Raw genomic sequence first — 57027 nt, forward strand, 5'->3', positions numbered from 1 at the left:
GCGCGTCGATCAGCACGTCTTCCATGGTGGTGATGCCCAAATCGGGAATGCCGCACGAGCAGGCTGCAACACCGCCGCCCGAAAGGTAGATGGCTTTGAAGCCGCTGTGGGTGGCCAAGCGGGCAAAATAGGCGTTGATGCAGCCGGCAACGGCCAGCGGGTTTTCGGTTTGAACGGCCTCGCGAAACCGCAGGCCGGCAGAGTGCTTGCTCATTTGTAATGCTCCTTGTGTAATCTTTTTTTCTTGTGTAGGCGAATGTAGTAATTTTTAAAATTACTGTAAAACTCAAAATTCTGATGTGGTTCATTAAAAATTTTGATGGTGGAAAAACGGCGCCTTACCGCATAAGAAATAAGGCGGGGTTATGATTTTTTCAGGCCGTCTGAAACTGCCGATAATGTCTGAACAGGTTGTTTTTCAATTAAATCTTTTTTAAACAGGGAATTTTTAAATTGATACGGCAAAATGAAACCGGCGGGCGTAAAAAGAGGCCGTCTGAAACGACGGCCTGAAAAGTGCTCTTACAGATGGGAGTGTCTGCTAAGAGATTCCGATAAATTTAAGCTGGAGAAACTTTCAAACGGGCAAGGATGCTGTTTAAGAAGCCTTGCCCATCAGTAAAGGTGCGCCGGCGGCGATGGCTGCGGGGATTTCGTCGGTGTCGGTTACCACGGTGATGCCGGCCCGGCGCAAAGCGGAAACGGCTTTGAGCGTGGCCTCGGGCGTGTAACCGCGGCAGGCGGCAAGGTTGACGATGATGTGCCAGTTGTCGTTATACCAAGCCAAGTGTTGTGCGGTTTCCAGAACGGCGTGTTCGGTTGCCAGGCCGCCGAGGATAACGGTTTGGGCGTTTTGGGCATAGAGCCATTCGATCAGGCCGGTGCTGCGGCTTTCTTTGCTGTCGTGAAAGCAGGCGCTGGTGGCTTTGCCGCCTTCGGTTTCGACGGCGTGGTCGTAATCGGCGGGGCTGGGCAGGCCTTTGAGCAGGTGGGTTCCGCGGCAGCTTGCGGCATTGGGAAAATGGTTTTCCAAGCTGAAGGTGAAGAGGTGGCGCGCAGCGCGTTCTTGACCGCCGCACAGGCTGGCGCACAGGGTTTCTTTGGCGGTTGAGGTATTTTCCACCAAAACGCGTTTTTGGGCGAAACGCGCCTGACGGTTTAATTCGGGCACGATGTTTTCAGGCTGGTGGACACGCTGCCGGTCGTTTGCTGCAAAGCAGGAAAAACGGCACTGCGGTTGGAGGTCGATAGCGATGGTAGTCATGATGTTTGCCCCGGTAAAAGTTTTGCTGCCGTTATGATAAACAGAAATTTTTCAGATAAACGGTTTTTTTTTTTGACGAACGGTATATTATCAAGATAAGCGCATTTATACCAGAGATTATTTTTATATAATGAAATTATTTTTAAATTAATATTTATGGGTGGTTTTCAGACGGCCTCGGCAAGTGTGGATTATTTGAAAATAGATATTTCAATTATTTGATTTGAAACAATAAAAGGGTTTTAAATGTGATCAGGTCAAACAAGGGGCGGGGCAGTTTGGGGTTGTTTTTATGCGACAAGAAAGCTGCCTTGTTGTTACAGAAAGAACAATGGAATATTTGTTTTTCTTATAAAACAGAATGATAACTTTATTTTGGCTGTCAGAATAATTTTACGTTCGGTATGTTTTACAGATAAGCGGTATGTTTCGGCGTTTGGTGCAGGCGGCCGCAAACACGGCATTGAGGGTTGCGGGTGAATCCTATCTGCCGCCATTCACTGTTTAGCGCATCATAAATATGCAGCACGCCGTAACGGCTGCTGCCTGCCCCCGTTAATATTTTCAGTGCTTCTGCGGCTTGACCGGTGCCGATGATGCCGACCAGCGGGGAGAATACGCCGAACACGGCGCAGACGCCGTCGTCTGCCTCTTGGCCGTCGAACAGGCAGGCATAGCAGGGTGAATCGGGCAGGTCGGGGCGGTAAACGGCAAGCTGGCCTTCGAAACGTGCGGCGGCACCGGATACCAGCGGCGTGCGGGTGGCGACGGATGCGCGGTTGATTGCCAGGCGGGTGGAAAAGTTATCGCAGCAGTCGATGGCGATATTGCATTGCTGCATCAGATTGCGCAGGCGGGGTTCGTTTAGGCGTTCGTTTAAAGCGGTGATGTGCGTGCGGCTGTTGATGGCGTTCAGACGGCCTTTCATGGCTTCGGCTTTGCTGCAGCCCAAATCGGCTTCGGAAAAAGCGGTTTGGCGTTGCAGGTTGGTTTCGTCGACCGTGTCGCTGTCGGCGATAATCAGGCGGCCGATGCCGGCGGCGGCCAGATAAGGCAGAACGGCCGCGCCCAGCCCGCCGCAACCCACCACCAATGCCGAGGCATCGAGCAGTTTCTGCTGGCCTTCGATGCCGATTTCTTCGAGCAGTATGTGGCGGCTGTAGCGCAAGAGGTCGCGGTCGTCCATCTATATGATGAGTCGGGGGTTAGTAGTTGAGGTTTTCGAGGCTGTTGTCGAATGTGAACGTGCCGCTTTTGCCGCCGGTTTTCTCTTCGAGGTGGATTTGCGAAATCACCATGCTTTTATCCACGGCTTTGAGCATGTCGTAAATGGTGAGCAGCGCGATGTTGACGCCGGTTAGGGCTTCCATTTCCACCCCGGTTTTGCCTTCGGTGCTGGCGGTAACTACGGCTTTTACGCGGGCAAGCTGCACATCGACGTTGAAATCCACACGCACATGGGTGAGGGCGACTGGGTGGCACAACGGAATCAGAAAGCCGGTTTGCTTGGCGGCCTGAATGCCGGCCACGCGGGCGATGCCGAGCACGTCGCCCTTATTGGCGGAGCCTTCCGCAATATATTTGACGGCATCGGGGCTCATGTTGATATAGCCGCAGGCGCGCGCCACGCGTTGGGTGGGCGCTTTTTCGCCGATATCGACCATATGGGCTTCGTTGTTTTCGTTGAAATGGGTCAAGTCGATCATAGTCGTTTCCTGAATGTGTTTTAAATTAGATCGTTAAGGCCGCCGGAACACAGCGGCATAGCGGTTTATTTTAATGGATTTTCGGGGTAGGGGCTATGGCTGCCCGAATAAATTATTTTCAGACGGCCTAACCCGCCACCCACCTATATCAAATTACATTTGACTACATTGCTAACAATGATGGTTTCTTGTTATACCTTGCTATACAATGGCTTGCATCGATAATGTTCAGAAAGAAACCTTATGCGCCTCCACATTCTCAATAATCCCAAAGATGTTCCGCTGGCAGCCGATGCCGAGTTTCTCACTCAAGCGTTGTTCAGGCTGCTGCACAGCGAAACCACCGAAATCGTGCTCGACACCGTGAAAACGCTGGCCGACTGCGAAGACAGCAGCGCAGTTATCGAAGAAGTGCTGCCGCAGCTCAACGAGCGGCAAACCCAAAACCTGATTCTGGCCTGCGGCCTGTTTGCGCAAATGCTCAATATCGCCGAAGACGTGCACCACGAACGCCGCCGTTTGGCGCACGAGCAGGCCGGCAGCAGCGCGGCGGAGGGCAGTGTGGCCGACACGGTGCGCAAGTTGAGCGAACACAACATTGGTGCCGATGCCGTGCAGCGGCAACTCGACAATACCTATATCGCCGCCGTGCTCACCGCCCACCCTACAGAAGTGCAGCGGCAGGCCACATTGAATTTTCACCGCCGCATCCGCGCCCTGTTGCCCGGGCGCGAGCACTGCAAAAGTGCTGAGGCGCTGGAAGAGCTGCAAAACGAGGTGGACGCAACCTTGCTGGCCTTGTGGCAAACCAGCGAAACCCGCCATTTCAAAATTACCGTTAATAACGAAATCAACAACGGCGTATCGATTTTTCCGCTCAGCTTTTTCCAAGCCCTGCCCAAACTTTACCGCAGCATGGAAAAAACCTTTCAGACGGCCTATCCCGGCATCAAAGTGCCCGATATTCTGCAAATCGGCGGCTGGATAGGCGGCGACCGCGACGGCAACCCCTTTGTTTCCGCCGACACCCTGCGCCACGCCTTCACACGCCACGCCGACACCGTGTTCCACTACTACCGCCGCCAGCTGAGCGAGCTTTATGACGATTTGCCGCTTTCGGTGCGCCGCGTCAGCGTGAGTGAAGGCGTGCTGGCATTGGCCGCACAGTCGCCCGACACCGAAATAGCCCACGAAGAAGAACCCTACCGCCGCGCCATCGCCTACATCATGGCGCGGCTGATTGCGCGCGGCCGCCGGCTCGGCCTCACCCTCGGCTGCCATTTCGGCCTGCTCGAACCCTATGCCGGTGCCGATGAATTTATGGCCGACCTGAAAACCATGCAGCAATCGCTGCGCAACAACCGCAGCGGCCTTTTGGCCGAAGCCCGGCTGGCCGATTTAATCCGCACCGTATCCGTGTTCGGCTTCTATATGATGCCGCTCGACTTGCGCCAACATGCCGACAAACACAGCGAAGTGGTGGCAGAGCTGTTCCGTCATGCCGGTTTGGAAGATTACGGCGCATTGTCCGAACAAGAAAAACAGGCCGTTTTGCTGCGCGAGCTGCAAAGCCCCCGTCCGCTTTACAGCCCTTATGCAAATTACAGCGAACAAACCCGGCACGAGCTGGCGGTTTTTCACGAAGCACGCAGAGTGAAAGACGAACTGGGCGAAAAAGCCATCAACCAAAGCATCATTTCCAACTGCGAACACCCCGGTGATATTCTGGCACTGGCTCTGCTGCTGAAAGAAAGCGGCCTCTTGGTGTTGCAGGAAAACGGCAAACCCCAAAGCCGCATCAACATCGTGCCGCTGTTCGAGACCATCGAAGCACTCGAAAACGCCTGCAATGTGATGGAAACCGTGTTTGATATTCCGTGGTACCGCGATCTGCTCGAAAGCCGCGGCAATATCCAAGAAATCATGCTCGGCTATTCCGACAGCAACAAAGATGGCGGCTATGTGAGCAGCTCGTGGGGGCTTTATCAGGCCGAATTGGGGCTGGTGGAACTGTTTGGCCGCTACAACGTGCGCATGCGCCTGTTCCACGGCCGTGGCGGCAGCGTAGGGCGCGGCGGCGGCCCCTCTTACCAAGCCATTCTCGCCCAGCCCGAACACAGCGTGGCCGGCCAGATACGCATCACCGAGCAGGGCGAAGTGATTACCGCCAAATATGCCGACGCAGGCAACGCCCGCCGCAACCTCGAAACCCTGGTGGCCGCCACACTTGAAGCCAGCCTGCTGCCGCAGAGCCAAACCCCCGACGGCAAACTGATGCAGGCGCTTTCAGACAGTGCTTTCAAACACTACCGCGCCCTGATTACCGCCGAGGGCTTTATTGATTATTTTCTGCAAACCAGCCCCATTCAGGAAATCGCCACCCTCAACCTCGGCAGCCGCCCCGCCAGCCGCAAAACACTCGCGCGTATTCAAGATTTGCGCGCGATTCCGTGGGTGTTTTCATGGACGCAAAACCGCCTCATGCTGCCCGCATGGTACGGCTTCGGCAGCGCCGTGGAAGAATTGTGCAGCCAAGATGCGGGCCGTCTGAAAGCCTTGCAGGAACACGCCCGAAACAACCCCTTCTTCCAGGCCATGCTTTCTAATATGGAACAAGTGATGGCCAAAGCCGATTTAACCCTGGCCGAAAACTACGCTGCCTTGAGCGAATCGCCCGAGCGCGCCGCCGAAATTTTCGCACTGATTAAAAACGAATACCTCAAAAGCCGCCGGGCCCTGCTCGATATACTACAAACCGGCGAGCTGCTCAGCGGCAACCGCAGCCTCGCCCGCTCGCTTGCCCTGCGCATCCCCTACCTGAATGCCCTCGGCGGCCTGCAGGTAGCCCTGCTCAAACGCCTGCGCAAAGATCCGGGTAACGCCCACCTGCTGCAAATGGTGCACTTGACCATCAACGGCGTGGCACAGGGCTTGCGCAATACGGGTTAAGCTGCGGGAAGTATCCGGGCCGTCTGAAAATCAGTTTTTCAAGGAATTTCAGACGGCCTAGGGTCTGTTGACAATTGACCGGCGAAGCGGTTTTTTGAGGCAAAAATCCGCGTATGCAAGGCAAAAAGCGCAGCAAGGTTGGACACCTTGCGGGCATTTTTAACGCCGCAGACGGGGATTTTTGACCAAAAACACCGCCGTTGCGTTAATTGTCAACAGACCCTCGGGTTTGATGTTCGAATGAGTGCCGTAACTGTTGCACAGGCAGCGGGGCGGGAGGTTTGCGCCGTTCCGATATATAATGCCGCCCCATAAGATCCATACAGGCCGCCGTCTGAAAAATGAACAAACTGATCCGCCAAGAAATTTTCGAGCGTTTCCGCGCTGCCAACCCGCACCCCACCACCGAGTTAAACTTCAGCAGCCCGTTCGAGCTGCTGATTGCCGTGCTGCTTTCGGCGCAGGCCACCGATGCGGGGGTGAACAAAGCCACGGCAAAGCTTTTCCCCGTGGCAGCTACGCCGCAGGCTATGCTGGATTTGGGTTTGGAAGGCGTGATGGAATACACCAAAACCATCGGCCTTTATAAAACCAAATCGAAACACATCATTGAAACCTGCCGCATCCTGCTCGACAAATACAACGGCGAAGTGCCGCAAACCCGCGAAGAGTTGGAAGATCTGCCCGGCGTGGGGCGAAAAACCGCCAACGTGGTGCTGAACACGGCTTTCGGTCAGTTGGCGATGGCGGTGGACACGCATATTTTCCGCGTTGCCAACCGCACCAGAATCGCGCCGGGCAAAAACGTGCGCGAAGTGGAAGACAAACTGATGAAGTTCGTGCCGAAAGAGTTTCTGCCCGATGCCCACCACTGGCTGGTTCTGCACGGCCGCTATACCTGCAAGGCGCAAAAGCCTTTGTGCGAACGCTGCATTATCAACGATTTGTGCGAATATCCGGCTAAGGCTGTGCCGTAGGGTTTGATTGTTGGAAGCCGTCTGAAAAATGTTTTTCAGACGGCCTGTATTTTGCAGAAACTTCCCGCTGCGGTTCACTCACTGCCCGCGCAAAAACAGCGCGTCCAATTCTTTCAGCGTGAGTTTCACCCAAGTGGGGCGGCCGTGGTTGCACTGGTTGCTGCGCGGGGTGTTTTCCATATCGCGCAACAGGGCGTTCATTTCGGGCAGGGTCAGGCGGCGGCCGGCGCGGATGGAACCGTGGCAGGCCATGGTGGATAGGATTTGGTTTTCGCGCGCTTCGATTGCGCGGCTGCTGCCGGTTTGGGCGATTTCGCGCAGCATGTCGCGGGCGAGGGCGGCTACGTCGCTTTTGCCGAGCATGGCAGGCACGGCGCGCACGGCGATGGTGTTGCCGCCCATGTCAGAGAGTTCCAGTCCGAACGGGCGCAGGGCTTCGCCGTGGTCGGCCAACGCGGCGGTTTCTTCGTGGCTCGCCTGAAAGGTTACGGGCAGCAGCAGCCGCTGGCTTTGCAGGCTGCCGAGTTTTTCGCGCTGGGCTTTCATTTTTTCGTAGTTCACGCGCTCGGCGGCGGCGTGCATATCGATAAGCAGCAGGCTGTCTTCGGCTTGGGCGAGGATATAGATGCCCAGCAGTTGGGCGATGGCGAAACCCAAAGGCGGGCTGTTTGCGGCCTGTGCCGCTTCGCCGCTGCCGGTGTCGCAGGAAGTTTGGCGGCCGTCTGAAAAGGTCTGCGGCATATCACTGCCGAAACGTGCCTGTTCGAATTGGCTTAATTCGATGTCGTCGTCGGTTCCGGTGCGGCGGTAGAGTTCGGCATAGGTGTTAAGCGCGGCGCGGCTTTCCTGTAACGACAAGCCGCGCTGCGCGGGCGCACGGGCGGCGGAATAGGGTGCGGGTGCGGATTTTGCGCCGCCGAAGCCGCCGAAAGCCTGCTGTTGCGGTGCGGCTTCAAGGCCGTCTGAAAAGTTTCCGTCCGGGCTTTCAGACGGCCTTTGGGTTGCCAGCCCCAAAATGCTGCCTGCGTTGCCGACGCTTTCGGTTTGGTCGGCTCGGGTGGCGGCCAGCGCTTTATCGAGTGTGTGGAACACGAGCCGGTGCACGGCTTGGCTGTCGCGGAAGCGGATTTCGGTTTTTGTGGGGTGCACGTTCACATCAACCGCTTCGGGCGGCAGGTCGAGAAACAGCACAAACGAAGGGGTAACGGCGTTGTGCAGCACGTCGCGGTAGGCTTGTTTCGCGGCGTGCAGTATCACTTTGTCGCGCACGAAGCGGCGGTTGACGAAGCAGTATTGCCTGTCGGCGCGGCCTTTGGCAAAGGTTGGTTTGGCGATGGCGCCGTAGAGGTGCATTTCTCCTGCGCCGCTGTCGATTGCTATGGAGGCCGTCTGAAAATTTTCGCCGACGATGGCGGCAATGCGCTCGCTTTGGCTCTGCACGGGGTATTTGAATACTTGTTTGCCGTCGCGCTTGAGCGAAAAGGCGATGTGCGGGTGTGCCAGTGCGAGGCGCTCGAGCATGGTGGCGCAGTGGGCGTATTCGGTATTTTCCGATTTCAAAAACTTGCGCCGCGCGGGGGTGTTGAAAAACAGTTCGGCCACTTCCACGGTGGTGCCGACGGGGTGGGCGGCGGCGGCAGGGCTGCTGAGTCTGCCGTCTTCGGCCTTCACTTGGCTGGCGTGCGCGCCCTCGGGCGTGCGGCTGGTAAGCGTGAGGCGGCTCACTGAGGCGATGCTGGCCAGGCCTTCGCCGCGGAAACCCATGCTGGCCACGTGTTCCAAGTCGCCGAGGGTTTGGATTTTGCTGGTGGCGTGGCGGTGCAGGGCGAGGGCGATGTCGTCGGCGTGGATGCCGCTGCCGTTGTCGCTCACGCGGATTTGGCGTATGCCGCCGCCCGACAGTTCCACATCGATAGCCGTCGCCCCCGCATCAATGCTGTTTTCAACGATTTCTTTCAGCGCGTTGGCGGGGCGTTCCACCACTTCGCCGGCGGCGATTTGGTTGACAAGGTGATCGGGCAGGGCGGCGATGCGTTTCATGTGCGGCTTTCTGTTGCAAAGTTGGAACGGGTGGGCGGATTATAGCGCAAAGGCCGTCTGAAAACTTTCAGACGGCCTGAGGGGCGGTTGTTTGCGCTTAGTTGCTCAACACGTCCACGCCTTTGGGCGGGGTGAAAGAGAACGCGCTGCGTGCGAGCTTGGGTTTCATGTTGACGCTGTTGAAGCGGATGCTGGTTTCGTTGCCGAAGCTGTCTTTCAGCTGCATGGCGGCCAGCATGTCGCCTTTGAAGCCGATGCGGATATATTGGTAGCCCGCGTTGTTTTTCTTGGGTAGTGCGCGCACATAGTCGATACCGCCGGCAGAGCCGTCTTCTTTCAGTGCGTAGCTGCTGTCGAGTGCGGATTTGTTAGACAAAATGGCGGCAGGGCTGTCGCCTATGGTTTGATCCTGCACTGATTTGGTTACCTGTGCGAGATCCGCGTCGTAAAGCCAGATGGTTTTGCCGTCGCCCACGATGGTTTGTTTGTAGGGGCTGGTGTATTGCCATTTGAACAGGCCGGGGCGCAGGATTTGGAAAGTGCCGTTGGCGGTTTGGGTTTTCTTTTTGCTTTTTACGGTTTGGGTAAAGCTGCCGCTGATGCCGTCGGTGTCGGCGTTGAATTTTTTCAGCGCGTCGATGGCGCCTGCGTGTGCGCTGCCGATACACAGGGCGAGAACGGCGGCGAGAGCGGTTGAGGTTTGTTTTTTCTGCATAGTGAATATTCCTTTCAGGAAAAAGGGTCAATCTGATTCCCGCAGACCGGCAGGGCTTATCTCCGGTAGGGCTTATCTTAAGCCCTCGGGCGGGAAATACAATACTTTGGTGTGCTGCAAGGGGCGGCTTGTTCCTGTGTAAAGGCCGCCTGAAAACCTAAATGCTTATCGGCAGGCGCAAAACGGCTCTGTGTTTAACCTGAATTTAAAACCCGTTTACCGTTATAATGTATCACATGAATGCAACACAATCTGTTTTTCCCGTGCTTTTATCTGCGTTAAGAGAGTGCTGCCCTGAAGCAAAATGCCGTCTGACCGATGAAATATTTGATGCTTTTTCAGACGGCCTGCTGGACGGCCCGCCTGCAGGAGCACCCGAAGATTTCCGTTTTGCGGGCCGCCCGGCCAAGCCGGTGCTGGTGCCGCATCATGCAGTGCACCCGCGCAAAATGAACACGCCCGAAGGCTATGCGGCGATGCTGCACGCAATTTGCCACATCGAATTCAACGCCGTGAACCTGGCGCTTGATGCGGCCTACCGTTTCCGCACCCTACCCCATGCTTTTACCGCCGACTGGATTCGTGTGGCCAAAGAAGAGGCCTCTCATTTCAGGCTGATGCGCGCGCGTCTGCAGGCGCACGGTTTTGATTACGGTGATTTTGAGGCGCACGGCCATCTGTGGGACATGGCTTATAAGACCGCGTTCGACCCGCTGCTGCGTATGGCTTTGGTGCCGCGCGTGCTTGAGGCGCGCGGGCTGGACGTTACCCCGGCCATCCGTGCCAAAGTCGCGCAAAAGGGCGACGCAGAAACCTGCGCCGTACTGGATATTATCTACCGCGACGAGATAGGGCATGTGCAAACCGGCAACCGCTGGTACCGGCACTTGTGCGCCGAACGCGGTTTGGAGCCTGTGGCGTTGTTCCGCACGCTGGTTTCGCGTTACGATCTGTTTATTTTCAGGGGATATGTGAACATCGAAGCGCGGGAACAGGCGGGCTTCAGCCGTTTCGAGCTGGATATGCTGGAAAACTTCGAGCGCGGATTGGAGCGGGAATAAGCGGAAACGGCAAAGCTTGAGACCTTTGCAAATACCCTGACGGGCACTTCACAAAAACAGCCGGGCCGTCTGAAAAATGTTGTTTCAGACGGCCCGGCGATTGTTTGAACCTGCTTCAGGCTACAGCGGCCAGTGCAGCGCGGGGTTGCTTTCAATCACGGCTTTAAACTGGTTTTGAATGCGCCTGATGGCTTCTTCGCTGTCGGCTTCGAAACGCAGCACCAGTACGGGCGTGGTGTTTGAAGCGCGCATCAGGCCGAAGCCGTCGGCAAATTCTACGCGCAGGCCGTCGATGGTGATGATTTCGGTGGCGCCGTCGAATTTCGCGGTTTTCGCCAATTCTTCAATCACTTGGTGGCCGTTGCTGCCTTCGGGCAGGTTGATGTTGATTTCGGGGGTGGAAATGCTTTGCGGCAGGGCGTTGAGCACGGCGGAGGGGTTGTCGGAAGCGGATAGGATTTCCAACATGCGGCAGCCTGCATAAAGGCCGTCGTCGAAGCCGAACCAGCGCTCTTTAAAGAAGGTGTGGCCGCTCATTTCGCCCGCCAGCAGCGCGCCGTTTTTCTTCATCGAAGATTTGATGAAGCTGTGGCCGGTTTTTTCCATAACCGGTTCGCCGCCGTGTTCGCGTATCCACGGTGCCAAAAGGCGGGTGGATTTTACGTCGAAAATCACTTTCGCGCCGGGGTTGCGGACCAATACGTCTTGGGCGAACAGCATCAGCTGGCGGTCGGGATAGATGATGTTGCCTTCTTTGGTAACCACGCCCAAGCGGTCGCCGTCGCCGTCGAATGCAAGGCCGATTTCGGCATCGCCGTTTTTCAGCCCGTTAATCACGTCTTGCAGGTTTTTCGGCTTGGCGGGATCGGGGTGGTGGTTGGGGAAGTTGCCGTCCACATCGCAGAAGAGTTCGGTTACTTCGCAGCCGAGCGCGCGGTAGAGCGTGCCTGCGAATGCGCCGGCCACGCCGTTGCCTGCGTCGGCAACGATTTTCATCGGGCGTTTGAGTTTGATGTGGCCGACGATGGTTTCGAGGTATTGCGGAAAAATGTCTTTTTCGCTCACGCTGCCTGCCGCTGCACCGTTGACGAAGCGGTCGTTTTCGATGGCGGCGAGCAGTTCCTGAATGGCTTCGCCCGAGAGTGTGTCGCCGCCGAGCATCATTTTGAAGCCGTTGTAGTCGGGCGGGTTGTGGCTGCCGGTAATCATCACGCCACTGCCGCCGCATTCCTGAACGGCGGCGAAATAGAGCATGGGCGTGGCTACCATGCCCACGTTTAACACATCAATGCCGCTTTCGGTAAGGCCGCGCGAGATGTTTTCCATCAGATCAGGGCCGCTGAGGCGGCCGTCGCGGCCGAGGGCGGTTTTTTTGATGCCTTGCGCGGCGGCTCTGGCGGCGATGGCTTTGCCGATCAGGTAGGCGGCTTCGTTGGTGAGGGTTTTGCCGACAATGCCGCGGATATCGTAGGCTTTGAAGATGTCGCGGGCGATAGTTGCCATGATTTTTCCTTTGTTGGGTTTTAAAACAGAAGCTTGGCCGATTTTAGCACAGCGGGCAAAGGCCGTCTGAACGCATTGGGGCATTTGGGCTTTGCTGCGTTTGTTTTCAGACGGCCTTTGATGTAGCTTAAGTTATTTAACCGCATAATCTAGCAAGAAGCGCGCGCTTTCGTCTTGCGCGAGCAGTGCGGTAAGGGCGGGCAGGGTTTCCTGCAACTGCTGCGCCAACAGGTAGGGCGGGTTGATAACGAACATGCCGCTGCCGTGCATGCCGAAGCCGCCGGCGCGGGGTGCGTGCACATAAAGCTCTGCCTGCAAATGGTTTTCGGGAGAAAGTTTGCGCAGCTGCTGCGGCAGTTTGCGGCTCTCTTCGCGGCTCAGGCAGGGATACCACACCAAATAGCAGCCTGACTCGAAACGTTTTTGCGCTTCTTTTAAAGTGTGTACCACACGGGCGTAATCCTGTTTTTCTTCGTAGGGCGGGTCGATGAGCACCACAGCGCGGCGGGTAGGGGGCGGCAGCAGGGAAATCAAACCCTGCCAGCCGTCGGCCTGTATGATTTGGCCGCGCCTGCCCAAACGGGCTTCCTGCATATTGTGCTGCAAATGTTTGAAATCGGCCGGATGCAGCTCAAACAGGCGCAGTTTGTCGGCAGGGCGGGTTAAGGCCTGCGCCAGCCACGGCGAGCCGCAATAAAGGCCGGGCTGCGGCAGAATGTTTTTCAGACGGCCTGCAAACGCCTGCAGCGGCCCGGGCAGTTGCCGCGCCTGCTGCAAACGCCCGATGCCTTGTTTGTATTCGCCCACTTTCTGCGCTTCGCTGCCGCCCAAGTCGTACAAACCCGCGCCGCTGTGGGTGTCGATATACCAATAAGGTTTGTCTTTGCGGTTGAAATATTCGATCGTGAGGTAGAGGATGAAATGTTTGAGCACGTCGGCATGGTTGCCTGCATGGAAGGCGTGGCGGTAACTGAGCATGATTTAAGGCCGTCTGAAGCGGGGAAAAACGGAAATTTTAAATGAAGCGGCGGCTTTGTGCAGCCGCCGGCGGCTGAATGTTTCATACGGCCCCGGTTTTTGCAAACTTCAGGCCGTATGAAATATCGGCGGCAAAACAGACAGGGTTTTTGATGCGCACTGTGCTTATTTGCCTACTTTGAGCTGTTGCCACAGGCGCACCATCTCTTTTAGTGCTTCGGGCTCCAGCGGCACCATGATAAAGCCCGCATCCAAATCGGCATCATCGGGGAAAATCGATCTGTCGCTGCTGAATTCTTTTTCCATTAACGGTTTGGCGGGAACGGAAGAGGGGGCATAGGTAACGAAGTTGCCGTTTTTCGCAGCGGTTTCCGGCTCTAGGAAATCGTTGATGTAGCGGTGGGCGTTGAGCACGTTGGCCGCGTCTTTGGGGATGGCGAACGAGTCTACCCAAATACCCACGCCTTCTTTGGGCATCATCACGCGGATTTTTTCTTTACCGCCCGCTTCTTCGGCACGGCGTTTGGCGATGTTCAGATCACCGCCGAAGCCGACGGTAACACAGGTGTCGCCGCGCGCCAGCGAATCAATGAAGCCTGAAGAAGTGAAACGGGTGATGTTGGGGCGGTTGGCTTTGAGCACTTCGGTAGCGGCTTTGATATCTTCAGGTTTGCTGCTGTTGGGGTTTCTGCCCAGATAATTCAGCACCATCGGATAGATTTCCGCCGCGCTGTCGAGATAGCTGATGCCGCATTTTTTCAGTTTGGCGGTGTATTCGGGATTAAATACCAAATCCCACTGGTTGTCGGGCAGTTTGTCGGTTCCAAGCGCCTTTTTAACCTTTTCGGTATTGATGGCGAAGGTGTTGGTGCCCCAGAAAAACGGTACGGCGTATTCGTTGCCGGGGTCGGCCTGCCGCATCATTTCCAGCAGTTTGCCGTTGATATGGCGGTAGTTGGGAATCAGTGATTTATTGATTTTTTGGTAGGCGCCTACTTTGATCTGGCGGCTCACGAAGGCATTGGAAGGCCCCACGACATCGTAGCCTGATTTGCCTGTGAGCACTTTCGCCTCAAGCGCCTCGTCGCTTTCATATACATCGTAAGTTACTTTTACGCCGAACTTTTTTTCAAAAGCCGTAATGGTTTTCGGGTCGACGTAATCCGACCAGTTATAGATTTTCAAATTCGGGGTTTCGGGTAGGGAAGCGGCAGAGATTTCTGAGGCGGCCGCCTGTGAAGGAGGGGGGTCGCCTGCACGGCCGCAGGCAGACAGAATGGCAACGGATAAAACAACAAGGGGAACTTTCAGGGGCATTATCGTTTCCTTTGCAGAGGTTTTTAGGGGAAGCAGGGGCAAGTATAGAGCAGCCGCTTGTGTTTGAGTAGGCTTTAAGGCGAATCTGCGGTAAGATACGCAAAATTCTTTTATTTGATTTTCAGACGGCCCCTGCATTTCCTTTGAGGCCGTCTGAAACCGTTTAACCTATTGCAGAAACCACTATGAAAACCGCAGAGCTCCGCCAGAAATTCTTAAAATTCTTCGAAAGCAAAGGCCATCAGATTGTGGCCTCCTCCCCGCTGGTGCCGCACGACGATCCGACGCTTCTGTTCACCAACGCCGGTATGAACCAGTTTAAAGACGTGTTCCTCGGCTTCGACAAACGCCCCTATACCCGCGCTACAACTGCGCAAAAATGCGTGCGGGCGGGCGGCAAGCACAATGATTTGGAAAACGTGGGCTACACCGCCCGCCACCACACTTTCTTTGAAATGATGGGCAACTTCTCGTTCGGCGACTATTTCAAACAAGATGCCATCAAATTCGCCTGGGAGTTCCTCACTTCTCCCGAATGGCTGAACCTGCCCGAAGAAAAACTGCTGGCCACCGTGTATGCCGAAGACGACGAAGCCTACGGCATCTGGCGGGACGAAATCGGCCTGCCGCCCGAAAAAATCATCCGCATCGGCGACAACAAAGGCAGCCGTTATGCTTCCGACAACTTCTGGCAGATGGGCGACACCGGCCCCTGCGGCCCCTGTTCGGAAATCTTCTACGACCACGGGGAACATATCTGGGGCGGCCCGCCGGGAAGCCCCGATGAAGACGGCGACCGCTTTATCGAAATCTGGAACTGCGTGTTTATGCAGTACAACCGCGACGAAGCGGGCAACATGAACCCGCTGCCCAAACCGAGTGTGGATACCGGCATGGGCTTGGAGCGCATGGCTGCAGTGATGCAGCATGTACACGCCAACTACGAAACCGATTTGTTCCAAAACCTGATTAAAGCCGCCGCCCGCGAAACGGAATCCGCCTTTTCAATGGATCAGCCCAGCCTGAAAGTGGTTGCCGATCACATCCGCGCCTGCGCCTTCCTGATTGCCGACGGTGTGATGCCGGGTAACGAAGGCCGCGGCTATGTGTTGCGCCGCATCATCCGCCGCGCCGTGCGCCACGGCTACAAACTCGGCCAAAAACAGCCGTTTTTCTACAAACTGGTGCCCGATCTGGTGAAGGAAATGGGCGATGCCTACCCCGAACTGAAAGAAAAGCAAACCCATATTATGGAAGTGCTGCGCGGTGAGGAAGCCCGCTTCGGCGAAACGCTGGAAAAAGGCATGGCGCTGTTCAACCAGGTATGGCACGGTATGCAGTTTATGAAACTGCAATCGCTGCTGCCTGCCGAAGGGGCGGGCGAACCTGCCCGCTTTACCACTGCCGACGGCACACCGTTTACCGCCGCCACCCGCAACGCCGGCGGCCAGCGGCAGGTGGTTTTGCAGCCGCAGAAAGCAGGCAGCCTGAACGAGAGCATCGTTATTGATTTTCAAACCATTATCCAGCACAGCGGCGAAAAACCCGAACATATGCGCCCTTACGGAGAAGTGTTGGAACGTTATCTGAAAGACAACATTGCCAACAGCAAGCTGATTATTCCCGGCGAACACGTGTTCAAACTCTACGACACCTACGGCTTCCCCTACGACCTCACCGCCGACATGGCGCGCGAGCTGGGTGTCGAGCTCGACGAAGAAGGCTTTAACCGCGAAATGGAAGCCCAGCGCAGCCGCGCACGTGCCGCGCAAAACTTCAAGGCCGACACCCAACTGGCCTACGAAGGGCAGGACACCGAATTTACCGGCTACACCGAACGCCAAACCGAAGCCAAAATCCTCGCCCTCTATAAAGGCAGCGATCCGGTGGAAGAGTTGGCTGAGGGCGACAGTGGCGCCGTGGTGCTCGACCGCACCCCGTTCTACGCCGAAAGCGGCGGCCAAATCGGCGACGTCGGTTATATTTCCGCCGGCGGTAACCGTTTCGAAGTGCGCGACACGCAAAAAATCAAAGCCGCCGTACACGGCCAGTTCGGCATCATGGTTTCAGGCCGTCTGAAAGTGGGCGACGGCATCACCGCCGAAATCGACAACGACATCCGCAACGCCAATATGCGCAACCACAGCGCCACCCACCTGATGCACAAAGCCCTGCGCGACGTGCTCGGCAGCCATGTCGAACAAAAAGGCTCGCTGGTAACCGCCGAAGTAACCCGCTTCGACATTTCCCACCCACAGGCCGTGAGTGCCGAAGAAATTGCCGAAGTCGAGCGCCGCGTGAACGCCGCCATTCTCGCCAACGTTGAAGTGAAAGCCGCGCTGATGAGCATGGAAGAGGCGCAAAAAACCGGCGCCATGATGCTGTTCGGCGAAAAATACGGCGACGAAGTGCGCGTGTTGGAAATGGGCGGTTTTTCCACCGAACTGTGCGGCGGCACCCACGTTTCCCGCACCGGCGACATCGGCCTCTTCAAAATCATCAGCGAAGGCGGCATCGCCGCCGGCATCCGCCGCATCGAAGCCATCACCGGCCTGAATGCCCTCAAATGGGCGCAAAACCAAGAGCGCCTGGTGCGCGACATCATCGGCGAAGTGAAAGCGCAAACCGAAAAAGACGTATTGGCCAAAATCCAAGCCCATGCCGCGCAAAGCAAAGCATTGGAAAAAGAACTGGCCAAAGCCAAAGCCGAACTGGCCGTACACGCCGGCGCCAAACTGCTGGACAACGCAAAAGATTTAGGCGCGGCCAAACTGGTGGTGGCCCAAATCGACGCCGAAGCAGGCGCCCTGCGCGACATCGTTACCGACTTAACAGGCAAGGCCGACAATGCCGTGATCCTGCTGGCAGCGGTAAACGACGGCAAAGTTTCCCTGTGCGCAGGTGTGTCCAAACCGTTAACCGCCAAAGTGAAAGCGGGAGACTTGGTTAAATTTGCTGCCGAGCAAGTAGGCGGCAAAGGCGGCGGCCGGCCGGATTTGGCGCAGGCGGGCGGCACCGAAGTAGGCAAACTGCCCGAAGCGCTGAACAGCGTGGCAGATTGGGTTGGCGGCAAGCTGGCCTGATTTGGTAGTTAAATAGGCCGTCTGAAAAAGCTTTAGACGGCCTATCTGCCATATAGTTGGTATGAGATGGAACACGATGTATAACGATTTAAAATCTAAGAAAATCTCTGAATTATCTAGCTCTCTTCTAGAAGCCAGTAAGAAATCCATTAACTCATGGAAAGAGATAAAGCGTAAACAGTCAAAAATTTCATTTCTAGAAAACAACTTTTTTAAGATATATTTACCTTTAATTCTTTTTGCAGGATCTGCAATATCATCTATACTTTTATACTTCTATAAGGACGTTGTTTGGTGGAAATGGGCTGCGCCTGTGTTATTAATTTTATTATGGGTATATTTTTTAATTTCTATAATTATAAATATAGCTATAGAAATATATAAAATGAAAAAACATAAGATGCTTTCTCATACTCATCTTGCTATTATACAAAATATGCAGGATACAATTGACTCTGATTTAATTTTACTTCAAGAATTGATGGTTCAAGATATAGATATCTTAGAGTATGCTTTAGTTCATATAACATCTGAGCTTGAGTCATTAACGAATAGGGTATCTTTTCTAATTGGAACACTAAAAAAAGTTGGAGTTCTTCCTGCTGTTTTAGCTTTTTTTATTTTATTTCAAAAAGTAGATTTAAATAATTTTCATAAAAGTTTTCATCCTATTATTACAGCTTTTCTGTATGCTACTCCTTGTTTATATTTTTTATCTGGTATTTTTGAAGAAGCAAAATCTCACTTGGAGCGTCATAGAGAAATATATAAATTAGTAATTGATATTAAAAATAAAGAAAAATCCATACTTCAGTGAAATGATATAATAGATATGATTGTTTTTTCAGACGCCATTAGCTTGATTGCTAGATAAAGACCCTTTGCAAACCCAGAAAAATTTATTTTTTGTCATTTCTGTGTGAGTGGAAATTCAGATAATTAGTATACAAGTATTTATTTAATCAATTCTTTAATATCTTTATCTAGATTGACACCTATGTGGGAGTGGCGGATTTAAGCATTTCAGGCAGTCTCTTTAAGCGTAGTTTTGCAAAGGTATTTGGCCGTCTGAAAACAGCGAAGCGCAGTTTCTGCGAAGCTGAAGTTTTCAGACGGCCTGAGTCCTTTAAATTGATTTTATTTGATAACGTTTATGTCTTATACCATTACCCTTGCTCCCGATAATGCCGCTTTTACCGCAGAAGCGGGGGAGCCGGTTTTGAATGCCGCCAAGCGGCAGGGTTTGAATCTGCCACATTCCTGCCAAAGCGGTATTTGCGGGCAGTGCAAAGCCGAGCTTGTCGGCGGCGAAGTGGCACAGGGGGCGCATGCCGAGCTGGCGTTGAGTGCCGAAGAGGCGGCGCAAGGCAAGATTTTGATGTGTTGCGCGGTGCCGCAAAGTGATATTGTGCTGAAAGTGCCGGGCTATAACGGCGCGGCCATGCCGCCGGTGAAAACTTTCCCCGCGCGTGTGGCGTCGGTGGTTTACGGGCACGATGTGGCGGTGTTGACGCTGGCGCTGCCCAAAGCACCGCCGTTTGCATTTTTGGCGGGGCAGTATATCGATATTTTGCTGAAAAACGGCCAAGTGCGCAGTTATTCGATTGCCAACAGCCCGTCGCAGCCCGAAACTTTGGAGCTGCATATCCGCAAGCGCGAGGGCGGTTTGTTTTCGGGGATGCTGTTCGGCGAGGATGCGTTGGTTAAAGAAAAGGCGATTTTGCGCGTGCGCGGCCCGTTGGGTACGTTTACGCTGCAAGAGGGCGGCAAACCGGTGATTCTGATGGCCACGGGCACGGGTTTTGCGCCTATCCGCAGCATTTTGCAGCAGATGGCGGAAAACGGCGACGCACGCGCGGTGCATCTTTATTGGGGCGCGCGGCACGAGGCCGATTTATACCGTTTGCAGGAAGCGGCGGATTTGGTTGCGCAGCTGCCGAACGCCCGCTTTACGCCGGTGCTCTCACGCTCTGATGCGGGCTGGCAGGGGGCGCAGGGGTATATCCAAGCCCGTGTTGCGGCCGATTACCCCGATTTGTCGGGGCATGAGGTGTATGCCTGCGGTTCGTCGGCTATGATTGAGGGGGCGCGGCAACAGCTCGTGGCGCAGTGCGGCCTGCCTGCCGGTGCGTTTTTTTCGGACGCGTTTTCACCTGCGGCATAACGGCTCGGTTTTTTGATATTTGAAAATTTCAGAAAACCGTTTGGCGGCCGGCAAATTTTGATAGAATGCGGCATGTTATTTTTAAATTTTCTGAAAAACGGCAGAGGCCGTCTGAAAACAACCAGTTAGGAGCGCATATGTCAGACAGACTGATTTTGGTATTGAACTGCGGCAGTTCTTCTTTGAAAGGCGCGGTATTGGATAACGGCAGCGGCGAAGTATTGCTGAGCTGCCTGGCGGAAAAGCTGAACCTGCCCGATGCGTATATCACGTTTAAATCCAACGGTGAAAAACGCAAGGTGGATCTGACCCGCCATCCCGATCACACCGGCGCGGTGGAAGCGCTGATGGAAGAATTGAAAGCCCACGGCCTCGACAGCCGCATCGCGGCGGTCGGCCACCGAGTGGTCAGCGGCGGCGAGCTTTACAGCGAATCTATCGTGATTACGCCCGAAGTGGTGGACGGCATCGAAAAATGTATTCCGCTCGCTCCGCTGCACAACCCCGCCAACCTGCTGGGTATCCGCGCCGCGCAAAATATCTTCAAAGGCCTGCCGAATGTGGCCGTGTTCGACACCGCTTTCCACCAAAGCATTCCCGAACACGCCTACACTTATGCCGTACCGCGCGAGTTTTACCGCAAATACGGCCTGCGCCGCTACGGCTTTCACGGCACCAGCTACCGCTTTGTGGCCGACGAAACCGCCCGTTTTCTGGGTAAAGACAAAAACAGCCTGCGCATGGTGATCGCCCACTTGGGCAACGGTGCGTCGATTGCCGCCGTTGCCAACGGCGAATGCCAAGACACCAGTATGGGTTTGACCCCGCTGGAAGGTTTGGTAATGGGCACCCGCAGCGGTGATGTTGACCCGAGCGTATTCTCGTTTTTGGCCGAAAACGCCAATATGAGCATTACGCAGATTACCGATATGTTGAACAAAAAATCGGGTTTGCTGGGCATTTCTGAGTTGTCCAACGACTGCCGCACCATCGAAGAAGAAGCGGGCAACGGCCACGAAGGCGCAAAACTTGCGCTGGAAGTGTTTGCCTACCGCTTAGCCAAATACGTTGCCTCTATGGCGGTTGCCGCCGGCGGTTTGGACGCTTTGGTGTTTACCGGCGGCATCGGCGAAAACTCCAATCTGATCCGCAGCAAAGTGTTGGGTTATTTGGGCTTTTTGGGTTTGACCGAAGACAAGCAGGCCAACGAAAACGCCCGTTTCGGCAATGCCGGCGTGATTACTTCTGCCGACAGCAAAGCGCTGGCGGTGGTGATTCCCACCAACGAAGAGTTGATGATTGCGCACGACACGGCTTCTTTGAGCGGCCTGTAATACGGGCGGATCCGCCGGTAATAAAAACCCTGCTTCGGCAGGGTTTTTATTTTACGGTTTGGAATTTCAAATATCTGGAGCAGTAACCTTGCAAAATCCGCCCAAGCCGTCAGATTGCAGCCAGCCCGGCAAACCCTCAGGGTTTATTGTTCCGTTTCTTCAAAGAGGCCGTCTGAAAGCGTCTCCGCACCGCCGTCTTTCACATGGATTTCGATTTCGGCGAAGTTTTCGGGCTGAACGATGCGCACCAAGCCTTCTTTGGCCAGCTCGAGCAGGGCGATGAAGTTTACCACCACATACACCGCGCCTTGTTCGGGCCTGAGCAGCTCCGAAAAGCGGCAGGTGCCTTGGGTGTTGAGGCGGCGCAGAATGGCCGACATCTGCGCGCGCACGGATACGGCGTCTTGCACCACGGCGTGGCTTTTGGTGTGTTTGGCGCGGGAAAGTATGCCCAGCCACGCTTGGGTGAGGTCGGCGATGTGCACGTCGGGCAGTTTGGCTTCAACGGCGATTTCCAGCGGCAGGTAGGCCCAGGCGAAATCGCGGCCGGCGCGGGGCAGGGCGTCGAGGCCGGCGGCGGCGAGCTTCATCTGCTCGTAGGCCAGCAGGCGGCGCACCAGTTCGGCGCGCGGGTCGGCTTCTTCGCCTTCTTCCGTGTTTTCGGGCTGCGGCAGCAGCAGGCGTGATTTGATTTCGATTAACACCGCCGCCATCAATAAATATTCGGCAGCCAAATCAAACTGATAGGCTTCCATTTGGGCGATATAGTGCAGATACTGCTCGGTGATTTTAATCATCGGGATATCGAGCACGTTGATATTCTGCTTGCGGATCAAATAAAGCAGTAAATCCAGCGGCCCCTGAAAGCTGTGCAGCACCACTTTCAGGGCATCGGGCGGGATAAACAAATCCTGCGGCACATCGGTAACGGGTTGGCCGAAAATCCACGCTACGGCGTTTTCAGACGGCCTTTGCAGGTTTTCTGAGGCGGCGGTCATTTTTCCGCCCCTATGTGTTCGATAGCGGTCTGCGCGCAATAAAGGCCGAACGGTGCGGTAACGAGCATGCTCGCGCCGTAGCCTGCGCACGACAAACCTTGCGGGGCGTTGCGGCCGTCTGAAAGGTTATCGGCATTGCACGCTTCGGCCGTTTGCGGCGGGGTGATGTTTTCGGTGGAAAACACGCACGGCACGCGCATTTTTCCGCCGCCGCGCGGAAAGCCGTAGCGTTTGCGAAGGGCGTAGCGCAGGTTGGCCAGCAGCGGGTCGTGGGTGGCTCTGCTCAAATCGCCGGTTTGGATTAAAGCCGGGTTTTTTTGGCCGCCGGCACCGCCGCTCACAACAAACGGCCGGCCGTTTTGCACGAAATAAGCCGCCATCGCCGCTTTCACGCGCACTTGGTCGATGGCGTCGATAACAAAATCGAAAGGCCGTCTGAAAATATCCTGAAGGTTTTCTTCGGTAACGAAGTCTTCAATTTCGGTTACGCGGCAGGCGGGGTTGATTTGCAGAATGCGCTCGTGCAGCGCTGTTACTTTGGCTTTGCCGAATTCGGCCGTGAGCGCGGGCAGTTGGCGGTTGACATTGGATTCGGCCACGTTGTCCAAATCCACCAGCGTTAATGCGCCGATGCCGCTGCGTGCGAGCGCCTCCACCGCCCACGAGCCGACGCCGCCCACGCCCACCACGCAAACGTGCGCGGCGGCAAAGCGCTGCAGTGCGGCTTCGCCGTAAAGGCGGGCGATGCCGCCGAAACGGCGGGAAGAAACGGAAGCGGTGTCTAGCATGATTCTGCCTTGTGATAAGTCAAACACAATAAAAAAAACGCTGCCAAAACGGCGCAGCGGTATTATACTTCAACGAAGCCGCCAAAAGTTGGGATGAAAGCCGGCGGTTTGACACCACCTCAATAAGGAGAAGACGATGTATAAACATTTGGTTGTTGCCGTTGACGGCAGTGCGACTTCCCTCAACGCTTTGAAGCACGCCGCCGATCTGGCAAGTTTCGGCAATGCGCGGCTGACTTTGGTTCACGTTGCCAACCCTGCCGAATATATGGCTCTGGCTCCCGAATTTTTACAGCATGAAAGCTATGAAGCCGCCGCTGTGGCGCAGGGCAACGAAGTGCTGGACTTCGCAGAAAACAGCGCCAAAGAGCAGGGCGTGGCCAATGTGGTGAAACACCTGCTGGTGGCCAATAAAGGTGCGCGCGAGATGGCGCAGGAGTTGGTTGATTATGCCGACGATCAGGGTGCCGACCTGTTGGTTTTGGGTACCCACGGACGCAGCGGCCTGATGCACCTGCTGATGGGCAGCTTTGCCGAAACCGTGATGCGCCAGAGTCATCTGCCTCTGCTGGTTATCCGCAGCACGGAAGACGAAGCGGAATAAAGCCGCCGTTATCCGTCAGGTTGAAAAGCCGTAATCCGCCGTTGTTTCAAACGGCGGATTACGGCTTTTCTGGGTTTTATACTTTCAGACGGCCTTTTGGTTTTGAGCGGCAGGTATTTTTGAAATCTGCATGTGGTTTGCGGAATAAAAAAAGGGGTGGCACGCAGCCACACCCAAACACACACACATCAAGAGGAAAGAGAGAAAAAATGTTTCAATCATAGGGCGATATAAAATGCCCTGCATGTTGTTCCGATAAGGAAACTAGATGAAAACTATTGCTTTTCGGGTTTTTTATCCGCCTGGCGTTTTACCCAAAAAAATAAAAACATGGCAATAACCATCACTAAAACAATGGTGAGTAAAGATAGAATACCCACAGGCGATTTAAACAGTTCGTTGAAAAGTTCCATTATTTGTGTTCCCGGCAAATTGGTTTGTAGTTGTCAGCTTTTAGAAGCGATTATAGGTAAAAACGGTTATTGGGTTTTGATACAGGTCAAGCTTATCAAGATTGATTCGGGAGTTCCCGTTCGGAAGAAGGGGGCCGTCGGAAAGGAAGGGGAGCGGATTCGGCTATAATCGCATCATTTTCACAGATTCCTCATATGCCTGCCCTATAACGGAGTAAATCCGCCATATATGTAGGGCCGTCTGAAACCGATGGATATTGTATGGACAGCCTGATTACCCTGATTTCGATTTTGGTTCCGCTTTTTCTCGGTTTTTTTATCAATCTGCCGAAGCCTTATCTGAAAATTATAGATAAGGCTTTGGTTTGGCTGGTGTATATCATTTTGCTGTTAATCGGCGTATCGCTCTCGCAGGTGGAAAATCTGGGCGCGCAGATCGACACCATCATCGGTGCAACCGTTTTGCTGTTCGCGTGCGTTATCGGCCTGAACCTTGCTGTGTTGATGTGGTTCGACCGCCGCCATCCGTGGCAGACCGCAGGCGGGGGCAAAAAGGCGCGGGTGAGCATTGCCGGCAGCATCAGGCAGGTGGGCTGCGTGGTGTTGGGCTTTTTGGCCGGCGAAGCCTTGCAGGATACTTGGCTGCCGCCGGAGAGTTCGGGCACTTATTGCCTGATGCTGCTGGTGTTGCTGGTGGGCATACAGTTGCGCGGCAGCGGCATCGCGTTGCGCCAGGTGCTGATTAACCGCCGCGGCGTGCAAACTGGCATATTGATTGCCATATCTTCGCTGCTGGGCGGGCTGCTGTTTGCTGCGCTGATTCCGGAAGTGTCGTGGAGCAAGGGATTGGCGTTGGCATCAGGTTTCGGCTGGTATTCGCTGTCGGGCATTGTGATGACCGAAGCCTACGGCCCTGTGTGGGGCAGCATTGCGCTGCTGAACGATTTGGCGCGCGAGTTTTTCGCGCTGGTGTTTATTCCCGCGCTGATGCGCCGCCACCCCGGCGCGGCGGTGGGCGTGGGCGGCGCCACCAGCCTCGATTTCACGCTGCCGGTGATTCAAAGTTCGGGCGGTTTGCAGGTTGTGCCGCCGGCCATCAGTTTCGGTTTTATTATCAATGTTACCGCCCCGTTTCTGATGGTGTTTTTTTCAAATATGCATTTTTAGCAGGACAGCTTGCGGCCGTTTATTTAATTTGGCACAATGCAACGGATAACTTTTAGCAGTAACAGATAGTTATAACTTAAGATTATAAAGAACACACCATGCCGCCACGCATCCAACGACACGAAAAAATCATCGCCCTTGTGCGCGAACACAGTTTCATGCCGATCGAGCAGCTTGCCCGCGAGCTTGACGTTACCCCGCAAACCATACGCCGCGACATCAACCAGCTTTGCGAAGAAAACCTGCTGCGGCGTTATCACGGCGGCGCCACTTTGGGCGACAGCCTCGAAAACGAAGATTTCAACACCCAAAAAGCCAAGCTGCAAAGCGAAAAAGCCCATATCGCCGATTTGATTGCCGAGCATATTCCCGACAACTCCTCGCTGTTTTTGAGCATAGGCTCCACCATCGAAGCGGTGGCGATGGCGTTGGTGAAAAAGCGCAAAGGCTTGTGCATTATCACCAACAACATCCATGTGGCCGCCATCGTGTCGGGGCGCAGCGACTACACTGTGATTATCACTTCCGGCGTGGTGCGCCCGATAGACGGCGGCGTAACCGGCGTGGCCACGGTGGATTTCATCAATCAGTTTAAAACCGACTATGCCGTGTTGAGCGCGTCGGGCGTCGATGCCGACGGTTCGCTGCTCGATTTCGACTATAAAGAAGTGAGCGTGATGCAGGCCATGATGGAAAACGCCCGAATGCGCTATTTGGGCGTGGATCACAGCAAATTCGGGCGCAACGCTTTGGTGCGCATGGGCAGCATCGGCGAATTCGACGCCGTGTTCACCGACCGCGAGCCGGACGAAGCGATGTGCAAACGGCTGGAAGAAGCGGGAGTGAAATGCCTGATTGCCGATAACGGAAAATAATGCAGAGGCCGTCTGAAAACGCAATATTAATATTGTTTTTCAGACGGCCTTTTTGATTTGCATATCAAAACAGATTCTTTCCCGACAACAGCAGAAAGGAAGCAGCATGAAACTTTGGTATTCCACCACCAGCCCTTATGTGCGCAAAGTCCGCGCCGTGGCCGCACACCATGATTTGGGTGGGCAAATTGAGCTGCTGAAAGTAACCTCGTCGTTCGATGCCGCTTCGCCGCACAATCAAAACAACCCGCTCGGCCGCATACCCGTGCTGCAAACCGACGGCGGCGAATGGCTGCTCAACAGTAACGTGATTGCCGAATACCTTGACACGCTGGGGCAGGGGCGGAAACTGTATCCTCAAGACAACGGCCGCTGGGAAGTGTTAAACCTGCACGCGCTTGCCGAAGGCATTTTGGAAAACACCGTGGCGATGATTGCCGAAAAAATGCTGCGCCCCGAAAACGAATGGTGGGCGGCGCGCCACGCGCAGATTAAAGCGCGCAACGAAAGCGCACTCAAACTGCTGGCAGAGCGGGTGCAACCATATGGTACAGAGTTGAACATCGGCACCCTTTATGCCGCGTGTGCGGTGGATTTTTTATTGTTCCGTAACAATTTAACCGAAGCCCAAGGCATAATCGCCGCCGCCGGACTCGACGCTTGGGCGGCCGAAATGAACAGCGTCCACGCCTGTTTGGCCGAAACCAAACCGTATGTTTCGGTATAAATGTGCCGCTATATGCCGGCACGTAAGGCCGTCTGAAAATCACCGAATGCCCTGCCTGCTGCGGAACAATGCGGCTGTTCCTAGGGGCTGTTGACAATTGGCCGGCGAAGCGGTTTTTTGAGGCAAAAACCGCGTATGCAAGGCAAAAAGCGCAGCAAGGTTGGACACCTTGCGAGCATTTTAGCTTCGCCAGTCCGCTACGCTACCTAACGCCGCCGACGGGGATTTTTGACCAAAAATACCGCCGTTGCGTTAATTGTCAATAGACCCTAATACGGTAAACGGCTTAGAGGTATTTGCGCATCAGTTCGCACTCAACCGTTACTTCGCGGTTTAAGGGCAAAACGGCGGAGCCGAGTGATTCGTAGCCGTTGAGTTTGTAGAACGCTACCGAATTGAGCGAGGCATAGAGTTTGATAAAGCTCAGCCCTTCGCTTGCTGCCAGTGCTTCGGCGCGCTGCAGCAGGGCGGTGCCTAAGCCGTGGTTGTGCACGAAGGGATGGACGTAGAGCGCGTCTAACTGTGCTTCTTTGAAATCGAGTTGGAAAAAGCCTTGAATGTGTCCGCGGTATTCCACCACCCATAAGGCTTTGTTGGAATCGGCCATGGTGTCGAGATAGCCTTCGGGGCTGAGCAGCCGGCTCCATGCTTCGAGTACGCGGTTGTTGTAGCTGCGGGTGCAGGTGTATTGCACGGAATAACGATGGGCGTTGTAGATGTGTTCGCAGTCGTGCGGAGCTGCGGGGCGGAGTACGGTAATCAGGCTCATGGCATATCGGCAGTGGGTTTCCAAGCAACCGGTTGTTTACGTTTGGCAGGCTGCCTGAATAATCAGACTAAATGTGGGTTTACAGGTGTGAACATACGATATTTTTAACGGTTGATAAAGCGGTTTGTGCCGAACGCTGCCTTTTTTACACAAGCGGAATATAACAATCTTTACTGTTTATTCTTTCAGCATTTTCCGTTCGTAAACCGCCTGTGCGAGCGTGCCGGCATCGACATATTCCAGCTCGCCGCCCAGCGGGATGCCGCGCGCAAGGCGGCTGACTTTGTAAGGCAGGTTTTTGAACAGTTCCGACAGCACATAGGCGGTGGCGTCGCCCTCGGCGGTGAAGTTGGTGGCGATGATGATTTCTTCTACTTCGCTGTTTTGCAGTCTTTCTACCAGTTTGTCGAGGGCGATGTGGCTTAAATCCATGCCTTGCGCGGGGTTGACTTGGCCCATTAATACGAAATACAGCCCGTCGTGGCAGTTGGCGGCTTCCATGCCGGAAACATCGGCGGGCATGTGCACAATCATCAGGCGGCGCGGGTCGCGGTTGTGGTCGGCGCAGATATCGCATAACCCGCCTTCGCAAAAGGTGTTGCAGCGGGTGCAGTGGTGTACTTGTTTTAAGGCGTGTTGCAGGGCTTCGGCCAATTCCTGCGCGCCGTCTCTGCTGTGCTGCAACAGTTGGTAGGCCATGCGCTGGGCGGATTTGGGGCCGACATTGGGCAGAATTTTCAAGGCGTTGATCAGGCGGGTGAAAGCATCGGGGTTTTTGGACATGGTCTCGTTATTGGTTGAAATCTGTTTGAGGCCGTCTGAAAAATGCGTTTCGCTTGTTTTCAGACGGCCTGTATTTATTGCGGAAAAATCAGGGCAGTTCGCGGATAGAATCGGCCAGTTCGCGGAATATCGCGTCGGCATCGACATCGGTTACCCAATAGGCATTGGCCGGTTTGCCCGTGGTGCCCCACCAGTCGACTACGCAGGCACCCATGGTCAGCTCGCTCTGGGTTTCGACATCGACACGGCACGATTTACCGCTGAAGAGTTCGGGAAATACGGCGCAGGCAATGGCGCAGGGATCGTGCAGCGGCCCGCCTTCGAGGCCGAACTTTTGGGTGTCGAAACGTTCGTAGCTTTGCAGGATGTTGGCCAAACGTTTGCCGTTGGTGTTGTTTTGCTTGCGCAAAACATCCATGCGCGGGGTGGTGATGCAGGCTTTGTGGGTAACGTCGAGCGGCAAAACAGTTATCGGTGCGCCGCTTTGCAATACTATCTGCGCGGCATGGGGATCGACATAGAAATTGAATTCGGCGGCAGGGGTAACGTTTCCTGCTTCGAAATAGTTGCCGCCCATCAGCACAATGTTTTTGATACCGCGCACGATATCGGGGGCAAGGCTGATGGCTTGGGCGATATTGGTCAGCGGGCCGATGGGGCAGAGGGTGATGGGGGCATCTCCGGCTTTACGCAGGGTGTCGATAAGATAGGGCACGGCGTGCACGGGTTGCAGCGGGCATTGCGGGTCGTGCAGTTCGGCTCCGTCAAGCCCGGTTTTGCCGTGTACTTCTTCGGCGGTAACCAAGGGCCGCAGCAAGGGTTTGCCTGCGCCGGCATAAACGGGAAAATCGGTTTCGCCCGCCCAGTCGCAGATAATTCTGGCGTTGGTGGCGGTGTGGTGCAGGCTTACGTTGCCGGCTACGACGGTGAGCGCTACAAAGTCTATCAGCCCGCGTTTTGCCAGCCCGTGCGCCATCAGAATGGCGGCGGCATCGTCTTGGCCGGGGTCGGTGTCGATAATCAGGCGGATTTTTTCGTTCATGGGCTGCTCCGTTGTGTTTGCACCGCCCGCAGGCGTTTATCTGCCGTCCTGTCTGGTGCCGGCGTTTTGTGCTTTGAGGGTTTTGTCGTACTCTTTCTGCTCTTCGGGTGAAAAACCGTTTTCATTCAATATTCTTATACGGTTGGTTGCGGCTTGGAGTTCGGCACGGCTGATTTTGGTGCGGCTGATGCGCCAAGATGTACGGCCTTTTTCGGTAACCGGGCGCGCCGTCCACAAGCCTTCTTTTTGATAATGGCTGAGAACGGCCTGCGCCAGTGTTTTCATATCAGTGTCGGGGTGGGCGGCACCTATGGTACGCCCGACGCGGTTGTTGCGCAGGTCAGCGGCCTGGTCGGCGGCCGCACGGCTGAAATACTGGGTTTTGCTTTCGCGTATGGAAGTGTTGTTTTCATAGGCGTTGCCGATTTTTTCGGCGATTTCGGTGCCGAAGCGGGCGGCAATGGCAGCCTGCCAAAGTGTGTGGCGCACGGCATTTACCTGCGTGCCCAAACCTTCGCCGCCGTTGGCTTGGTTGTCGAGGCCGGTTTTGAGGGCGAAGCGGGCGGCATTGCCGGTGATATTGACGGCGTTTTCGCCGGGCAGGCCGATGGCCTGCGCAGCTACGGGATGGTTGGCTGCAAATTTAAGAATTTTATTGCGGCGGCTCTCGTCGCTGTGAATCTGGCAGGCGGCGAGCAGCAACACGCTGAACAGTAAGCTAATTCGTTTCATATTGTTTCTTTTATCAAAGAGGTTTGAGTGAGTAATGGACGGGTTTAGGGTTGCGGCGGGTAAAAAGTTTCGCCGCTAAATCTGCATCTAAATCTACATGGTAGCGCTTTTTGTTTTTATGGTTTTCAGACGGCCCGTCAGGAGGCTGCCTGTATTTCTTGGCGGAGCTTGTCGAGAAAGCGGCTTTGGCGCACCAAGGCGGCTGCTTCGTCGTGATTCTGCCGTGAAAAAGCGGTGCTCAGTTGCTGTTGCAGTTTTTGCTGCTCTGCGGCAATTTCTCCGTCCAGCTCTGCAAGTACTGCTGTATTGCCGTTGGAGCGGGCTTCTTCTAAAGTTTCGCGCCATTCCATCTGCTGCATCAGAAATTCGGGGGCGAAAGTGGTGTGTTCGGGAGCGTCGGCTTCGATGCCGTGCAGCTGCAGCAGGCAGGCGGCGCGCTCGGTGGGGTTTTTTAAAACGCGGTAGGCTTCGTTTACGGCCGAAGCCATCATCACGGCCTGTTTTTGTTCGAATGCGGAGGCTGCCGCGTATTTGTCGGGGTGGAACCGTGCAGCGAGCGAGCGGTAGGTTTGCTCCAGCATTTCGACATCGATATCGAAAGCGGGTTCCAATTTAAATAAAGCAAAATGTTGGGTCATGAAAACCTTCAATCGAATCAAGCCTGTTTACAAACAGCTGCGGCTTGGTTTACATAACTTAAATTATCCTACAAAGCTGAAATTAAAACAAATGCTTATGCAGGTTTAAAATAGCAGCCCTGTTTGAGGGCGAAAACACCTTTTCGGCCGCTTCGGACAGCGGCAGCCAAGCGTAGGCGGTATGCTCGGAAGGGCTGATTTTTATTGGTGCCTGCCGGTTTATTTCGGCGGAAAATATGTGTTCGGTATTATGCGTAACGCCTGCCGGGTAGCGGTGGCGCCAGTGCGGGTAGATTTCGTACTCAGTGCTTTCGTGCCAGTTGCACAATTGGCCGTCTGAAAGGTAAATTCCTGTTTCTTCGAAAACTTCTCTGACTGCTGCGGCTTCGGGCGTTTCGTTTGGTTCGAGGCTGCCGGTTACGGACTGCCAGAAATTTTTACAATCGGCGCGCTCGATAAGCAGCACGTTACCGTTGCCGTCGTGCAACACCACCAATACGGATACGGGTATTTTGGGCGGTTTGGCCGTCATATCAGTTTCCATCGTCGAATGCCGCATCGGAGCGGGTGTCGGTTTGTGATTTTAAAGAAGCTTTTAAAATGGCGGCATCGCCGGGTGTTTGCGTTTCGTTGAGAATGCGTACTTCGCGTTGTGGAAAAGGAAACTCGATGCCGTGTTTGTTGAAACGCTGCCAAATGCCGAGCAAGATGGCGGAAAACAGGGCGGCAAAACCGTTTTCGGGGTCTTTTACCCAAAAACCGATGCGCAAATCAATGCCGTTGTCGCCGAAGCCGAGAACCACGGCCTTGGGGGCGGGGGAAGTGTCTACGCGTTCCTGCGCGGCGGCAGCCTCTTCAAGCAGGCTTAAGGCTTTAGTCAAGTCGGTATGGTAAGCCACCTGAACATCAAGGCTCTGCCACAACGATTTGCTGGTGTAGGATTCGTTGATAACGGTGGAGGTTATAAAGGTTTCGTTGGGAATCAGCGCTTCGGCACCGGTGGCGCTTTTGAGCACCACGAAGCGCGAGGTGATTTTGGTAACGTAGCCGGTGAAACCGTCCACAGTCAGGCGGTCGCCGGGGCGGATGGAGCGGTCTCCCAAAATAATAAAGCCCGAGATATAGTTGCTGGCCACTTTCTGCAGCCCGAAACCGATGCCTACCCCCAAGGCGCCGCCGAACACCGACAGCACCGTTAAATCTATGCCCACCAAGGGCAGCGCGATAAGGAAAGACAATACAATCATTGCCGTGCTGATGATTTTTGAAAGCACGATGCGCAGGTTGATGTCGAGCCGTTGGCTTGCCATCAGTTTGTTGTTGATAAAGCGCGCCAGCCACAACGCGAATACCATAACGACGGCCACCCATAAGAGGCCGGTGAGCACGGTGTAGAGGTTGAGTCTGACGGTGCCTACGGGCAGTTCCACGGTTTTCATGGCACCGGTGATAACGGCTTCGATGCCGGAAACCCATAATACGAAAACAATCCAAAGTGCGGAGGAGAGGAAACGCTCGAGCCAGTCGGTAATTTTATTGGCGGGCAGGGCCGCGCGGAGCACTGCCAGTGCGAAACGGATGAGTATCATCCAGCGGGCCGCCATGGCCAGCAGTTGCAGCCACAGGGGGTTTTGGCCGGAAAGCTGCCAAAAATAGATGGCGGCAACGGCGGCGGCAAGCATCAAAACCGGCCAAAGGATGCGTTGGCCGATATGGCGGATTGCACCCCAATGCGGGTGTGCGGCCGGCTTTCTGCCTATCCAATAGCCGGACAGCCAGAAAGTCGCCGCAATGATTGCGGCGGCAAGAGCTGCTTCCAACCAGCCCGAGGGGCGGTTGAAGCTGTGTTCCAGCAGTTGTGCGGTAAATTCACGGCGGGCGAACAAACCTGATATGAAATTGGAAATCCCGCTGTTTTCAATCTCTTGCAGGCCGGTATCAGACAAATTCAACATGGTTTCGACAGATGTGCGGTTGTATTTACAATTACGGGTTGGGGATTATAGCCTAAATCAGCCGGCATTTTTCGGCCGGCTCCGGCGGTACCGGGCTTTGAGCGGGCCTTCTGAAAAATCCGCCCGCGGTGCAGGCCGGAATGCCGCACTGCTTAATCGCGTATGTAGATTGTTTCTACATCATAATCATCGTCGCTCCAACCGTCGTCGTCATTGGTTCCGTCGGGTTTTCCCTGCCATTCGGCTTCGCGGCCGAGAGGGGAATCGAAGCCTGCTTCCAAACGCAACACTGAAAGCAGGCGGTACATATCTGCGGGAACCGGAGCTTCAAACGATACGGTTTCGCCCGTAGCCGGATGCTCGAAACTCAAGCGGTAGGCATGCAGGGCTTGGCGGGCCAGGCCTTTCACGGCTTCTTTAACGTTGTCGGAGCAGGTGTGGCGCGGGTTGCCGTAAACGGGGTCGCCCGCCAGCGGGTGGCCGGCTTCGCGCATATGCACGCGTATCTGGTGGGTGCGGCCGGTTTCAAGCGAGCATTCTATATAGCTGTGCGTCAGATAACGCTCCAGCACTTTCACATGGGTAACCGCCGGTTTGCCGCCGAATTTCACCACCGCCATTTTCAGGCGGTTGTGCGGGTCGCGGCCGATTAAGGTGTCGATTTTTCCGTCGAACGGTACGATGCCGTCGGCCACTGCGCGGTAAATGCGTTTGACCGTGCGCGCCTGCAGCTGGCGTACCAAATGGTTTTGCGCGGGCAGCGTTTTGGCTGCTACCATCAGGCCGCTGGTATCCTTATCCAAACGGTGCACGATGCCGGCGCGCGGAATCTGTGCCAGCCCGGGGCAGTGCGCCAGCAGGCCGTTGAGCAGCGTGCCCGTCCAGTTGCCGGCGGCGGGGTGTACCACCAAACCTGCGGGTTTGTTCAGCACAATTACGGAGCCGTCTTCATAAACAACGTCCAAATCCATGGGTTCGGGCGTAAACGCCAAGGTTTCTCCGCTCGGGCGCACCGTTACCGCGATATATTCGCCGCCTATCATTTTGTCTTTGGGTTGGGCCGGCTCTCCGTTTACCGTTACCGCGCCGTCTTTTATCCAAGCGCTCAAGCGGCTGCGCGAATAGTCGGGCAGCAGTTTGGCCAGCACCGCATCGAGCCGCATGCCCGCCAAACCGAGGGGAACGGTTAAATTAATGCAAGTTTCTGTATCGGGGGCTGCCGTAAATTCCAAATCATCGTTATAATCGGCTTCATTTTCAAAGGAAGAGTTCTGCATGAAAAAAATTCTTTTAGTAGTTGCATTGGGTTTGGCTTTGGGCGGCTGTGCCGGCACCAAAGGCACTATTGACAAAGATGCCCAAATCACCCAAGACTGGACGGTTGAAAAACTCTATGCCGAAGCGAACGGCGAGTTGAAGAGCAACAATTATACGCGAGCCGTCAAGTTATACGAAATTCTGGAATCGCGCTTTCCCAACGGCCGTTATGCCCAACAGGCGCAATTGGACACCGCTTACGCTTACTATAAAGACGACGAACCTGAAAAGGCACTGGCCGCCGTCGAGCGTTTCCAGCGCAACCACCCCCAACACCCGAATATGGACTATGCCTTATACCTCAAAGGCTTGGTGCTGTTTAACGAAGACCAGTCGTTTTTAAACAAACTGGCCTCGCAAGACTGGTCTGACCGCGATCCGAAAGCCAACCGCGATGCCTACCAGGCGTTTGCCGAGCTGGTGGAGCGCTATCCCAACAGCAAATACGCGCCCGATGCTACCGAGCGCATGGCAAAACTGGTGGATGCATTGGGTGGCAACGAAATCGCTGTGGCCCGTTATTATATGAAGCGCGGTGCGTATCTGGCCGCTGCCAACCGCGCGCAGAAAATCGTCGAGCGTTATCAAAACACCCGTTTTGTGGAAGAGTCGCTGGCGATTATGGAATCTTCCTACCGCAAAATGAATAAAACGCAATTGGCCGACGATACCCGCCGCATTCTGGCGCAAAACTTCCCCAACAGCCCTTACCTGCAAAAACCGTGGCACGAGAGCACCGGCATTCCGTGGTGGCGCTATTGGCGTTAAAGTTTGATTTAAATAAATAGCTTATAAGGCCGTCTGAAAATGCATTTTTGCATTTTCAGACGGCCTTAGGGTATTTTCTTTCGCAGGAGCCGGTTATGTTACAGCCGCAGCACAGTGCCGTATTCGATTTGCCGTTTTTCCAATTGGCGCAAATCAAGCGTTATTGTCCCGAGCGTTTGGATGAGATTAAAGCGGCACACCGCGCGGCGTGGCTGGTATGGCGGCAGACGGTGGAAGCGGTGGCGGCACGGCTGGGGGCGGAGTTCGCGCCGCCGCATATCGAGCGCTGGTGCAACGGCTGGCAGGTGCGGGCGCATTTTTTTGCCTATTTCAAATACGCGCGTTACCGCGATTCGGCAGTGATTTTCTCGCTCTTGCTCAACCGCCGCCGCTTGGGCGTGAGCCTTGATTGGCACAGCTACCGCGCCGCGCGGTCGGCCGTGCCTCTGGAACAGTACCGGCAATGGCCGCAGGTTTTGGCGGGCGGGGATTTCGACGGTTTTGACATGTGGCGCGACAGCGACGGCGAGTATGCCGATTATCCGACGGTTGCCGAACAGTGTGCGCGGGGCTTGGCTTTGGCCGACGGCGATTTCTTTTGCATCGGCAGCCATATCGAACGCGGCAACATCGGTCAAACAGACAGCGCGGCCTGGCTGGCGGGGCAAATACGCGCCTTGCAGCCGGCCTATGAGGCCTGTTTTGCCGGACAGCAGGCGTAGGGTCTGTTTACAATTAGCGTAACGGCGGTATTTTTGGTCAAAAATCCCCGTCTGCGGCGTTAGGCAGCGTAGCGGGCTTGCGAAGCTAAAATGCCCGCAGGTGTCCAACCTTGCTGCGCTTTTTGCCTCAAAAAACCACTTCATCGGCCAATTGTCAACAGCTCCTAGCCTTCTCTCTTCAGCCTTTCCAATAAATCTTGCGGAGCGACATATTCCAAAGCGTTTCCTGATTTGAACGGCACTAAGAATCTATATTCACCTAGTTTGCTTAAATCGCTGCGGGCAGTATTCAAAGAAACACCATATTGATTGGCAATTTCTTGTGCGGTAAAAATTTTCCCGCTTTCTTCCACTGCTTTTTGTAGAATACCAATTTGCCGTTGGTTTAACTTTCCTATCTTTTTGGTATATTTGGCAATTGCTGCTTTGAACTCCTGCTGGTGTTTCTGCTTGTTAGAAATATAGTTTTCCAAATCGGCGACTGCCCGCTTGATAATGTCGCATTGATAGTAAATGAAATAGGTTAAATCCAAATTATCGGTTTCTGCATATAGATAGGATTTTGCATATTGAGCAGGAGCATTTTTCAGTAGGCGGCTGATGGATATGTATTCAAACAGCCAATAACCGTTTTTGAGCATAAACCAATAAAATAAAGCCCGCGCCGTCCGCCCGTTGCCGTCGCCGAATGGGTGGATATAACCGATCAGGAAATGCAGGATAATGGCTTGCACAACCGGGTGGATAAACGGATTTTCCCCGCCGTCATAAGTGTTGTTGGCAAACGTGCATACCGCTTCCATTAGTTCATAAACCTGTTCGTGCGGAGGCGGTTGATACAGGCTGTTGCCGTCGGCATCGGCAATAAAGATTTCATTATCTTGTCTGAATTGTCCGGGTTCGGCGCGGTTTTCAATGGCATTTCTTGTGGCGGTACGGTGCAAATCCAAAATCATTTCAATGCTTAATGGCGTATTTTTCAAGTCCACCGCTTTTTTCATCAAGTGATAGTTGTTCACTATCATGATTTCGTCTTTGGTTTTGGGTTTGCGTTGTGATTTGAGCATATCCTTGGCCACTTGGCGCGTGGTGGCTGCGCCTTCTAATTGTGCCGATGTAATCGCCTCTTCCATAATCAGAGATTTAAGCAGAAACCTGTTCTGCTCGCTTCTGCCGAAACCGCCCAAGCTCGACGTGCCGATAGTGCTGCCGCAGCTTTTATCAATCAAATGAAGCCGTGCCTGTAAAGAATCGGGAATACAGAATCTGAATTGATGCCCATGCGGAAAATCAATCGGTTTTTGGATTTTTCTGCGGCTTTCCTGCACTGCCCGCCATTTCATCCGTGTATCCTGCGTGTGTATCCTGCGGAATTTATCCCAATGCAGATAAGCTCCGTTCTCATCGGTAACGGAAAATTCGGAATAATCTTTGATTTCAGCAAAAAAATCAGGAATATCCATATCGGGATTGTTTTCAGCAGAGCGGAGCAGCTTGGCGGTTTGTGCCATCTTTTCGGTGAAATGTTGCACATATTCTTGCTGCAAGAGGGCAAATTTCGGAGGACTAGAGATTTTCATAATGAATACCAAGATAACTCAATTTTTTATAATTGAGTTATCTTAGTCACTTTGAAGGAAAATGGAAAGTATTTTAACAAAGTATACGGAAAGTCATTACATTAAAAACCTATCCCACTAGGTACTCCGCCATACGATAATGCCGCAGGCTAGATACAGCATGGCGAGATAGTTCTCGGGCAGTTTCTCCCACTGGACAAGTATTTGCCGGAAACGGTTGAGTCATCCGTACGTCCTTTCCACTACCCAACGTCTCGCTTTGAAACCCTCCCCCTTCTCCAGCTCCTTCTTCTCTTCCCCACGGCTGCGGATGTGTGCGGTATATCCCATCGCTTTAACAAACGCCCTTACTTTGCGGCTGTCATAGCCTTTGTCCATGCACAAACCATGCCCCTCTCCCGCCTCAAGGAGCGGTTTCTCTATCTGTAAGCTTTTCAAGGTCTCTTCCACCAGTCCCGCATCATGGCGGTTCGCCCCGTCAACCGCAACCGATAGGGGGATGCCCGCCGCATCGGTCAACAGACTGCGCTTTACTCCTTGTTTTCCCCGGTCGGTCGGGTTAGCCCCTGTTTTTTTTCGTCGGCAAGCGGGGCTTTGGTTACAGCGCCGTCCATTGATACCCAAGACCGGTCAATCCCCCGTGTTTCTTGGTATTTTTCCAGCCCTTTCTGCCATAGCTTGAGGAAAACGCCCGCCTTGTTCCATTCTTGAAAACGGCGGTGGGCAGAACTTGACGAACAAATTCCGGTGGCGTTGAGGGCATTCCATTGACAGCCCGTGCGCAAAACGAAAAAGATGGCGTTCATTGCGCTTCTGTCGGGTACTCGGGGACGATGGCATCCCAAGGGGTGGGGTCTGCGTGGTGGCAATAAAAGTAAATGAATGTGTCAGCGTGGACGATTTAGCTAAATGCGGAGAAATTTATTACCAAATTTTAGCTAATTTATTAAATAAATCCTTCTCTTATTAAGGAGTGCAAAAGGCCGTCTGAAAGATGATTTTCAGACGGCCTTTGTTTCACCGTTTAAAAGCGGCTCAAATCCAGCCCGCCGCCGGTTTTTTCATCGGCTTTGCGGTAGGCGGGGTGGGTTTCGATTTGCTCAAGGTAGCGGACGATGTTCGGGTAGGCGGCTTTATCCACATAATTCAAGCCCCATTGCAGCGGGAAGGAAAGGGCGAAATCGGCACCGGTGAGCTGCTCGCCGACAATCCATTTTCGGCCTTCCAGCGTGCTTTCCACATGGTTGAAATAGAGCCCGACTTGGGCATCGGTGTAGGCGGCGAATTCGCCCAAATCGCCTTTTTTGGAGACCAGCGCCAGCAGGTTCGCCGAAAACATCGAGGCGGAAACCGCCAGCCAATATACATAGTTAGAATAATCGTCGGTCTGACGGGCGGGGGTGAAGCGGTTTTCGCCGTCGTAGCGGTCGAGCAGGTGCTGGATAATGGCGTTGCCCTCTGCCAGTATCAAACCGCCGTCCTGCAATACGGGCGCTTTGCCGAGCGGATGCTGTGCTTTGAGTTCGTCTGGGGCAAAACCTGTGCCTTCCAAACGGTCGTAGATTTTCAGTTCGTAATCCAAACCGAGGGCTTCCAAAAGCCACACGATGCGGTGCGAGCAGGATTGTTTGAGGTAATGCAGGGTAATCATGGTGTTTCTCCTATAAAAAACGGTTGGTTTTTGCAAAATTTTGCGGAAAAAAGACCGCTTGTAAAAATGCCGTCTGAAAGACATTTTTCAGACGGCTTTATCAATGGTTACAAATCAAACGACTGAATCAGATTCACGTGCAGGCGTACATCGACATTACCGCGTACGGCATTGGAGTACGGGCAGACTTCATGTGCTTTTTGAATCAGCTTTTTCGCCTCTTCCTCGCTCACGCCTTCCACGGTGATGGTGATGTCCAAATCCAGACCGAAGGCACCGTCGGGTTTTTGACCGATACCGACTGCCACGCTGGTGGACGATTTTGTCGGTTTGATGCCCAGAGTCGGGGCGACGTGGTTCATGGCACTGTCGAAACAGGCAGCGTAGCCCATGGCAAACAGCTGCTCGGGGTTGGTGCCTTGTTTGCCTTCGGTATTTTGAAAGCCGACCAAATCAAAGCCGATAGATCCGTCGTCCACGCGGGTGTGGCCGTCGCGTCCGCCGGTGGCGGTGGCTGAAGTGTGATAGAAAATTTTCATGGGTTGCTCCTTAAAGTAGGGTAAAAAGGTTCTATCTGAGCCCAAAGCCCGTCGCTGATGAGCCATTTGTCGGTTGATTTGTTCATAATCGCCTCCCGGGGTGAGATGGGTATTTGCTCATTTGACCATTCCTAATGGGATAGGTTCTAAGTCAGCAGTTTCAAGAATGGAAAATAAAGTAAGCCGTCTGAAAAGTTTCAGACGACCTTGAACGTGAAGCCTAAAGAACGCGTGCATGCAAGACATGCACCCTACGCGCTGATTTTAGGTTTCAGGCAGGCTACGGCTAGCTAAATTTTGTCTTCTGCCGGGTCTATTCTCCAGTAATGTTCTGGATTTCTTGTACATTCAACAGTAGGAAAACGTTCAGTAACTTTGCGTTTTTTTAAATCGCCATTTGGATGATAAAAGTCAATCCATTTGCTTGGTTTATTATAATACTTCATTTCTCCCCCGCATTTTGGGCAATTGCACGGAAAAATTTTTTCTAATGTTAATTTTCCACCTTTACCATTTAAGGCGTAATTGACAAATAAAGGAACTCTAATTTGCTTTTTAGCAATTTGCCGAAGTTTACATACAATTAAGAATGGAGCAGAAAATATCATAAATAAAATAAGATAGAGCCAACTATTTGTTTGAGTAACGCCTTTAAGACTGTCAAGTGCGCCAAAAAATAATGTACCAAAGGGTATTAAACTAAGAATACCAAGCAAAACACTAATCCAAGTTAATGCAGCCAACGTGAAAGGGTTTCTCCATCTAGGTTCAGCTCGATACAATTCTAATTTATCAACATTGGATTGCTTTTTAGCATAATTGTGCTGATGAACTGTATTATATTGATCTCCTTTTATATATTGATCTCCAATTTGTGTTGAACCATTAAAAGTTGCATCTTTAAAATTATTTTCTTGTTTCATTATATTTTTCTCCAAATTCAAGAATTAATTAAAACATAACTGTATTAAGTTATAAAATTTTTTGTAAATACTTCCCCGTATAACTCCCCTTAACCTTCACCACTTCCTCAGGGCTACCCTCTGCAATAATCCGCCCGCCGCCGTCGCCGCCTTCCGGCCCCAAGTCCACAATATAATCCGCCGTTTTAATCACATCCAGATTATGCTCAATAATCACAATCGAGTTGCCTTTGCCTTTCAGACGGCCTATTACCTCTAATAACAAGGCAATATCGGCGAAGTGCAAACCCGTGGTCGGTTCGTCGAGAATATATAAGGTGCGGCCGGTGTCGCGTTTGGAGAGTTCCAAAGCGAGTTTGACGCGTTGGGCTTCGCCGCCGGAGAGGGTGGTGGCGGATTGGCCGAGGCGGATGTAGCCCAAACCCACGTCCATCAGGGTTTGCAGTTTTCGGGATACGGTGGGCACGGCGTCGAAGAATTGGCGGGCTTCTTCTACGGTCATGTCCAGCACTTGGCTGATGTTTTTGCCTTTGTATTGCACTTCCAGCGTTTCGCGGTTGTAGCGTTTGCCGTGGCAGACTTCGCAGGGGACGTAAACGTCGGGCAGGAAGTGCATTTCCACTTTAATCACGCCGTCGCCTTGGCAGGCTTCGCAGCGGCCGCCTTTGACGTTAAACGAGAAGCGGCCGACGTTGTAGCCGCGTTCGCGCGAAAGGGGGACGCCGGCGAAGAGTTCGCGGATGGGGGTGAACAGCCCCGTATAAGTGGCGGGGTTGGAGCGCGGGGTGCGGCCGATGGGGGATTGGTCTACGTTAATCACTTTGTCGAGGTGTTCGAGGCCTGTGATGTCGTCATAGGGGGCAGGTTCTTCGTGGGCGCGGTTGAGTTCGCGGGCGGTGATTTTCGCTAATGTGTCGTTAATCAGGGTGGATTTGCCGCTGCCTGAAACGCCTGTGATGCAGGTGATTAAGCCGAGCGGGAGTTTGAGGGTTACGTTTTTGAGGTTGTTGCCGCGCGCGCCTTTGAGCACCAGCATTCTTTCGGGGTTGACCGGTGTTCTTTCAGACGGCACTTCGATTTTTTTCTTGCCGCTTAAATATTGGCCGGTAACGGAATCGGCGCATTCGGCCACTTGTTTGGGCGTGCCCGCCACCAGCACGGTGCCGCCGTGTTCGCCTGCGCCCGGGCCCATGTCCACCACGAAATCGGCTTCGCGTATCGCGTCTTCGTCGTGTTCCACCACAATCACGCTGTTGCCCAAATCGCGCAGGCGTTTGAGGGTGGCCAATAGGCGGTCGTTGTCGCGCTGGTGCAGGCCGATGGAGGGTTCGTCTAAAACGTACATCACGCCGGTGAGGCCGCTGCCGATTTGGCTGGCCAGGCGGATGCGCTGGGCTTCGCCGCCCGAAAGGGTTTCGGCGGAACGGGACAAGTTGAGGTAATCGAGGCCGACATTAATCAGAAAGCCCAAACGTTCGGTGATTTCTTTGAGGATTTTTTCGGCGATTTGTTTTTTGTTGCCGTCCAAATCGAGTTTTTCAAAGAATTCATGGGTTTTGGTGAGCGGCCAGGCGGAAATTTCGTGCAACGCTTGTTTGCCCACGTAAACATAGCGGGCTTCTTTGCGCAGGCGCGCGCCGCCGCAGCTGGGGCAGGCTTTGTGGCTTTGGTATTGCAGCAGCTCTTCGCGCACGGTGTTGGAATCGGTTTCGCGGAAGCGGCGTTCGAGGTTGGGGATGATGCCCTCGAAAGCGTGGCTGCGGTTGAAGGTGGTGCCTTTTTCGGAAAGGTAGCGGAAATCGATGATTTCTTTGCCCGAGCCGTGCAGCACCGTTTTTTTCACTTTTTCAGGCAGCTTTTCAAACGGCGTGTCCACGTCAAAATCATAATGCGCGGCCAGCGACTGAATCATTTGGAAATAAAACTGGTTGCGTTTGTCCCAACCTTTGATTGCACCCGCCGCCAATGATAACTCGGGGTGCATCACCACGCGATCGGGGTCGAAAAAGTTCATATTTCCCAAGCCGTCGCAGGTGGGGCAGGCGCCGACGGGGTTGTTGAAGGAAAACAGGCGCGGCTCCAGTTCGGGCAGGCTGTATGAGCAGACGGGGCAGGCGAAGCGGGCGGAAAACCAGTGTTCTTCGCCGCTGTCCATTTCCAAAGCCAGCGCGCGTTCGCCGCCGTGGCGCAGCGCGGTTTCAAAACTTTCGGCCAGCCGCTGCTTGATGTCGGCCTTCACCTTCACGCGGTCGATGACCACGTCGATATTGTGCTTGATGTTCTTTTCGAGCTTGGGCACTTCGTCGAGCTGGTAAACCTCGCCGTCCACGCGCACGCGGGCGAACCCCTGCGCCTGCAAATCGTGAAAAAATTCGACAAATTCTCCTTTGCGTTCGCGCACGGCGGGGGCAAGTATCATCACGCGCGTGTCTTCAGGCAGCCCCAAAACATGATCCACCATCTGTGAAACGGTCTGGCTGGCCAGCGGCAGGTTGTGTTCGGGGCAGTAAGGCGTGCCGACGCGGGCATACAAGAGGCGCAGGTAGTCGTGGATTTCGGTTACCGTGCCCACGGTGGAGCGCGGGTTGTGGCTGGTGGATTTCTGCTCAATCGAAATCGCCGGCGACAAGCCTTCAATCAAATCGACATCGGGTTTGTCCATCATCTGTAAAAACTGGCGCGCATAGGCTGAAAGGCTTTCCACATAGCGTCGCTGGCCTTCGGCATAGAGGGTGTCGAACGCCAGCGAAGACTTGCCGCTGCCCGACAAACCCGTTACCACCACGAGCTGATGGCGCGGAATGTCGAGGTCGATGTTTTTCAAATTGTGGGTGCGTGCGCCGCGGATGCGGATGGTGTCGTTGTTGCTCATGTCTGCTTGAGGCCGTCTGAAAAATGAAACCGCGTATTGTAGCATTTTTCAAAGAAAACCGCGGGGTTAGGTAAAGGGAAAGGCCGTCTGAAAAGTTGTTTTTCAGATGGCCTGCTGTTGAGAAAGTTAGATGGACAGGTTTTTTTTAATCCGCTGTTAAAAGTAACCCTGTTTTTTGCGCTCTTCCATCGCCGTTTCAGAAACGCGGTCGTCCATGCGGGTGGCGCTGCGTTCGGAGATGACGGCGGCGGCGGTTTCGGCGATGATTTCTGCGGCGGTTCCGGCGGTGCTGGCCACAGGGCAGGTGCACGAAATATCGCCGACGGTGCGGAAGCGCACGCTGCGCACTTCGGATATTTCACCTTCGCGCTTGGGCGTGAGCGGGGTAACGGGCACCAACAGGCCGCCGCGTTCGACGACTTCACGCTCATGGGCGTAGTAAATCGGCGGCAGCGCGAGGTTTTCGCGGGCGATGTATTGCCAGATGTCGAGTTCGGTCCAGTTGGAAATCGGAAACACGCGCATGTTTTCGCCGGGAAACAGGCGGGTGTTGTAGAGGCTCCAGAGTTCGGGGCGCTGATTTTTCGGATCCCATTGGCCGAATTCGTCGCGGAACGAGAATATGCGTTCTTTGGCGCGGGCTTTTTCTTCGTCGCGCCGCGCGCCGCCCATCAGCGCGTCGAAGCCTTGTTCTTCTATGGTTTCCACCAGTGTAACGGCTTGGGCGGCGTTGCGCGAATCGGTTTCGCGGCGCAGCACCACCGTGCCGCGTTTGATTGAATCTTCAACACGGCCCACCACCAATTGCACGCCGGTACGCGCCACGGTTTGGTCGCGGAATTCAATCACTTCGGGGTAGTTGTGGCCGGTGTCGACGTGCAGCAGCTTGAACGGCAGTTTCAGCGGCCGGCCTTTGATTCGGAAGGCTTTTACCGCCAGCGAGAGCAGCACCACAGAATCTTTGCCGCCCGAAAACAGCAGCGCGGGGTTTTTGGCTTCGGCGATTACTTCGCGGATGATGTAAATGGATTCGGCTTCCAGCCAGTCGAGGTGGCGGTTTTGGACAGACATGTTTTTCTCTTTGTGCGGAAACGGATTTTCAGGCGCCACTTTAGTCAGGCCGTCTGAAAAAGGGAAAGAACGGTTGGTTTTAACAAAATGCGTTTCCGTTATATCGGCACCTGTTGTGATTTTGATTGCAACTGCATGAAAAAAACGGTGTTTTATTTGCAGCGGCAGCAACCTGATATAACAAAAATATCTTAAATTAAAACCAACCGTTCTTTCCCTTTTTCAGACGGCCTGATTTAAAGTTGGACAGCTTAAAAACGCTGCCCGCTTTTTTGCAGCGGCACCGACAAAACCACCGCCATAAAAAAGGAAACCTTGCATGAGCCAAGCCAATCCGCTGCCGCCCGAACTGTTTGCCCGGTTAGACGCGCTTTCGCCCACCCAGTTGGCGTGGCTGTCGGGTTATTGTTGGGCGCAAAGCCGGCAGGGCAACGCCGCTCAGACGGCCTTTGCCGATCCGGCCGAAGCTGCCGCCGCACCTGCCGCCGCGCCGCGCCGCGTTACCGTGCTGTCGGCCTCGCAAACCGGCAACGCCCGCCGCGTGGCCGCCGATCTGCTGGTGAGGCTCGAGTCGGCAGGCATAAACGCGCGTTTGGTGGCGGCGGCCGATTTCAAGAGCAAAACGCTGCCCGAAGAAGATATTGTTTTAATGGTAACGTCCACCCAGGGCGAGGGCGAGCCGCCCGAAGAAGCCGTGCCGCTCTACAAGCTGCTGTTCGGCAAAAAAGCCCCCGACCTGAGCAAACTGAGCTTTGCCGTGTTGGGGCTGGGCGATTCTTCTTATCCGAAGTTCTGCCAGGCCGGCAAAGATTTCGACGGCAGGCTGTCCGAGCTGGGCGCCACCCGTTTGAGCGCGCTTGGCGAATGCGATCTGGATTTTCAGGCCGCCGCGGCTGCGTGGATTGAAACCACCGCCGCCAAAGTGGCCGAACTGTGTTCGCAGGCCGCGCCGGTTTCAGACGGCCTCAAAGCCGCCGCCGCGCCGGCCGCACAGCTTTACAGCAAAGAGCAGCCTTTCACCGCCACGCTTTCCGTGCGCCAGAAAATTACCGCCCGCAATGCCGAAAAAGATGTGGAACACATCGAAATCGACTTAACCGGCTCCGGCATCCGCTACCAAACCGGCGACGCGCTGGGCATCTGGCCGCTCAACGCACCGGGGCTGGTGGCGGAGATTCTGGCTTTAAACGGCTTGAACGGCAGCGAAACCGTAGTGCTGGCCGACGGCAGCGAAACCGATATTCGGACGGCCTTGACCGAACACGCCGACATCACCCGAAACACCCCCGCATTCGTGCAGCAGTATGCCGTTTTGAGCGGCAGCGAAGAATTGCAGCGCACGGTTGAAAACCCCGAAGCGCTCGATACCTATCTTGCCGCCACGCCGCCCGTGGGCGTGTTGGCCGCGTTTACGCACCCGCTCGACGCGCAAACCTTGTTCGGCCTGTTCCGCGCGCAAACCCCGCGCCTGTATTCCATCGCCTCGGCGCAAGACGAAGTGGGCGACGAAGTGCACCTCACCGTGGGCATGGTGCGCTACGAACACCACGGCAATACCTACACCGGCGCCGCCTCGGGCTTTATCGGCGAAGAGCTTGAAGAAGGCGGCAGCGTGCGCGTGTTTGTCGAACCCAACCCGCATTTCCGCCTGCCCGAAAACGGCGACACGCCCGTGATTATGATAGGCGCGGGAACCGGCATCGCCCCGTTCCGCGCCTTTATGCAGCAGCGCGAAGCCGACGGCAGCGGCGGCAAAAACTGGCTGGTGTTCGGCAACCGGCGCTTTACCGACGATTTCCTTTATCAGGCCGAATGGCTGCAATACCGCAAATCCGGCCTGCTCACCCGCGCTGATCTGGCGTGGAGCAGGCAGGGCAAAGAAAAAGTGTATGTGCAGCACAAGCTGGCCGAAAACGCCGCCGAAGTGTGGGCCTGGCTGCAACAGGGCGCGCATATTTATGTGTGCGGCGACGCCGCCCGCATGGCGCGCGACGTGGAAAACACACTCTTGGACATTATCGCCGCGCAAGGCAAACTCAGCCGCGACGATGCCGAAGATTATCTGAACGGTTTGCGCGAAGAGAAACGCTACCAGCGCGATGTTTACTGACCGCAGCACGGTGTTTCAGACGGCCTTGAAAAAGGTTTCGGGCCGTCTGAAATGCCTGACCGCCGTTGTGTCCGGGCTTGACCCGAGTATCTGTTATTTCTGTTGAAACAAAAATATGCCCGGGTTGAGTATGGGCATGATGCAAGTGTTTTAAGGTATCGAAAAAAATTCTGCAAAGATAACAGGCCGTCTGAAAAAGTTTTTCAGACGGCCTGTTATTTTGTATTGCAGCTAACAATAATTGATTTGCCGAGACCTTTGCCACCCCCCCCCATCTGCGGCGCATTTCTGCGTTGTGTGCTGCCTGCCCGCTTGCCTATCGTGTGATATGTCTGCGCCCGCTGCGCTGCTACGCCTTAAACTGCATCCACATCCGGGGGCAAAGGTCTCTTGCCATATCAACTTACAACGCCGCCAGCACGGCATCGCCCATTTCGGAGCAGGAAACCGGACGCATGCCTTCTTCGCAGATGTCGGCGGTGCGGCAGCCTTGTTCCAACACTTTCTGCACGGCCTGTTCGATTTGCTGCGCGCGTGCTTCGTCGTTCAGGCTGTAGCGCACCAGCATGGCGAGCGACAGAATCGTGGCCAGCGGGTTGGCTTTGTTTTGGCCGGCGATGTCGGGCGCGGAGCCGTGCGAAGGTTCGTATAAGCCTTTGCCGGTTTCGTTCAGCGAGGCCGAGGGCAGCATACCGATGGAGCCGGTGAGCATCGAGGCTTGGTCGGAAAGGATGTCGCCGAAGATATTGCCGGTGGCGATCACGTCGAACTGTTTGGGCGCGCGCACGAGCTGCATGGCGGCGTTGTCGACATACATATGGCTCAGTTCCACATCGGGGTAGTCTTTGGCGGTTTGGTTGAAAATCTCTTTCCACAACTCGGTGGTTTCCAGCACGTTGGCTTTATCCACCGAACACAGTTTCTTGCCGCGTTTCTGCGCGGCTTCAAAGGCCACTTTGGCGATGCGGCGGATTTCGCCCTCGCTGTATTTCATGGTGTTGAAACCTTCGCGCTCGCCGTTTTCCAGCGTGCGGATGCCGCGCGGCTCGCCGAAATAAATGTCGCCGGTGAGTTCGCGCACAATCAGAATATCCAAACCGGCCACCACTTCGGGCTTCAGGGTGGAGGCGTTGGCCAGCTCTTTATAAAGAATGGCGGGGCGCAGGTTGGCAAACAGGTTCAGGTCTTTGCGGATGGCCAACAGGCCGCGCTCGGGGCGCAGCGGCCGGTCGAGGTTGTCGTATTGCGGGCCGCCCACCGCGCCCAGCAGCACCGCATCGGCGGCGCGGCACAGGTTTTGGGTGAATTCGGGATAGGGGTGGCCGTATTCGTCGTAGCCTGCGCCGCCGATGGGGGCGTATTGGTATTGCACGTCGAGGCCGTCTGAAATCAGTTTGTCCAACACGCGCACGGCTTGGGCGGTGATTTCGGGGCCGATGCCGTCGCCGGGCAGAATGGCGATTTGTTTGCTCATTTCGGGTTTCCTTTGTCGATAGGTTGGCTGAACGGGCCTGATTGTACCGTTTTTCATTAAGAAAATGTTGCTGCCGGCAAGGTTTTTCAGACGGCCTCTGAGCCGATAAATCCTCATGCCGTCTGAAAAACATTATGAGGCCTTTGCAAAACCGTCAGATGTGGATGCAGTTCAAGGCGTAGCAGCGCAGCGAGCGCAGACATAACATGAAGTTAGGCAAGCGAGCGAGTAGTACCCTAAAGGGCATAAACGCACAACGCAGAAATGCGCCGCAGATGGCGGTTTTGCAAAGGTCTCATTATAATGCCGTCTATGAAACAGATTACCTCCGCCAGCAACGGACAGCTCAAACATGCGGCAAAACTGCTCTCCCACGGTAAAACCCGCCGCGAACACGGCCAAACCGTGCTTGAAGGCGTGCACCTTTTACAGGTTTATTTGCAGGCGGGCGGTGAACCGCTTCAGGTTTATGTGCCCGAAAACAAACGGCATCTGCACGAAGTGGCGGCTTTGCTGGCGCAGCTGCCCGAAAACCGGATTACGCTGGCATCGGCGGGCGTGCTCTCGAAAATCAGCGGCCTTGCCGAAGCCGAGGAAGTGCTGGCGTTAATCGAAATTCCCGTATCCGGCGCATTGCCGCAGCAGGGCGACTGCGTGGTGCTCGACCGCGTGCAAGACCCGGGCAACGTCGGCACCATCATGCGCAGCGCGGCGGCAGCGGGCGTGCAGCAGCTGGTTTTGGGCAGAGACTGCGCCGATGTGTGGTCGCCGAAAGTTTTGCGCGCCGGCATGGGGGCGCACTTTCTGCTGAATGTGTTTGACCGCGCCGATTTGGCGCAATGGTGCGCGGGCTACGGCGGCAACGTTTGGGCAACCGCTTTATCCGAAACAAACGAGCGCAACCTTTACCGCATGGATTTAACCCGCCCCGCCGCCTGGGTATTCGGCAACGAAGGCAGCGGCGTGGATGCGGAACTGCTGGCGCGCGTAACCGGCTGCGTGAAAATACCCATGGCAGGGCAAACCGAATCGCTCAACGTGGCGATGGCGGCAACGGTGTGTTTGTTTGAGCAGATGCGCCAGCGGCTTTAGTTATATTTTTCAGACGGCCTGTTACCTAAAAAGGCCGTCTGAACCGAATCATCCATAAGGAACACTCAATAATGTTTGACGAATCTTCACAACAACGGCTCGCGCAGCTGCTCGATTCCAAAGCGGAAACCGGCGCCACCATGCGCTGCGACGAAGTGCAGGCGTATATGCTGGCGCTGTTAACCGGCCCCGACGAGCTGAACACCGGCGAATGGCTGCCCGAAGTAACGGGCGGCGAACACCTGTTTACCCCGGCCGAAGAGCAGGAAATCGAATCGCTGGTGCTGGAGATGGTGCTCGATATGCGCATGAAGCTCGACGGCAGAATGCTGCCCGACTTATGGCTGTATGACGACGAAGCGGGCAACCCCGATTTCCACACCTGGTGCAACGCTTATCTGTATGCGCTCGACGTGGTGCCTACCGACTGGTTCGAGGCCGCCAACGACGAAGAATTCGAAGATTTGTTCTACCCCATCATGGCGCTGGGCGGTATTTACGACGAAGACGAAAACGGCGAAATGGTGCTGCACCTCACCAACCGCGAGTTAACCCAGCTCGAATCCGAGCTGCCCCATGTGCTGCTGGATATTTATTACTATTGGCAGAGCGTGAAAAACAAACCGCAAACCGTGCGCCGCGAAGGTGCCAAAATAGGCCGTAACGACCCCTGCCCGTGCGGCAGCGGTAAAAAATACAAAACCTGCTGCGGCCAAGAGCGGTAAATATCAGGCCGAGACTTTTGCAAAAATCCGTTTTAACGCTGAATTTATTTATATTTCGTCATGCTCGGGCTTGACCCGAGTATGACGCAAGTGTTTTAAGGTGCCGGAAAGAATTTTGCAAAGGCCTCAGGCCGTCTGAAAACATTTCAGACGGCCTCAACCCACCACCAAGCGGACTTTCATTAATGAACCGATTCGATTTAAACGCCGCCATCGGCATCAACCGCAGCGATGCCCCGTTTTTCCAAGCCGAATGGCCGGCGCCCGCCAATGTGAAAACCCTGATCACTACCCGCAACGGCGGCGTAAGCGAAGGCATATACCGCAGCCTGAACGTGGGCGCGCATGTGGGCGACAACCCTAGTCATGTGCAGAAAAACCGCGAAACAGTCGGGCGGCAAACCGGCGTGCCGGTGGTGTATCTCAACCAAATCCACAGCACTGTTGTGGTCAATGCCGCCGACCATATCGGCGGCACACCGCCCGATGCCGATGCCTCGTTCGACACCACCGGCACCGCCGCCTGCGCCAGCATGACCGCCGACTGCCTGCCCGTGCTGTTTTGCGACCGCGCAGGCACGGTGGTGGCCGCCGCACACGCAGGCTGGCGCGGCCTGGCAGGCGGCGTGCTGCAAAACACCATTGCCGCCATGAACGTGCCGCCCGTTGAAATCATGGCCTATCTCGGCCCCGCCATCGGCCCCGAAGCCTTCGAAGTAGGGCAGGATGTTTACGATGCCTTCTGCGCGAAAAACCCCGCTGCCCCTCAGGCCTTCGAACCGATAGGAGGCGGCAAATACCTGGCCGACATTTACCGTCTCGCCCGCTTAGTGCTGCAAAACGAAGGCGTGGGTATGATTTACGGCGGCAACCGCTGTACCGTGCTGGAGCGCGACACCTTTTTCTCTTACCGCCGCGACGGCCAAACCGGCCGCATGGTCAGCGTAATCTGGCTGGAAAAACAGTAGTTTTAAAAGCGCGGCCGATAAGCGCGGATATTTCAATAACAGGCCGTCTGAAAAAATTGCCCGCTTTCAGACGGCCTGAATTTTTGCAAAGATTTCCTCCCTGCGGTTTAACGCGAAAAGCCGCCGAATGCTTGCCGAAAACGCAGGTATTGGGGTATGGTGTCGCTTTCTTTATCCAACCGACTGCCGAAACATCATGAAAGCCAGCCGATTTTTCATTTCCACCTTAAAAGAAGCACCCGCAGAAGCCGTGCTGCCCAGCCATAAGTTAATGATACGCGCCGGCCTGATTAAAGCCGCCGCTTCGGGTTTGTACACCTGGATGCCGATGGGCCTGCGCGTTTTGCGCAAAGTGGAAAACATCGTGCGCGAAGAAATGAACCGTGCCGGCAGCGTAGAATTGCTGATGCCCGTGGTGCAGCCCGCCGAACTGTGGCAGGAATCCGGCCGCTGGGAGTTTTACGGTAAAGAATTGCTGCGCATCAAAGACCGACACGGGCGCGATTTCTGCATGGGGCCGACCTGCGAAGAAGTGATTACCGACATCGTGCGCAAAGAAATCACCAGCTATAAGCAGCTGCCGAAAAACTTCTACCATATCCAGACCAAATTCCGCGACGAAGTCCGCCCCCGTTTCGGCGTGATGCGCGCGCGCGAGTTCGTGATGAAGGATGCCTATTCGTTCCACGCCGATTACGAATCGCTGGTGCGCGACGGCTATCAACCCATGTATGAAGCCTATTGCCGCATTTTCGACCGTTTGGGCCTGAACTACCGCCCCGTCGCCGCCGACACCGGCAGCATCGGCGGCACCGGTTCGCACGAATTCCAAGTGCTGGCCGACAGCGGCGAAGACGTGATTGCCTACAGTGACGCTTCCGATTACGCCGCCAACGTCGAACTGGCACAAACCCTGCCGCAGGCCGGCGAACGCGCCGCCGCCGCAGAAGCACTCACCAAAGTGCACACGCCCAACGTGAAAACCATCGCCGCTTTGGTTGAATTTTTGAATATCCCCATTGAGCGTACGCTGAAATCCATCGTGGTGGAGGGCGAAGAAGAAGGCGGAATCGTGCTGCTGCTGTTGCGCGGCGATCATGAGTTCAACGACATCAAAGCCGAAAAGCTGCCCGCCGTGAAATCCCCGTTAACCATGGCATCGCCCGAAGCCGTTCAGACGGCCTTCGGCGCCAACGGCGGCTCGCTCGGCCCGGTGGGTTTCATAGGCAAAGTCTATGCCGACTACGCCTGCGAAAAACTCGCCGACACCGTTATCGGCGCCAATGAAGACGACTACCACTACACCGGTTTCAACTTCGGCCGCGACTGCCCCGAGCCGGAATTCGTCGATTTGCGCAACGTGGTGGAGGGCGATCCCAGCCCCTGCGGGCAAGGCCGTCTGAAACTGGCGCACGGCATCGAAGTAGGGCATGTATTCCAACTGCGCGATAAATACTCCCAAGCCATGAACGCATCCTTCCTCGACAACAACGGCAAAGCGCAAATCATGGAAATGGGCTGCTACGGCATCGGTATCACCCGCATCGTGGCCGCCGCCATCGAGCAGAACAATGATGAGCGCGGCATTATCTGGACCGACGCGATGGCGCCGTTCCAAGCCGTTATTGTGCCGATGAACTATAAAAAATCCGACGCGGTGAAAGAAGCTGCCGACAAGATTTATGCGGAACTCTTAAGCGCAGGCGTGGACGTGCTGCTCGACGACCGCGACGAGCGCGCCGGCGTATTGCTCAACGATTCGGAACTGCTCGGCATTCCCCACCGTATCGTTATCGGCGACCGCGGCCTGAAGGAAGGCATGGTCGAATACGCCCGCCGGACCGGCGGCGAAACGCAAAGCGTAGCGGTGGAAGAAGCTGCCGCCAAAGTGTTAGCCGCGCTGAACGCCTGATAACGCCGCCGCTGCGTTAATTGCCGACAGACCCCGGGTCGGGCCGTCTGAAATTGAACTGCCTCCGAATCTCGGATAATCTAAAAATCTGTTTCAGATAGTCTTTTCCGGCATGCCGGCGGTAAACACGCGTGTATGTGTTTGGTTTTCATGGACTCTGCCAGTGGATTTTGAAGTGGCGGTGCCACACAGGCGGATTATCCGACGGCAGGTGCGCGCACGAGACTTGGAGGTGCTCTGCGGTGCACTGTGATAATGGAGTACGGCCCGGTATTTGAAGTATGGGGTAACCACCCCTAGATGCGGATGCAGTTCAAGGCGTAGCAGCGCGGCGGGCAGACATAACATGGAGTTAGGCAGGCGGGTGAGCAGCGCACAACGCAGAAATGCGCCGCAGATAGGTTTTTTGTAAAGGCCTCGGGGTATATTGGAACATAAAAAACTGCACCTTTCTAAGCCGGGGTGTCCAACTTTTTGGGTGCAGTTTAATTTTTTTGTGTGTTGTTTTCAGACGGCCTGTTCCGCACTTAAGCGGTTAACCCGTTATTCCCCGGCGGGAGTCGCTGCTTGCGCAGGGGCTTCCAGCAAGGCTTTGATAGACAGGCGCACGCGGCCGCGGTCGTCAACTTCCACCGCTTTCACGTTTACCGTTTGGCCCACTTGCAGATAGTCGCTCACGTTGCGCACGCGCTCGTGGGCGATTTGGCTGATGTGCACCAAGCCGTCTTTACCGGGAATCACCGAAACGATGGCGCCGACGTTGTTGTCGAGCAGTTTCAGCACCGTGCCGGTGTAAACCTTGCCCACTTCCACTTCGGCAGTGATTTCTTCGATGCGTTTCTTCGCCGCTTCGCCCGCTTCGGCGGTGGTGGCGGCGATGGTTACGGTGCCGTCGTCGGCGATGTTGATCTCGGTGCCGGTTTCGGCGGTAATGCCGCGGATGGTTTCGCCGCCCTTACCGATAACATCACGGATTTTGTCTTGGTGGATTTTCATGGTAAACAAGCGCGGGGCGTGGGCCGACAGCTCTTGCGGGCCGTCAACCGCTTCTTTCATCTGCGCCAGGATGTGCATACGCGCTTCTTTGGCCTGTTCCAAAGCAATCTGCATGATTTCTTTGGTGATACCCTGGATTTTGATGTCCATTTGCAGCGCGGTTACGCCGTTGGTGGTACCGGCCACTTTGAAATCCATGTCGCCCAAGTGGTCTTCGTCGCCCAAAATGTCGGTTAATACGGCGAACTTGTTGTTTTCGAGAATCAGACCCATGGCGATACCGGCAACGTGTGCTTTCAGCGGCACGCCGGCCGAAAGCAGGCTCAGGCAGCCGCCGCACACGGAAGCCATGGAAGAGGAACCGTTAGACTCGGTGATTTCGGAAACCACGCGCATGGTGTAGCTGAACTCTTCGGGAGAAGGCAGCACGGCCACCAACGCGCGTTTGGCCAAACGGCCGTGGCCGATTTCGCGGCGTTTGGGCGCGCCCATGCGGCCGACTTCCCCGGTGGAATACGGCGGGAAGTTGTAGTGCAGCATAAAACGGTCGGTGTATTCGCCGCTCAGGGCATCGATGATTTGCTCGTCGCGCGAGGTACCCAAAGTGGCAACGGCCAGCGCCTGGGTTTCGCCGCGGGTAAACAGGGCGGAGCCGTGGGTGCGCGGCAACACGCCGGTTTGGATGTTGATGGGGCGCACGGTGCGGGTGTCGCGGCCGTCGATGCGCGGCTGGCCGTCGAGAATCTGGCCGCGGACCACGTCGGCTTCCAGCTGTTTGAAGATGCCTTTGATTTGGTTGGCGCGCAAAGTGTCGGTTTCTTCGGTAACCAGCGCGTCTTTTACTGCCGCCCATGCTTCGTCGAGTTTGGCCGAACGGGCTTGTTTCTGGCGGATTTTGAATGCTTCGGAAATGGTGGCGCCGGCGATTTCGCGGATTTTTTCCACCAGCGCGGTATCGGTTTCGGGAGCCTGCCAATCCCACACTTCGGGGTTCACTTCGTCGGCCAGCTCGTTGATGGCGTTAATCACCGCCTGCATCTGCTCATGGCCGTACACCACCGCGCCCAGCATCACGTGCTCGGGCAGTTCGCGCGCTTCCGATTCCACCATCAGCACGGCTTTCTGCGTGCCGGCCACCACCAGATCCATTTGCGAACGGGCAAGCTGGGCTTTGGTGGGGTTGAGCACATAAACGTTGTTCACATAACCTACGCGGGCGGCGCCGATGGGGCCGGCAAACGGCACGCCGCTCAACACGAGCGCGGCGGATGCGCCGATCATGGCGGGGATGTCGGAATCGATTTCGGGGTCGACGGAAACCACCATCGCCACCACTTGGATATCGTGGTAGAAGCCTTCGGGGAACAGCGGGCGGATGGGGCGGTCGATCAGGCGGCTGGTGAGGATTTCTTTTTCGCTCTGTTTGCCTTCGCGTTTGAAGAAACCGCCGGGGATTTTGCCTGCGGCGTAGGTGCGCTCGAGATAATCTACGGTGAGGGGGAAGAAATCCTGGCCTTCTTTAACGTCTTTGTTGGCGGTAACGGCCACCAGCACGACGGTGTCGCCCATCGATACTTTTACCGCTGCTGCGGCCTGGCGGGCGATTTCGCCGGTTTCGATGGTTACGGTTTGCCCGCCGTATTGGAAGGTTTTAACGTGTTTGTTAAACATTCTATGCCTTTCGGTTAGGGCCTCCGCCGCTAAAACACTAATGATGCACACATCTTATATGTGCATGGTTAGGGTTTCAGGCGGGCTTTGGCCGGGTTGGTTATAAAATTTTTTCAGACGGCCTGCCGGCGCCGTCTGAAAAAAGTGATTATAACGTTAAAAGGCTCGGAATCCAAACAGTATAAAGAATATGCAAGATACGCCGCCGCATTTTCAGGCAGCGGGAAATTTTTGCGAAACGCATAAAAGCCCTGCATGGTTTGCAGGGCTTTTTAAAAACGGTGCCTGACGGATTTTGGCAAACTGGCACGCCCACGGGGATTCGAACCCCGGTTGCCGCCGTGAAAGGGCAGTGTCCTAGGCCTCTAGACGATGGGCGCGTAACCGAAGCGCGCACTATACCGATGCCGTTTGCGCTTGTCAATCGGGCAGGCCGGCGCAGCCTTTCAGACGGCCTTTGCCTGCTGTATAATGCGGCGGTTTCACTTCAGAGAAATGCCATGTGGTTCAAACAAATCAGTTTTTATCCTTTAAACAAAAGCAAACTGCCCGAGCTTGAAACGCTGGCGGGCAAACTTGCCGAAGCACAGTTCGCCCCCTGCTCGGGTTTGGACTGGTTCAGTGAGGGCTTTGCCGCGCCGGTGCCGTTTTCGCCCGAAACGGTGTTCCCCGCCGATTATACTTGGCGCGTGGCGCTGAAAAAAGAAGAAAAAGTGCTGCCTGCCGGCGTTATCCGCGATATTCTGGAAGAGCGCGTGGCTGAGATTCAAAACGCCGAAGCGCGTAATGTGGGCCGTAAAGAAAAACAGGAATTAAAAGAACAGATTACCGATGATTTGCTGCCGCGTGCCTTTACCCGCAGCAGCCGCACGCAGGCCGTTTTCGACACCAAACACGGCTATCTGTTTGTGAACAATGCTTCCGCAACCAAAGCCGAAGGCATGCTCACCAAGCTGCGCGAAGCGCTGGGCGGTTTGGAGGCGGTTCTGCCCAACACCAAACAGTCGCCGGGCAGCCTGATGACAAGCTGGCTGTTGCAGGGTGCAGCCGAGGGCGGTTTCGAGCTGGACAGCGACTGCGAGCTGAAAGGCACGGGCGATGTGGCGCCGGTGGTGAAAGTATCGAAGCAGGATTTAACCGCCGACGAAGTGATCCAACACGTTAAAAACGGCAAAACCGTTACCCAACTGGGTTTGGTGTGGCGCGAACAGATTGCGTTCGTGCTCACGCAGGATTTCACGCTCAAGCGAATCCAGTATCTCGACGTGTTGCAGGAAGAAGCCGAAGGCCACGGCGACGATGCGGCCAGCCTGGCTTTTGCCTCGCAGATTCTGATGACCGAATCGTTAAGTACCATGCTGGAAGAGCTGGCAGGCTATTTGGGCGGCTGGCAGGAATAAAACGAGGCCGTCTGAAAAACCGCACGTTTAACGGTAGAATACGTTTTCAGACGGCCTGTGCAACCAAACAAGATTGAGGGAACTTATGAGCATCAAATCCGACAAATGGATACGCCGCATGAGCGAAGAGTTCGGCATGATTGAGCCTTACGAGCCTAACCAGGTGAAAGAAATCGACGGCCGCAAAATCATTTCATACGGCACGTCAAGCTACGGTTACGATATCCGCTGCGCCAACGAATTCAAGATTTTTACCAACATCAACAGCACCATCGTCGACCCGAAAAATTTCGATCCGAAAAATATCGTTACGGTAGAAGACGACTGCTGCATCATTCCGCCAAACTCTTTCGCCTTGGCGCGCACGGTGGAATATTTCCGCATTCCGCGCAACGTGTTAACCGTGTGCCTCGGCAAATCCACCTATGCGCGCTGCGGCATCATTGTGAACGTAACCCCGTTCGAGCCGGAATGGGAAGGCTACGTTACGCTGGAGTTTTCCAACACCACTCCGCTGCCCGCTAAAATCTATGCGGGCGAGGGCGTAGCGCAGGTGCTGTTTTTCGAAAGCGACGAAATATGCGAAACCTCTTATAAAGACCGCAGCGGTAAATATATGGGGCAAACCGGCGTTACCCTGCCGAAAACCTGATC

47 protein-coding genes, 1 tRNA gene and 2 pseudogenes are annotated in these 57027 nt (G+C 54.9%); 20 read left to right on the forward strand and 30 right to left on the reverse strand.

Annotated features, from left to right (window positions below; all coding sequences use genetic code 11):
- The 4 genes and pseudogenes from prpB to moaC all read right to left on the reverse strand — a co-directional run.
- A pseudogene (gene prpB / locus Q3970_RS05590) lies at nucleotides 1-214 on the reverse strand (methylisocitrate lyase); the annotation flags it as partial.
- Between the two features lie 384 nt (nucleotides 215-598).
- The gene (locus Q3970_RS05595; RefSeq protein WP_303099612.1) at nucleotides 599-1264 is read right to left on the reverse strand and encodes an isochorismatase family protein; all 666 of its coding nucleotides are present in this window, start codon (nucleotides 1262-1264) and stop codon (nucleotides 599-601) included.
- A 409-nt stretch (nucleotides 1265-1673) separates the two neighbouring features.
- A complete protein-coding gene (locus tag Q3970_RS05600) occupies nucleotides 1674-2450 on the reverse strand; it encodes a HesA/MoeB/ThiF family protein (RefSeq protein ID WP_303099613.1) in 777 nt (258 codons plus the stop codon).
- Between the two features lie 19 nt (nucleotides 2451-2469).
- Nucleotides 2470-2970, reverse strand: a complete 501-nt coding sequence (moaC, locus tag Q3970_RS05605) for a cyclic pyranopterin monophosphate synthase MoaC (RefSeq protein WP_303099614.1) — start codon at nucleotides 2968-2970, stop codon at nucleotides 2470-2472.
- 243 nt (nucleotides 2971-3213) lie between these two features.
- On the opposite strand from moaC, the gene ppc reads away from it, so the two are divergent.
- Together ppc and nth are read left to right on the forward strand one after the other, a co-directional pair.
- On the forward strand, nucleotides 3214-5919 hold the full coding sequence (gene ppc, locus Q3970_RS05610; RefSeq protein ID WP_303099615.1) for a phosphoenolpyruvate carboxylase: 2706 nt from the start codon (nucleotides 3214-3216) through the stop codon (nucleotides 5917-5919).
- A 341-nt stretch (nucleotides 5920-6260) separates the two neighbouring features.
- The gene (gene nth / locus Q3970_RS05615) at nucleotides 6261-6896 is read left to right on the forward strand and encodes an endonuclease III (protein ID WP_303099616.1); all 636 of its coding nucleotides are present in this window, start codon (nucleotides 6261-6263) and stop codon (nucleotides 6894-6896) included.
- 78 nt (nucleotides 6897-6974) lie between these two features.
- Here the strand turns inward: nth and mutL are convergent, their stop codons facing one another.
- Nucleotides 6975-8936 (reverse strand): DNA mismatch repair endonuclease MutL, encoded by a 1962-nt coding sequence (mutL, locus tag Q3970_RS05620; RefSeq protein ID WP_303099617.1) that lies wholly within the window; start codon nucleotides 8934-8936, stop codon nucleotides 6975-6977.
- A 97-nt stretch (nucleotides 8937-9033) separates the two neighbouring features.
- The gene (gene lolA, locus Q3970_RS05625) at nucleotides 9034-9651 is read right to left on the reverse strand and encodes an outer membrane lipoprotein chaperone LolA (RefSeq protein WP_303099618.1); all 618 of its coding nucleotides are present in this window, start codon (nucleotides 9649-9651) and stop codon (nucleotides 9034-9036) included.
- 236 nt (nucleotides 9652-9887) lie between these two features.
- Between lolA and Q3970_RS05630 the strand changes: the two genes are divergently transcribed.
- Nucleotides 9888-10712 (forward strand): ferritin-like domain-containing protein, encoded by an 825-nt coding sequence (locus Q3970_RS05630; protein ID WP_303099619.1) that lies wholly within the window; start codon nucleotides 9888-9890, stop codon nucleotides 10710-10712.
- 120 nt (nucleotides 10713-10832) lie between these two features.
- Here Q3970_RS05630 and Q3970_RS05635 read toward each other — a convergent pair whose 3' ends face one another.
- The 3 genes from Q3970_RS05635 to Q3970_RS05645 all read right to left on the reverse strand — a co-directional run bounded on the left by Q3970_RS05635 (nucleotide 10833) and on the right by Q3970_RS05645 (nucleotide 14510).
- A complete protein-coding gene (locus Q3970_RS05635; RefSeq protein ID WP_303099620.1) occupies nucleotides 10833-12215 on the reverse strand; it encodes a phosphomannomutase/phosphoglucomutase in 1383 nt (460 codons plus the stop codon).
- A 132-nt stretch (nucleotides 12216-12347) separates the two neighbouring features.
- The gene (locus Q3970_RS05640; protein ID WP_303099621.1) at nucleotides 12348-13193 is read right to left on the reverse strand and encodes a 23S rRNA (adenine(2030)-N(6))-methyltransferase RlmJ; all 846 of its coding nucleotides are present in this window, start codon (nucleotides 13191-13193) and stop codon (nucleotides 12348-12350) included.
- 165 nt (nucleotides 13194-13358) lie between these two features.
- Entirely contained in the window at nucleotides 13359-14510 is a 1152-nt protein-coding gene (locus tag Q3970_RS05645; RefSeq protein WP_303099622.1) for a polyamine ABC transporter substrate-binding protein, read from the reverse strand.
- Nucleotides 14511-14695: 185 nt separating this feature from the next.
- Here Q3970_RS05645 and alaS point away from each other — a divergent pair, with 185 nt between their 5' ends.
- The 4 genes from alaS to Q3970_RS05665 all read left to right on the forward strand — a co-directional run bounded on the left by alaS (nucleotide 14696) and on the right by Q3970_RS05665 (nucleotide 21091).
- Nucleotides 14696-17593, forward strand: coding sequence for an alanine--tRNA ligase (gene alaS, locus Q3970_RS05650; RefSeq protein WP_303099623.1), 2898 nt, complete (start codon nucleotides 14696-14698; stop codon nucleotides 17591-17593).
- Nucleotides 17594-17669: 76 nt separating this feature from the next.
- Nucleotides 17670-18410 carry a hypothetical protein gene (locus Q3970_RS05655; protein WP_303099624.1) on the forward strand — a complete coding sequence of 247 codons (741 nt, stop codon included), beginning with the start codon at nucleotides 17670-17672 and terminating at the stop codon, nucleotides 18408-18410.
- A gap of 336 nt (nucleotides 18411-18746) precedes the next feature.
- Nucleotides 18747-19757, forward strand: coding sequence for a 2Fe-2S iron-sulfur cluster-binding protein (locus tag Q3970_RS05660; protein WP_303099625.1), 1011 nt, complete (start codon nucleotides 18747-18749; stop codon nucleotides 19755-19757).
- 137 nt (nucleotides 19758-19894) lie between these two features.
- Nucleotides 19895-21091, forward strand: a complete 1197-nt coding sequence (locus tag Q3970_RS05665) for an acetate kinase (protein WP_303099626.1) — start codon at nucleotides 19895-19897, stop codon at nucleotides 21089-21091.
- Nucleotides 21092-21234: 143 nt separating this feature from the next.
- Here the strand turns inward: Q3970_RS05665 and Q3970_RS05670 are convergent, their stop codons facing one another.
- Nucleotides 21235-22089 carry a ScpA family protein gene (locus tag Q3970_RS05670; RefSeq protein ID WP_303099627.1) on the reverse strand — a complete coding sequence of 285 codons (855 nt, stop codon included), beginning with the start codon at nucleotides 22087-22089 and terminating at the stop codon, nucleotides 21235-21237.
- A complete protein-coding gene (locus Q3970_RS05675) occupies nucleotides 22086-22877 on the reverse strand; it encodes a tRNA threonylcarbamoyladenosine dehydratase (RefSeq protein WP_303099628.1) in 792 nt (263 codons plus the stop codon). Before Q3970_RS05675 ends, Q3970_RS05670 begins: the two co-directional genes overlap by 4 nt.
- 136 nt (nucleotides 22878-23013) lie before the next feature.
- On the opposite strand from Q3970_RS05675, the gene Q3970_RS05680 reads away from it, so the two are divergent.
- Nucleotides 23014-23481 carry a universal stress protein gene (locus Q3970_RS05680; protein WP_303099629.1) on the forward strand — a complete coding sequence of 156 codons (468 nt, stop codon included), beginning with the start codon at nucleotides 23014-23016 and terminating at the stop codon, nucleotides 23479-23481.
- A 275-nt stretch (nucleotides 23482-23756) separates the two neighbouring features.
- On the opposite strand, the gene Q3970_RS05685 is transcribed toward Q3970_RS05680, so the two are convergent.
- Nucleotides 23757-23894 carry a DUF3149 domain-containing protein gene (locus Q3970_RS05685; RefSeq protein WP_303099630.1) on the reverse strand — a complete coding sequence of 46 codons (138 nt, stop codon included), beginning with the start codon at nucleotides 23892-23894 and terminating at the stop codon, nucleotides 23757-23759.
- A gap of 261 nt (nucleotides 23895-24155) precedes the next feature.
- Between Q3970_RS05685 and Q3970_RS05690 the strand changes: the two genes are divergently transcribed.
- The 3 genes from Q3970_RS05690 to Q3970_RS05700 all read left to right on the forward strand — a co-directional run bounded on the left by Q3970_RS05690 (nucleotide 24156) and on the right by Q3970_RS05700 (nucleotide 26663).
- The gene (locus Q3970_RS05690; RefSeq protein WP_303099631.1) at nucleotides 24156-25061 is read left to right on the forward strand and encodes a lysine exporter LysO family protein; all 906 of its coding nucleotides are present in this window, start codon (nucleotides 24156-24158) and stop codon (nucleotides 25059-25061) included.
- 98 nt (nucleotides 25062-25159) lie between these two features.
- Complete coding sequence (locus Q3970_RS05695) at nucleotides 25160-25936, forward strand: DeoR/GlpR family DNA-binding transcription regulator (RefSeq protein ID WP_303099632.1); 777 nt, start codon at nucleotides 25160-25162, stop codon at nucleotides 25934-25936.
- A gap of 106 nt (nucleotides 25937-26042) precedes the next feature.
- Nucleotides 26043-26663, forward strand: a complete 621-nt coding sequence (locus tag Q3970_RS05700) for a glutathione S-transferase (protein ID WP_303099633.1) — start codon at nucleotides 26043-26045, stop codon at nucleotides 26661-26663.
- A gap of 286 nt (nucleotides 26664-26949) precedes the next feature.
- Here the strand turns inward: Q3970_RS05700 and Q3970_RS05705 are convergent, their stop codons facing one another.
- The 8 genes from Q3970_RS05705 to rluD form a co-directional block, all read right to left on the reverse strand.
- Complete coding sequence (locus tag Q3970_RS05705) at nucleotides 26950-27432, reverse strand: GNAT family N-acetyltransferase (protein ID WP_303099675.1); 483 nt, start codon at nucleotides 27430-27432, stop codon at nucleotides 26950-26952.
- 177 nt (nucleotides 27433-27609) lie between these two features.
- On the reverse strand, nucleotides 27610-28215 hold the full coding sequence (recR, locus tag Q3970_RS05710; protein ID WP_303099634.1) for a recombination mediator RecR: 606 nt from the start codon (nucleotides 28213-28215) through the stop codon (nucleotides 27610-27612).
- Nucleotides 28216-28303: 88 nt separating this feature from the next.
- Nucleotides 28304-29257 carry a nucleoside hydrolase gene (locus Q3970_RS05715; protein WP_303099635.1) on the reverse strand — a complete coding sequence of 318 codons (954 nt, stop codon included), beginning with the start codon at nucleotides 29255-29257 and terminating at the stop codon, nucleotides 28304-28306.
- 36 nt (nucleotides 29258-29293) lie between these two features.
- Nucleotides 29294-29989 (reverse strand): hypothetical protein, encoded by a 696-nt coding sequence (locus Q3970_RS05720; RefSeq protein WP_303099636.1) that lies wholly within the window; start codon nucleotides 29987-29989, stop codon nucleotides 29294-29296.
- Between the two features lie 137 nt (nucleotides 29990-30126).
- Nucleotides 30127-30627: a Fe-S protein assembly co-chaperone HscB gene (hscB, locus tag Q3970_RS05725; RefSeq protein WP_303099637.1), complete on the reverse strand. Its 501-nt coding sequence runs from the start codon at nucleotides 30625-30627 to the stop codon at nucleotides 30127-30129.
- 82 nt (nucleotides 30628-30709) lie between these two features.
- Complete coding sequence (nudB, locus tag Q3970_RS05730) at nucleotides 30710-31159, reverse strand: dihydroneopterin triphosphate diphosphatase (protein WP_303099676.1); 450 nt, start codon at nucleotides 31157-31159, stop codon at nucleotides 30710-30712.
- 1 nt (nucleotide 31160) lies between these two features.
- Nucleotides 31161-32582 (reverse strand): mechanosensitive ion channel family protein, encoded by a 1422-nt coding sequence (locus Q3970_RS05735; RefSeq protein WP_303099638.1) that lies wholly within the window; start codon nucleotides 32580-32582, stop codon nucleotides 31161-31163.
- Between the two features lie 152 nt (nucleotides 32583-32734).
- Nucleotides 32735-33859: a 23S rRNA pseudouridine(1911/1915/1917) synthase RluD gene (gene rluD, locus Q3970_RS05740; protein ID WP_303099639.1), complete on the reverse strand. Its 1125-nt coding sequence runs from the start codon at nucleotides 33857-33859 to the stop codon at nucleotides 32735-32737.
- Between rluD and Q3970_RS05745 the strand changes: the two genes are divergently transcribed.
- On the forward strand, nucleotides 33858-34667 hold the full coding sequence (locus Q3970_RS05745; protein WP_303099640.1) for an outer membrane protein assembly factor BamD: 810 nt from the start codon (nucleotides 33858-33860) through the stop codon (nucleotides 34665-34667). The genes rluD and Q3970_RS05745 overlap by 2 nt on opposite strands.
- A 95-nt stretch (nucleotides 34668-34762) precedes the next feature.
- Nucleotides 34763-35389, forward strand: a complete 627-nt coding sequence (locus Q3970_RS05750) for an HI_0552 family protein (RefSeq protein ID WP_303099641.1) — start codon at nucleotides 34763-34765, stop codon at nucleotides 35387-35389.
- 164 nt (nucleotides 35390-35553) lie between these two features.
- On the opposite strand, the gene Q3970_RS05755 is transcribed toward Q3970_RS05750, so the two are convergent.
- The 7 genes and pseudogenes from Q3970_RS05755 to cysD all read right to left on the reverse strand — a co-directional run bounded on the left by Q3970_RS05755 (nucleotide 35554) and on the right by cysD (nucleotide 44025).
- Nucleotides 35554-36969 carry a Fic family protein gene (locus tag Q3970_RS05755; RefSeq protein WP_303099642.1) on the reverse strand — a complete coding sequence of 472 codons (1416 nt, stop codon included), beginning with the start codon at nucleotides 36967-36969 and terminating at the stop codon, nucleotides 35554-35556.
- 117 nt (nucleotides 36970-37086) lie between these two features.
- Nucleotides 37087-37853: pseudogene (locus Q3970_RS05760) on the reverse strand (IS5 family transposase).
- Between the two features lie 140 nt (nucleotides 37854-37993).
- The gene (locus tag Q3970_RS05765; protein WP_303099643.1) at nucleotides 37994-38620 is read right to left on the reverse strand and encodes a glutathione S-transferase family protein; all 627 of its coding nucleotides are present in this window, start codon (nucleotides 38618-38620) and stop codon (nucleotides 37994-37996) included.
- A gap of 107 nt (nucleotides 38621-38727) precedes the next feature.
- On the reverse strand, nucleotides 38728-39159 hold the full coding sequence (locus tag Q3970_RS05770) for an organic hydroperoxide resistance protein (protein WP_303099644.1): 432 nt from the start codon (nucleotides 39157-39159) through the stop codon (nucleotides 38728-38730).
- 290 nt (nucleotides 39160-39449) lie between these two features.
- A complete protein-coding gene (locus Q3970_RS05775) occupies nucleotides 39450-40082 on the reverse strand; it encodes a hypothetical protein (RefSeq protein ID WP_303099645.1) in 633 nt (210 codons plus the stop codon).
- A gap of 49 nt (nucleotides 40083-40131) precedes the next feature.
- Nucleotides 40132-42954 carry an excinuclease ABC subunit UvrA gene (uvrA, locus tag Q3970_RS05780; protein ID WP_303099646.1) on the reverse strand — a complete coding sequence of 941 codons (2823 nt, stop codon included), beginning with the start codon at nucleotides 42952-42954 and terminating at the stop codon, nucleotides 40132-40134.
- 156 nt (nucleotides 42955-43110) lie between these two features.
- Complete coding sequence (gene cysD, locus Q3970_RS05785; protein WP_303099647.1) at nucleotides 43111-44025, reverse strand: sulfate adenylyltransferase subunit CysD; 915 nt, start codon at nucleotides 44023-44025, stop codon at nucleotides 43111-43113.
- 319 nt (nucleotides 44026-44344) lie between these two features.
- Between cysD and Q3970_RS05790 the strand changes: the two genes are divergently transcribed.
- The gene (locus Q3970_RS05790) at nucleotides 44345-46135 is read left to right on the forward strand and encodes an assimilatory sulfite reductase (NADPH) flavoprotein subunit (protein WP_303099648.1); all 1791 of its coding nucleotides are present in this window, start codon (nucleotides 44345-44347) and stop codon (nucleotides 46133-46135) included.
- A gap of 403 nt (nucleotides 46136-46538) precedes the next feature.
- On the opposite strand, the gene leuB is transcribed toward Q3970_RS05790, so the two are convergent.
- Nucleotides 46539-47609: a 3-isopropylmalate dehydrogenase gene (leuB, locus tag Q3970_RS05795; protein ID WP_303099649.1), complete on the reverse strand. Its 1071-nt coding sequence runs from the start codon at nucleotides 47607-47609 to the stop codon at nucleotides 46539-46541.
- A gap of 312 nt (nucleotides 47610-47921) precedes the next feature.
- Between leuB and Q3970_RS05800 the strand changes: the two genes are divergently transcribed.
- The 4 genes from Q3970_RS05800 (at nucleotide 47922) to Q3970_RS05815 (ending at nucleotide 52306) form a co-directional block, all read left to right on the forward strand.
- Nucleotides 47922-48701: an RNA methyltransferase gene (locus Q3970_RS05800; RefSeq protein ID WP_303099677.1), complete on the forward strand. Its 780-nt coding sequence runs from the start codon at nucleotides 47922-47924 to the stop codon at nucleotides 48699-48701.
- Nucleotides 48702-48772: 71 nt separating this feature from the next.
- Nucleotides 48773-49426: a YecA family protein gene (locus Q3970_RS05805; protein WP_303099650.1), complete on the forward strand. Its 654-nt coding sequence runs from the start codon at nucleotides 48773-48775 to the stop codon at nucleotides 49424-49426.
- Nucleotides 49427-49611: 185 nt separating this feature from the next.
- Nucleotides 49612-50394 (forward strand): peptidoglycan editing factor PgeF, encoded by a 783-nt coding sequence (gene pgeF / locus Q3970_RS05810; protein ID WP_303099651.1) that lies wholly within the window; start codon nucleotides 49612-49614, stop codon nucleotides 50392-50394.
- A 196-nt stretch (nucleotides 50395-50590) separates the two neighbouring features.
- Nucleotides 50591-52306, forward strand: coding sequence for a proline--tRNA ligase (locus tag Q3970_RS05815; RefSeq protein WP_303099652.1), 1716 nt, complete (start codon nucleotides 50591-50593; stop codon nucleotides 52304-52306).
- 543 nt (nucleotides 52307-52849) lie between these two features.
- Here Q3970_RS05815 and pnp read toward each other — a convergent pair.
- Nucleotides 52850-54973, reverse strand: a complete 2124-nt coding sequence (gene pnp / locus Q3970_RS05820) for a polyribonucleotide nucleotidyltransferase (protein ID WP_303099653.1) — start codon at nucleotides 54971-54973, stop codon at nucleotides 52850-52852.
- Between the two features lie 304 nt (nucleotides 54974-55277).
- Nucleotides 55278-55353 (reverse strand) — tRNA-Glu (locus Q3970_RS05825).
- A 120-nt stretch (nucleotides 55354-55473) separates the two neighbouring features.
- Here Q3970_RS05825 and Q3970_RS05830 point away from each other — a divergent pair.
- Together Q3970_RS05830 and dcd are read left to right on the forward strand one after the other, a co-directional pair.
- Nucleotides 55474-56373: a recombination-associated protein RdgC gene (locus tag Q3970_RS05830; protein ID WP_303099654.1), complete on the forward strand. Its 900-nt coding sequence runs from the start codon at nucleotides 55474-55476 to the stop codon at nucleotides 56371-56373.
- An 85-nt stretch (nucleotides 56374-56458) separates the two neighbouring features.
- Complete coding sequence (gene dcd / locus Q3970_RS05835; RefSeq protein ID WP_303099655.1) at nucleotides 56459-57025, forward strand: dCTP deaminase; 567 nt, start codon at nucleotides 56459-56461, stop codon at nucleotides 57023-57025.
- Nucleotides 57026-57027 lie beyond the last annotated feature (2 nt).

The organism is Neisseria sp. (assembly GCF_030530745.1).
In the GTDB taxonomy this organism is placed as follows: Bacteria; Pseudomonadota; Gammaproteobacteria; order Burkholderiales; family Neisseriaceae; genus Neisseria.

Excerpts from the sequence above, each read along its gene's own strand:
- moaC (WP_303099614.1), bottom strand. The coding sequence starts at position 2,970 with ATGATCGACTTGACCCATTTCAACGAAAACAACGAAGCCCATATGGTC.
- Q3970_RS05715 (WP_303099635.1), bottom strand. The coding sequence starts at position 29,257 with ATGAACGAAAAAATCCGCCTGATTATCGACACCGACCCCGGCCAAGAC.
- hscB (WP_303099637.1), bottom strand. The coding sequence starts at position 30,627 with ATGACCCAACATTTTGCTTTATTTAAATTGGAACCCGCTTTCGATATC.
- Q3970_RS05675 (WP_303099628.1), bottom strand. The coding sequence starts at position 22,877 with ATGCTAGACACCGCTTCCGTTTCTTCCCGCCGTTTCGGCGGCATCGCC.
- Q3970_RS05640 (WP_303099621.1), bottom strand. The coding sequence starts at position 13,193 with ATGCTCAGTTACCGCCACGCCTTCCATGCAGGCAACCATGCCGACGTG.
- leuB (WP_303099649.1), bottom strand. The coding sequence starts at position 47,609 with ATGAGCAAACAAATCGCCATTCTGCCCGGCGACGGCATCGGCCCCGAA.
- pgeF (WP_303099651.1), top strand. The coding sequence starts at position 49,612 with ATGAACCGATTCGATTTAAACGCCGCCATCGGCATCAACCGCAGCGAT.
- Q3970_RS05635 (WP_303099620.1), bottom strand. The coding sequence starts at position 12,215 with ATGGCAACTATCGCCCGCGACATCTTCAAAGCCTACGATATCCGCGGC.
- uvrA (WP_303099646.1), bottom strand. The coding sequence starts at position 42,954 with ATGAGCAACAACGACACCATCCGCATCCGCGGCGCACGCACCCACAAT.
- Q3970_RS05750 (WP_303099641.1), top strand. The coding sequence starts at position 34,763 with ATGTTACAGCCGCAGCACAGTGCCGTATTCGATTTGCCGTTTTTCCAA.
- Q3970_RS05690 (WP_303099631.1), top strand. The coding sequence starts at position 24,156 with ATGGACAGCCTGATTACCCTGATTTCGATTTTGGTTCCGCTTTTTCTC.
- mutL (WP_303099617.1), bottom strand. The coding sequence starts at position 8,936 with ATGAAACGCATCGCCGCCCTGCCCGATCACCTTGTCAACCAAATCGCC.
- Q3970_RS05680 (WP_303099629.1), top strand. The coding sequence starts at position 23,014 with ATGTATAAACATTTGGTTGTTGCCGTTGACGGCAGTGCGACTTCCCTC.
- Q3970_RS05830 (WP_303099654.1), top strand. The coding sequence starts at position 55,474 with ATGTGGTTCAAACAAATCAGTTTTTATCCTTTAAACAAAAGCAAACTG.
- nth (WP_303099616.1), top strand. The coding sequence starts at position 6,261 with ATGAACAAACTGATCCGCCAAGAAATTTTCGAGCGTTTCCGCGCTGCC.
- Q3970_RS05765 (WP_303099643.1), bottom strand. The coding sequence starts at position 38,620 with ATGATTACCCTGCATTACCTCAAACAATCCTGCTCGCACCGCATCGTG.
- Q3970_RS05735 (WP_303099638.1), bottom strand. The coding sequence starts at position 32,582 with ATGTTGAATTTGTCTGATACCGGCCTGCAAGAGATTGAAAACAGCGGG.
- Q3970_RS05815 (WP_303099652.1), top strand. The coding sequence starts at position 50,591 with ATGAAAGCCAGCCGATTTTTCATTTCCACCTTAAAAGAAGCACCCGCA.
- Q3970_RS05655 (WP_303099624.1), top strand. The coding sequence starts at position 17,670 with ATGTATAACGATTTAAAATCTAAGAAAATCTCTGAATTATCTAGCTCT.
- Q3970_RS05630 (WP_303099619.1), top strand. The coding sequence starts at position 9,888 with ATGAATGCAACACAATCTGTTTTTCCCGTGCTTTTATCTGCGTTAAGA.
- cysD (WP_303099647.1), bottom strand. The coding sequence starts at position 44,025 with ATGTCTGTCCAAAACCGCCACCTCGACTGGCTGGAAGCCGAATCCATT.
- Q3970_RS05805 (WP_303099650.1), top strand. The coding sequence starts at position 48,773 with ATGTTTGACGAATCTTCACAACAACGGCTCGCGCAGCTGCTCGATTCC.
- Q3970_RS05660 (WP_303099625.1), top strand. The coding sequence starts at position 18,747 with ATGTCTTATACCATTACCCTTGCTCCCGATAATGCCGCTTTTACCGCA.
- Q3970_RS05645 (WP_303099622.1), bottom strand. The coding sequence starts at position 14,510 with ATGCCCCTGAAAGTTCCCCTTGTTGTTTTATCCGTTGCCATTCTGTCT.
- dcd (WP_303099655.1), top strand. The coding sequence starts at position 56,459 with ATGAGCATCAAATCCGACAAATGGATACGCCGCATGAGCGAAGAGTTC.
- Q3970_RS05685 (WP_303099630.1), bottom strand. The coding sequence starts at position 23,894 with ATGGAACTTTTCAACGAACTGTTTAAATCGCCTGTGGGTATTCTATCT.
- recR (WP_303099634.1), bottom strand. The coding sequence starts at position 28,215 with ATGTCCAAAAACCCCGATGCTTTCACCCGCCTGATCAACGCCTTGAAA.
- lolA (WP_303099618.1), bottom strand. The coding sequence starts at position 9,651 with ATGCAGAAAAAACAAACCTCAACCGCTCTCGCCGCCGTTCTCGCCCTG.
- Q3970_RS05705 (WP_303099675.1), bottom strand. The coding sequence starts at position 27,432 with ATGAGCCTGATTACCGTACTCCGCCCCGCAGCTCCGCACGACTGCGAA.
- Q3970_RS05775 (WP_303099645.1), bottom strand. The coding sequence starts at position 40,082 with ATGAAACAAGAAAATAATTTTAAAGATGCAACTTTTAATGGTTCAACA.
- Q3970_RS05790 (WP_303099648.1), top strand. The coding sequence starts at position 44,345 with ATGAGCCAAGCCAATCCGCTGCCGCCCGAACTGTTTGCCCGGTTAGAC.
- Q3970_RS05755 (WP_303099642.1), bottom strand. The coding sequence starts at position 36,969 with ATGAAAATCTCTAGTCCTCCGAAATTTGCCCTCTTGCAGCAAGAATAT.
- Q3970_RS05665 (WP_303099626.1), top strand. The coding sequence starts at position 19,895 with ATGTCAGACAGACTGATTTTGGTATTGAACTGCGGCAGTTCTTCTTTG.
- ppc (WP_303099615.1), top strand. The coding sequence starts at position 3,214 with ATGCGCCTCCACATTCTCAATAATCCCAAAGATGTTCCGCTGGCAGCC.
- Q3970_RS05745 (WP_303099640.1), top strand. The coding sequence starts at position 33,858 with ATGAAAAAAATTCTTTTAGTAGTTGCATTGGGTTTGGCTTTGGGCGGC.
- Q3970_RS05695 (WP_303099632.1), top strand. The coding sequence starts at position 25,160 with ATGCCGCCACGCATCCAACGACACGAAAAAATCATCGCCCTTGTGCGC.
- alaS (WP_303099623.1), top strand. The coding sequence starts at position 14,696 with ATGAAAACCGCAGAGCTCCGCCAGAAATTCTTAAAATTCTTCGAAAGC.
- rluD (WP_303099639.1), bottom strand. The coding sequence starts at position 33,859 with ATGCAGAACTCTTCCTTTGAAAATGAAGCCGATTATAACGATGATTTG.
- Q3970_RS05700 (WP_303099633.1), top strand. The coding sequence starts at position 26,043 with ATGAAACTTTGGTATTCCACCACCAGCCCTTATGTGCGCAAAGTCCGC.
- nudB (WP_303099676.1), bottom strand. The coding sequence starts at position 31,159 with ATGACGGCCAAACCGCCCAAAATACCCGTATCCGTATTGGTGGTGTTG.
- pnp (WP_303099653.1), bottom strand. The coding sequence starts at position 54,973 with ATGTTTAACAAACACGTTAAAACCTTCCAATACGGCGGGCAAACCGTA.
- Q3970_RS05595 (WP_303099612.1), bottom strand. The coding sequence starts at position 1,264 with ATGACTACCATCGCTATCGACCTCCAACCGCAGTGCCGTTTTTCCTGC.
- Q3970_RS05670 (WP_303099627.1), bottom strand. The coding sequence starts at position 22,089 with ATGACCGCCGCCTCAGAAAACCTGCAAAGGCCGTCTGAAAACGCCGTA.
- Q3970_RS05800 (WP_303099677.1), top strand. The coding sequence starts at position 47,922 with ATGAAACAGATTACCTCCGCCAGCAACGGACAGCTCAAACATGCGGCA.
- Q3970_RS05720 (WP_303099636.1), bottom strand. The coding sequence starts at position 29,989 with ATGAAACGAATTAGCTTACTGTTCAGCGTGTTGCTGCTCGCCGCCTGC.
- Q3970_RS05600 (WP_303099613.1), bottom strand. The coding sequence starts at position 2,450 with ATGGACGACCGCGACCTCTTGCGCTACAGCCGCCACATACTGCTCGAA.
- Q3970_RS05770 (WP_303099644.1), bottom strand. The coding sequence starts at position 39,159 with ATGAAAATTTTCTATCACACTTCAGCCACCGCCACCGGCGGACGCGAC.